The sequence below is a fragment of the Streptomyces sp. AN091965 genome, assembly GCF_022698285.1.
In the GTDB taxonomy this organism is placed as follows: domain Bacteria; phylum Actinomycetota; class Actinomycetes; order Streptomycetales; family Streptomycetaceae; genus Streptomyces.
The window spans coordinates 858,704-913,558 of the sequence record NZ_JALDMY010000001.1 but is presented as its reverse complement, the minus strand read 5'-3'; the positions used below and the strand labels follow the sequence as shown (position 1 = coordinate 913,558).

The window sequence follows — 54,855 nt, the reverse complement described above, 5'->3', positions numbered from 1 at the left end:
GCAGCCGCCCGGGGGAGACGCGTTCTCCGCCCTGGTGGAGGGCGGCGCCCTCGCGGGCGCGATCGGCACCGTCCTCGCCTTCACCCTGATCGCGTCCGCCGAGTCGCTGTTCAGCGCGGCCGCCGTGGACCGCATGCACAACGGCCCGCGCACCGACTACGACAAGGAGCTGATGGCCCAGGGCGCGGGCAACGCCGTGTGCGGGGCGCTCGGCGCCCTGCCGATGACCGCGGTGATCGTGCGCAGCGCCGCCAACGTGCAGGCCGGTGCCAGGACCAAGGCGTCCCGGGTGCTGCACGGAGTGTGGCTGCTCGCCTTCGCCGCGGCGTTCCCGGCGGCCCTCGGCGTCATACCGGTGGCGACGCTCGCCGGAGTCCTGATCCACGCGGGCTGGAAGCTGATCCCCGTCAAGGCGTTCGGGCCGCTGTGGCGCGAGCACCGCGGCGAGGCCCTGGTGCTCGCGGTCACCGCCCTCGCGATCGTGGCGACCAACATGTTCGAGGGCGTCCTCATCGGCCTCGCCCTCGCCATCGTCAAGACGGCCTGGGACACCTCCCACGTACACCTGGAGGTCGACGGGCTGGAGGGCACCGGCACGGTCCGCGTCCGTGTGCTCGGCAACGCCACGTTCCTGCGCCTTCCCAAGATCCTCGACCAGTTGGAGGCGCTGCCGGGCGACCGCAGGACCGAACTGGACCTGTCGGGCCTGCGCCACCTGGACCACGCCTGCTCGACGGCCCTCACCGTCTGGGCCGAACGGCACGGCACGGTGACGGCGTCCGACGGCGACACGCCGCCCGCGGGGAGCGCGTCGGACCGCCAGGAGGACGAGGACTGCGAGGAGCACGAGGAACACAAGGAGACCGCGGGAGCGCGGCGCTGACCGTGTGCCTCCGGCTCCGGCGGAGCGGGTGAGGCCCGGACGTGGATCCTCACGTCCGGGCCGCACCTTCGCATGGCCTCAGAGCTGCCCCACCTGAGTGATCCCGTGGTCGCCGACGCGGTCCTGGACGTCGGCGAGCAGGACGCGGAGCAGCTCCGCGAGCTGGGTCTGCTGCTCCGGCGTGAGCGAGGTGATCAACTCGGCGTCGCGCAGCAGGACTTGGTCCACCGTCGCCTCGACGAGCTCGTGCCCGGCCGGAGTGAGGGCGACCAGGACGGCCCGGGAGCGGTCCGGCGCCGGGGCGCGGGTGACGAGCCCCTCGCGCTCGGCGCGGGCGACGCGCTGGGAGACCGCGCCCGCCGTCACCAGACAGCGGTGGCCGATCTCGCGGGTGGTGAGCGTGTACGGAGGGCCGCTGCGGCGCAACACGCTGAGCAGGTCGAGCGTGGCGGTGTCGACCCCGGCGCGGGCGAGCACGGCCCGCCGGTCGTCGCCGAAGAGCTTGGCCAGCTGCCAGATCGGCGTGACGATCCCGATCGAGTCGACCGGGGTGCCGGGGCGCTCGCGCTGCCAGGCCTCGGCGATGGTCCGGGCCGTGGGGAGAGCGTCGGCCGCCGCCTGCGCGCCGTGTGGATCTCTTGTCACGGGGAGCCCCCTCGTACTACGTTTAGATCTAAATTTAGGCCTATATGAACGTGATCGGAGCTCAGCATATGGCACGCACCATCCTGGTCACCGGCGGCGGCACGGGCATCGGCAGGGCCGTCGCGCGGCACTTCGCCGCCCAGGGCGACAAGGTGTTCGTCACGGGCCGCAGGCCCGGGCCGATCGAGGAGCTGGCCGCCGAGACCGGCGCCAACGCCCTGGTCTGCGACCACACGCACCCCGACGACCTGCTGCGCCTCCTCGACGCCTTGCCCGAGCGCGTCGACGTACTGGTCAACAACGCGGGCGGGAACGTGGTCTTCGACGCCGACGGCAAGGCGGACCTGGCGTCCTACGCCCGGGACTTCCGCGCCAATCTGGAGGCCAACCTCATCAGCGCCGCCCTCACCACCCGCGCGGTGACGGACCGCCTGGCCGAGGGCGGCGCCGTCGTCCACATCGGCTCCATCGCGGCCGACCAGGGAGCGGGGTCCTACGGCGCCGCCAAGGCGGGCCTCGCCACCTGGAACATCAGCCTCGCGGGCGAACTCGGCGCCCGGTCCGTCACCGCGAACGTGGTCGCGCCCGGCTACATCGCCGACACCGAGTTCTTCCGCGACAAGCTCACCGGGGAGCGCCGCGGGCAGCTGGTGGCGGCCACCGCCACGGGCCGCCCGGGCACCCCCGACGACGTCGTGGGCGCGGTGGCGTTCCTCGCCTCACCGGCGGCTCGGCACATCACCGGGCAGGTCCTGCACGTGAACGGCGGCGCGCACACCACCCGCTGACCAGCGGGGACAGAGCGGGGCTCAGGGCGCGATCGGCAGCTGGCGCTTGTGCTCGGTGAGGCGGTAGCGGCGGACGATGGCCTCGAAGGCGGGTCCGTCGACCGGCTTGCCCTCCAGGAGGTCGTCGATGTCGTCGTAGGTGACGCCGAGCGCGTCCTCGTCGGGCTTGCCCGGGCTCAGCGTCTCCAGGTCCGCGGTCGGGGTCTTCCACACCAGGGCGGCGGGCGCGCCCAGGGCCTCGGCAAGGGCGCGGACGCGCCGCTTGGTGAGGCCGGTGAGCGGCACCACGTCGGCCGCGCCGTCGCCGAACTTGGTGAAGAAGCCGGACACCGCCTCCGCGGCGTGGTCGGTGCCCACGACCAGGCCCTCGTGCGCGCCCGCGACCGCGTACTGGGCCATCATGCGCTGGCGGGCCTTGATGTTGCCGTGGACGAAGTCCTGGTGGTGCGCGTCGCGGAAGGCCGTGCCTCCGGCGAGGACCGCTTCGAGGGCCGCGTCGCTCGCGGGCCGCACGTCGACGGTCAGGACCTGGTCGGGCTGGATGAAGTCGAGCGCCAGCTGCGCGTCGTGCTCGTCGGCCTGCGTGCCGTACGGCAGCCGCATCGCGAAGAACGTGGCGTCGTGCCCGGCGGCGCGGACCCGCTCGACGGCCAGCTGGCACAGCCGGCCCGCGGTCGTGGAGTCCACGCCGCCGCTGATGCCGAGGACCAGCGAGCGCAGGCCCGTGGAGGTCAGCTGGTCGGCGAGGAACGCCACCCGGCGCTCGATCTCCTGCTCCGCCTCGAAGGTCGGGCTCACCCGGAGGTCCCGGGCGATCTCCTGCTGGAGGGATATGGGCGCCATGTCGGTCACGGTCGTTCCTCGGTCGGGGTCGGCACGCGCCGTCGGCCGGGGCCGCGCGCGTCCAGGGGACGGAAGAACTCTAGAGGAAGGCCGCGCGGCGCCCGCCGCCAGGCGGCTCAGGCCTTGGTCGGCAGCTCCACGGGGGCCTCGGCCCGGCCGTCGGCCTCCTCGGCGGGGGCGGGGCGCGGTGCACGGGCCTTGAGCACCTCGTTGACGCGCTCCGCGTCGAGGTCGTTCTCCCAGCGGGCGACGACGAGCGTGGCCACGCTGTTGCCCGCGAGGTTGGTCAGGGCACGGCACTCCGACATGAACTTGTCGATGCCGAAGATGAGCATGATGCCCGCCGCGGGGACGGTGCCCACCGTGGACAGCGTCGCGGCCAGCGCGATGAAACCGGCGCCGGTGATCCCGCCGGACCCCTTCGAGGTCAGGATCATGATGGCGAGCAGCCCGAGCTGCTGACCGATGCTCAAGGGCGTGTCGGTCGCCTGGGCGATGTAGACGGCGGCCAGGGACAGATAGAGGGAGCTGCCGTCCAGGTTGAAGGAGTAGCCCGTGGGCACCGTCAGTCCGACGATGTCCCGTCTGACGCCGAGGCCCTCCAGCTTCTGCATCAGGCGCGGCAGGGCGCTCTCGGACGACGACGTGCCCAGGACCAGGACGAACTCCTCGCGCAGATAGCGGAGCAGCCGGAAGATGTTGATCCGGAGCGCGGCGGTGACCGCGCCGAGCACCACGACCACGAAGAACGCGGACGTCCCGTAGAAGAGCCCGATGAGCTGCCCGAGGCTGGTGAGGGTGGAGATGCCGTACGCGCCGATCGTGTAGGCCATCGCACCGAAGGCGCCCACGGGAGCGGCCAGCATCACATAGTGGAGGATCTTGAAGGCGACGGCACTGAGGCGGTGGACGCCTTCGACGATCGGTTCGCCGACGGGACCGACGGCCTTGAGGGCGACGCCGAAGAGCACCGAGAGGAAGATGACCTGGAGGACGTTGCCCTCGGCGAAGGCGCCCACGGCGCTGTGCGGGACGATGTCGGTGAGGAAGTGCCACCAGTCCTGGTCCTGCCCGTCCTTGACGTACTGCCGCGCGTCGCCTTCGAGGCGCAGCTCGCCCGGGTCGGCGTGGACGCCCGCGCCGGGCTGGAAGACGTTGACGGCGACCAGTCCCACGAGCAGGGCGGCGAGCGTCCCGGCCTGGAAGTAGAGCAGGGACTTCAGCCCCACGCGGCCGACGCGGCCGAGGCTGTCGACGCCGCCGATGCCCGCCACGACGGTCAGGAAGACGATCGGGGCGATGAGCATCTTGATGGCGGCGACAAACGTGGTGCCCACCGGCTCCAGGGCGGTGCCGACCGAGGGCCACAGCCAGCCGGTGAGCACCCCGGTGACGATGGCGGTCAGGACCCAGAAGTAGAGCTGCCGGTACCAGGGCCGCTTGGGCGCGGGTGCCGCTGCGGGGGACGCGGGTGCTGCCATGGCGTTTCTCCTCGTCGAGGAACGGGCGCAACCGGCCTTCGGGCTGCTCGCGGCGGCCGCCGGCGGCTCAGGGGGCGGGGGTCAGAGAAGTTCGAGGACCTTGTCGGTGAAGGCGGCGGTCGTGGCGGTGCCGCCGAGGTCGGCGGTGCGCACGTCGGTCTTCGCGAGGACGCCCGCGACGGCGTCGGTGACGTCCTTGGCCGCCGCGGGGTGGCCCAGGTGGTCGAGCATCAGGGCCGCCGACCAGATCGCGCCCAGCGGGTTGGCGACTCCTCGGCCCGCGATGTCGGGCGCCGAACCGTGCACCGGCTCGAACATCGAGGGGAACTCCCGCTCGGGGTTGAGGTTCGCGGCCGGGGCGATCCCGATGGACCCGGCGATCGCGGCCGCGAGATCGCTGAGGATGTCACCGAAGAGGTTGGAGGCGACCACCACGTCGAACCGGCCCGGGGCGAGGACGAACTTCGCCGCGAGGGCGTCGATGTGCTCCTGCTCCCAGGCGACCCGGGGGAAGCGGGGCGCGCGCTCGGCGACGAGTTCGTCCCAGAAGGGCATGGTGTGCACGATGCCGTTCGACTTCGTGGCCGAGGTCAGGCGGCCGCCCCGGCGCGCCGCGAGGTCGAAGGCGTAGTCGAGGACCCGGCTGACACCGGCCCGCGTGAACACGGCCTCCTGCACGGCGAGTTCCTCCGGGAAGCCGCTGTTGAAGCGGCCGCCGACCTGGCTGTACTCGCCCTCCACGTTCTCGCGGACGACCACGAAGTCGACCTCACCGGCGCGCGCGTTCCGCACGGGGCTCTCGATGCCCTCGAAGACGCGGATGGGCCGGAGGTTGACGTACTGGCGAAAGCCCCGCCGGATCGGGATCAGCAGGCCCCACAGCGAGACGTGGTCGGGCACCTCGGGGTGGCCCACCGCGCCCAGCAGGATGGCGTCCTTGTCGCGCAGCTGGTCGAGGCCGTCGTCCGGCATCATCGCGCCCTCGCGCAGATACCGCTCGCAGGACCAGTCGTCGTACGAGGTGTAGGTGAGGCCGAAGCCGTGGCGGCGGCCGAGGACGTCGAGGACCTGCTGCGCGGCGGGCAGCACCTCGGTGCCGATGCCGTCGCCGGGGATCAGGGCGATGCGGTGGTTCGTCATGCCGTCGATTCCAGCAACGGGCCCGGACCGGCGTCCAAGACGCATACCGGATCTGCCTGATAGGCGGGCCTTATCAGGCGGCCCCGTCCGGGGCGCGGGACGCGACGGCGGCCGCGGCGAACGCGGCCGCGGCCGGGGACAGCACGCCGCGCCTGCTGACCAGGGCGATGTCGAGCGTGGTCGCGGGCTCGATGTCCAGGACGCGGGCGCCCGCCCGCCGGGCGAACTCCCGCCAGGAGTCCGTGACGACGGCGAGCCCGACCCCGGCCAGGACCAGCGGCAGCAGGGCCACCCGGTGCTCGGTCTCCGCGGCCACGGTGAAGTCGACGCCCCGCTCGCGCAGCGCGTCGACGTAGGCGCGCATGCCGGTGCCCGGCTGCCCGACGATCAGCCGCTGCCCGGTCAGCTCCGCGCAGTCGAGCGCGTCCCGCCCGGCGAAGGGGCCGCCGGGCGGCACCACGAGCACGAACCGCTGCCGCCCGAGCACGTGCGCGGCGACCTCCTTCTCCGGCACCGCCCCGGCGGTCGCGAGCAGCCCCAGCTCGACCGCGCCCGTCCGCACCATGTCGATGACGTCCCGCGCGGTGAAGGCCGCCTTCACGGCCACCGAGACGCCCGGGTGGTCGTCGCTGAACGCACGGATCAGCGTGGTGAGCGGCTCCACCGCCTGCGACGGCATGGAGGTGATGTCGAGGCGGCCCGCGCGCAGTTCGCGCACGGCGTCGACGCTGGCCCGCGCGGTGTGCAGGCTCCGCACGGCCGCGCGCGCCGGTTCGATGAGGGCCCGGCCCGCCTCGGTGAGGACCGCCCGGCGGCCGATGCGGTGGAAGAGCTCCGTGCCGATGTCACGCTCCAGGGCCCGGACGGCCTGCGAGAGCGAGGGCTGCGACACGTAGAGCGTCGCGGCGGCGCGGTTGAACCCGCCGCGGTCGACGATCGCCAGGAAGTACTCCAGCTGCCGGACATCCATAGGCGCACCCTCTCAGAACCGCTGCCGCGGCCCGCTTCCCAGGGGCCCGGGGTGTATCGCGGGCGTATCGAAAAGCACATACGCCGCCGCAACGGTCCGCCGTCTTGAGTGGGGGCGAGGGCCACCTCCGGCGAAGGCCCTGACCCGGCGCAGCAAGGGTCGGTCGGCCGAACAGAAGCCGACCAGAAGCCAAGGAGACAGGGAACGTGACCATGGACTCGGATTCCGTACGCGGCATCGACCGGCGGCGGCTGCTCGGGTGGAGCGGCCTCGCGGCCGCGGGCGCGGCGGCGTCCGGCGCGCAGCTGGTGACCGCCCGCCCCGGCCACGCGGCCCCCGCCCCGACCGATCCCGACGCGATCCCACCGGACGCCCGGCCCGGCGGAGCCTACGACCGGTACGTGGCGAAGCTGGCCGCGGAGGACAAGTTCTCCGGCGTGATCCTGCTGTCGCACCGGGGCCGGACGGTGCTGTCGCGCAGCTACGGCATGGCCGACAAGGAGAAGGGGGTCCGCAACCACGAGGGCGTCGCCTTCTCCCTCAGCTCGGCGGGCAAGCCGTTCGGCGCGGTGGCCGTCCTGCAGCTGGTGCAGCGGGGCGAGGTGAAGCTGTGGGACACGGTGGGCACCTATCTGACGGGCTTCGCCAAAGAGGTCGCCGAGAAGGTGACCCTCCACCACCTGCTCTCCGGCACCTCCGGGCTGAGCAACCCGGACGTCGACGTGCGGCGCGTCTTCCAGAGCCGGGAGGAGGTGCGCGAGTACAACGAGCGGTGGGCCCGGCAGGCCGAGCTGGTGGCCGCCCCCGGCACCCCCACCGACCACGTCGGCGCCGAGGTCGCCATCCCCGCGCAGATCGTGGAGGCCGTGACCGGCACGACGTACTGGGACTACGTCGAGGAACACGTCTTCCGGCGCTGCGGAATGACCGGCTCGGCGTTCTGCACCAGACCGCGGTGGCTCACCGACAAGCGCGTCGCGCACCCGTACATGGAGCTGGCCGACGGCAGCCGTGTCGACGCCCTCCGCAACCTGGACAAGGGCAGCCCGAGCCCGCACCAGCCGGGCAAGAACCCGGGCCGCAACTTCATCGACGCCCCCGGGGACGGCGGCTTCGCCACCGCGCCCGACCTGGTCCGGTTCGCGCACGCCCTGGCCGACGGCACGGTCCTCGACCGGCCCTACGCCGAGGTGCTGACCGCGGCCAAGTTGCCCCTTCCTCCTCAGCAGGGCGGCCTGCGGAACGGCCGGTCGCCGTCCGCCGACGCGGGGTTCGCGGCCTACTCGATGCCGGTCCACATCACCAACGGCCAGTGGTTGTGGGGGCGTGCCGGCGGCGACCCCGGTGTCGGCGCCAGCTGGAACATCTACCCGGACACCGGCTGGGTCGGCGTCATCCTCAGCAACTGCGACGGCGTGCCGCTGTGGGAGATCATCGACCAGGAGATCAAGGCCATCACCGGCAGCCGCTGACCGTACGCTCGACACCGCGGAACCCTCCCGCACAACCGGTGAGTTGTGCCGGAGGGTGCTGAACGCTGAGCGCGGTTCACTCGGGCAGAGGGGGGACTTCCCTTCCTAGCCGATGCGCTTCGTGGGGGAGTAGTACAACTTGGACCCGGCTCCCGGAGTCCAGACCGCGCCGAAGCCCTGTACATATGACCCCGGGGTCGCTCTCTGGGTCGCGCTGAGGCACAGAAGGGTCTTGTTCTCCTGGAGCCCCTCGTAGCAATTCTGGCCCCCGCGCGCGTCGCGGTTCTCGATCACGTAGGTCGCCGCCGTAGGGCTCTCCGGGGCGTTGACTGTCACGATGGTCGCGCCTTGGAACGCCGTGCCGTTGATGATGACGCACTGCTGGATGTAGGCACGGTCTTGTTTCACGGTGTCGGAGCAGTGCCAGTTGTCCTTGATTCCCGTGAACGTGAACCAGGGAGTGTCGGCGGCGCTGGCGTTCGAGCTGAATCCGATGACGGCCGCCGCGGTGGCGCCGAGCACGGCGATGGACTTCTTGAAGGTACGCACAGTGATCCCCTCGTGGGCAGGACAGGCTTGAGGTTCCGGGTGGACGTGCACGGTCGGTGGCGGCGCCTACTTGATGGGCACCGTGGGTGACATGTGCCAGGTGGGGCCCGTCGCCCCGACGATGACTTCCGCTGCCCCTTGTACGTAGGAACCGCGGGCGGCCCGGAGCGTTTCGCTGAGGCACAGGACTGTCGTGTCGGAGATCGGGCCGGCGCAGGAGACGCGGCCGTCCGATGTGCGGTTCTTGATCGCGGAGGTGTAGGACTGCGCGGTCACCGAGGAGTTGGTGGTGATGATGGTGGCGCCTTGATAGGCGATCCCATTGACTATCACGCACTGCTGGACGTAGGCACTTCCCTGTTTCTCCGTCGGGGAGCAGGTCCAGTTGCTCTTTATCCCGTCGAAGGGGTACCAGGGGTAATCCGCCGCCCCGGCACTGGGGGCGGATCCGATGACGGCTGCCGCGGTCACACTCAGCGCGGCAACGTACCTCTTGAGCTTTCGCATGGCGCCCTTTGCTCGAACGAAAGACTTACGGAACTGAGATTTTCGGAACGACCAGTGCCGTATACTGGCACAGTGGAGAAAGCAGCGCAACCAACTGGACGCCCCCGTGAGAGCCGCGTGGATCACGCAGTCGCCGCCGCCGCCCGCGAGTTGCTGGCCGAGGTGGGCTACGGGCGAGTGACGGTGGACGCGGTGGCCGCCCGCGCCGGGGTCGGCAAAGCCGCGATCTACCGGCGGTACGCGACCAAGCAGGAGATGCTCTTCGCGGCAGTCGTGCACGACGCCCCCGTGGCGGCCCCGCCCGACACCGGTTCCCTGCGCGGCGATCTGACCGCCCTGGCTCACGTCATCGTCGGCCAGCTCGCGGACCCGGCGGGATCCAGCGTCGTGCTCAACCTGATGGCTGAGGCGTCCAGCAACCCCGGCCTCGTGGAGCGGTTCTCCCCCGCCTTCATCGACTCGCAGCGCACCGTGATCACCCTGCTCGTCGAACGCGCCGTACACCGCGGCGAACTGGCGGAGCTGCCCGACCTCGACCTGCTCCACGCACTGCTCGGCGGCACGGCCCTGTCCTGGCTGCACATCCTGCGCCACGACCCGCACGACCTGCCGGACAAGCTCGCCGGTCTGGCGTGCGCGGCACTGGGGCACGCCTGACCTGATGACCCGAAGGTGTGCCTCGCCGTGCGCGAAGGGCGGTTCAGTGTGCACGCACACCAAGTGCCCCACGCGGCCCGCGCGCGGCGTGCGCGTCCCTCGCCGACTGACCGTGGGATGGGGGCGGTCGACGTCCTTCGCCGAGCTGTCCGAGACGGGCTACGCCGTGGTCCGCGTGGACCGCGATCAGCCGGAGGGCGGCACGGGGACCGTGAACGCGTCAGGCTTCGCCGACGAGGACTGCGACGGGACGTCGTGCTCCTACCTCGTGCAGAGCCCCGAGTTCACCCTGACGGCAGTCGGCAGCGGGATGCGGTTCGTGGAGTGGCAGGACGCGTGTGAGGGCAGTGACACACAGTGCACGCCACCGCTCACCGGCGACCAGCGGGTCGTCGCGGTCTTCGAGTCACCCACCACGTCATCCGCGCCGCCACCGGACGGCACCAGGTCGACGACGTCCGCTCCTCCCGAGCCGGGGCAGGAGCGCACCCGGCGTCCACAGCCCCGGGCCGGGCGGTTACCCGAGCCACACCCCTGCCCGCATGAGCACCCGCCCGGAGAGTTCGCCCTCGCCGCGCCAGGCCAGCACGGTGTCCGGGGTCACCCGCAGATAGGCGTACGGCCCCTCGGCCGTTCGCGGGTCCCAGCCGAACTTCGCCGCGAATCCGGCCGCGCCCTCCTCCGGCACCTCCGGTGCGGGGAAGCAGTCCGCCGTCCCGCGCAGCTGCACCACGTCGAAGGTATCCGGCAGGGCCAGGCGTACGCGGGGGTCTGTGCGGAGGTTGCGCGCGGTCGCGGTGGTCTCGCCGGTGCACAGCCACAGCGCGCGCCCGTCCCACCAGAACCACAGGGGCACTTGGTGCGGGCCCCGCTCCGGGTGGGCGGTGGACACCCAGACGTCCCGTTCGCGGCCCAGGCGTGCCAGTGTGTCGCGGGTGCGTTCCCGCACGTCGCGGCGGGTGTTGTCGGTGCTCTGCATGAGGAGCGACCGTAGCCGGTGGTGCGGGGAGCGCGCATGGGGCACCGGACCTACGTCCGAGGTCCGAGACCGCCCGGAGGGTCAGGGGCGCACGTACGCGTTGAGCGGTGACACCCCGTCCATGTCGACCTGGAGCCCGCGCAGCGCCTCGGAGTGCAGGAACGTGCGCGTCGGCACGTACAGCGGCACGGCCGCCGCCTCCTCCATCACGCGACGGTCGACCCGCGACCACAGCTCGCCCGCCGCGGTCACGGAGCCCGCGTCGTCGGCCGCCTCGATCGCGTCGTCGACTTCGGAGTTCTTGAGGCGGGAGTAGTTCGACGAGGCGGGGGCCGCGGTCTCGCTGTCGAAGTAGTCCGGCAGGAACGAGGAGGCGACGGGAAGGCCACCGCCGACGGCCATGCGGAACAGGTCGTACTTGCCGTCGCCCGCGTTCTTGAAGTAGTCGGCCGTCTTGTCCTGCTTGAGCTCGACCCGGAAACCCGCCTGCTTCAGTGCCGCCTCGATCGCCTCGGCGCGCTTGGCGTCCGCCTCCGTCCCGTAGCCGAGGGTGATCCGGTAGCCGCTCTTGCCCGCGTCCTTGAGGAGCGCACGCGCCTTGGCGGGGGACCCGCGCTCCCCGGCGTCGTACAGGTCGAAGGGGCGGGCCCCGCGCACGCCCGGGGGCAGCAGGTTGTGCTGGACCGTCCCGTTCTCGCCGCTCGCCGCGAGGACGTCGGCCGCGGGCAGCGCGGTGGCGACGGCCTTGCGGACCGCGCGGTTCTTCACCCGCTGCGTGTTGATCATGTATGTCTGCACGTACGGGGAGGGCGCCGTCAGACGGCCCGCGCCGGAGGCCTCGTCGAGGTCGCCCTTGGCGAGGGTGCCGGTGAACGACATGACCGCCTCGCCCGGCCGCGCCGCCAGCGTGCGGGACTTGATCCGGTCGACGGTGACGCCGCCCTCCATCCGGTACGTGTCCGGATAGGCGGTGCGCAACGGGTCGGTGGCCGCCCGCCAGGCGGGGTTGCGCGTGAGGACGAGGTCCTTGCCGCCCTGGTAGGCGTTGATCTGGTAAGGGCCGGTGGACGGCAGCGTCCCGGAGTTCACCGGGGTGTCCTTGACCTTGTCGGGCAGGGGGGCGCCGGTGGGGCCCGCGAGCGCGACGTTGAAGTCCGGGCGGGCGGCTTCGAGATGGAAGACGATCGTCCGGTCGTTGGGCGTCTCGATGGCGCCCGGCGGCAGCGAGCGGGTGCTGGTCCCCGTGGTGGCGTCCTTGCCGAGGAGCCAGCTGCGTACGGTCTTGTCGCCGATGGAGAACTGCGGGCCGAGGGTGCGCTCGACGGCGTGGGCGAAGTCCTTGGCGCGCACGGGAAGTCCGTCGTTGTACGTCAGCCCCTCCTTGAGGGTGAACGTCCAGGTCCGGCCGCCCGCCGTGGGCCGCCCGGCGTCGGTGGCCAGATCGCCGACGAGCTTGACCGAGCCGTCGGGCAGCGTCTTGAGGCCCGTCAGGCTGCGGTAGACGAGGCGCGAGATGAGGCGGTCGCTGCCCGACCACATCGTGCCCGGGTCGATGGTGGTGGGCTCGTAGGGGTCGAGGACCGTGACGGAGCCGCCCCTGCGGGCGCCGCCGACGGCGGGCGAGGGGCCCTTGGAGTCCGCGGCCGTGCCGATGGTCAGCGTCTCGGTCCTGGCCTGCTCGGCCACCGCGGGGCCCTTGGCGCCGGTCCGGCCGTCCTTCCCGCCGCCGGTCCCGCGGCCGTCCGAACTGCCTGAGCCGCCGTCCTTCGCCGTCTTGTCGGTGTCGCCTGCGCCGTCCTTGTCGAAGGGGTTGACGACGGCGAGCACGGCGACGAGCGCCGCGACGGCGACGGCCGCCCCGGCCGGAAGCCACCATCTGCGCCACCACGGACGGGGCCCGCTCCCGGCCGCGACCAGCGGCTGCGGCACGGGCCACGGCGTCGGCGGGCCCTGGGGCATGGGCGGGGCGAGCGGGTACTCGGCCGCTCCCACGGGCTCCAGGGGCGCGGCCTGGGGCGTGGGCACGGGCTCGGGTGCGGGCGGGGGCACCGGCACGGGCCGGAGCCCCGCCGTGCGCGCGAGGGCCTCAAGGGCCTGACGGGCCTCGTCGGCGCTGGGCCTGCCGGTCGGGTCCTTCGTCAGCGTCCGGCCGACGAAGGCGTCCCACTCCGGGGTGAGTTCCGGCCGCCGTGCGGAGGGCGGGTCCGGGGCCTCGTACACATGACAGTGCATCAGGGCGGCCTCGGACGGCGCGTCGAAGGGCGGCGATCCGGTGAGCATCTCGTGGACCATGCAGCCCAGCGAGTACACGTCGGTGCGTCCGTCGGCGGGCCCGCGCGTGAACCGCTCGGGGGCCATGTAGTGCAGCGTGCCGATGGGGGAGTCGGAGGTGCGGGTGAGGTAGCCGCCGGTCGCCCCGGTCGCGTCGAGGAACTTGGCGATGCCGAAGTCGAGGACCTTCACCGTGCCCTCGTCGGTGACGATCACGTTGGCCGGTTTGATGTCCCGGTGCACGATGCCCGCCCGGTGGGCCACGGCGAGGGCCCGGCACACCTGCCCCGCGATGTCCGCCACCCGCTCCGGCGCGAGGCCGTCGCCCTCGGTGAGCAGCGCGTTCACCGTACGGCCCGTGAGCAGCGGCATCACGAGGTACGGGACGTCGCCGTCCGCGCCGTGGTCGAAGACCGGCACGATGTACGAGCTGTCGAGCGCCGCCGCGGCCCGCGCCTCGCGGACGAAGAGCGCCAGCATCCGCTCCCGCTCGGGTCCCGACGTGTGCCGGGGCAGTCCGAGCAGCTTGACGGCCACGTCCCGGTCGAGGCGCGCGTCGCGGGCCCGCCAGACGGCGCCCATGCCTCCCGCGCCTATCCGCTCCGTGAGCGTGTACCGCCCGTCCAGGACCGTGCCGCGCATTTCCTACCCCAACCCCCGAAAGGCACGCCCGCCGTGGGCGGCAAGGTCAATTTACCCGTGCCGTGGCGGAGTTGGAGAGGTTTGGTGACGCGGACGCGGACGACTGCGTCTCATCGGCGTTTCGCCGAGGCCTGACCGGCGCCTTCCCGGCGTCTCGACGGCGTCTTCCCGGCGTCTCGTCGGCCGCAACGGCCCCGGGCCCGGCGGCTCTTCAGGCGAGCTGGAGGCGGTCGTCGAGCCCGGCGGCCTTGAAGGCGGCCACGACGTCGTTGCGGCCCTCGGTGAAGTGGGCCCAGCTGTCGCAGTGCACGGGCACGACCCTGCGCGCCCCGAGGATCGCGGCGGCCTCGGCGGCCTGGGCGCTGTCGAGGACCAGCAGGGCGCCGTCGAAGACAGGGACGCGCGGCGCCCCGGCGAAGAGGATCGCGGTGTCCACGGGGCCGAAGCGCGCGGCGATCTCGCGGACCAGGCCGAGCGAGGCGTTGTCCCCGCTCACGTACACCGTGGGCAGATCGGCCGAGGTCAGGACGAAGCCGACGACCTCGCCGACGGTGGCCTCGACCTCCTCGGCGCCGAGCTCCTCCGGGCCGTGCAGCGCGGGCACGCCCGTCACGGTCACCGTCCTGCCGTCGGGCCGGTCGAGGTCGACCGACGCCCACGGGGCCAGGCCCTGCGCGGCGCCGCCGAGGCGACGGGCGCCGCTGGGGGTGGTGAGGGTGAGGGGTGTCTCCGCGAGGAGGGCCCGGCCGGACTCGTCGAGATTGTCGGGGTGTTCGTCGTGCGAGAGCAGGACGACGTCGATGCGGCCGAGCTCGGCGGGCGTGGCCGCGGCGGGCGCGGTCTTGACCAGCTCGCCGCCCGGTACCGGGTAGCTGCGGGGTGCGTCGAAGGTGGGGTCGGTGAGGAACGTCAGACCGCCGTACTCGAAGAGTGCGGTGGGGCCGCCGAAGACGCGTACGGGAATCCGCTCGCCGCGCGTTCCGGCAGCGGCCGTGGGCGAGTTGGGGGGCGTCGTCGACGGGGCGGAAGCAGCTGAGGGAGAGCCGGAAGCGGCCGAGGAGGGGCCGGAAGAAGCCGAGGAGGAGTCGGAAGAAGCCATGGGAGAGCACACCTCACGGATGAGTAGTGGTGTATCCGTGAGGTGAAGCTAGTTGTTTCTCATGGATGAGCGCAAGCCATAACATGAGAGTCATGAAGGACAGCGTGACCGCCGAGCCGGATCTGCCGCCTGCGCCGGGCGCCGAGCAGTACCCGGCCCTCGACTTCGCCGACAGCGCGATCGCGCTGCCCGGCGGCCAGTTCCTCGATCTGCTCGGCAGCCCCGCCGCGGCGAACCGATGGCTCGTCGAGCACGGCCTCGCGCCCGACGACGCCGGACTCCAGGAGATGTGCGCCGCGCAGCTGCGGACGCTGCGCGAACAGATCCGGTCCCTGCTCGCCTCCCGCGTCGACGGCCACCCCGCGCCCGCGAGCGCGCTCGCGGCGGTCAACGAGGCCCTGACCCGGGCGCCCGCGGCCTCCCTGCTGCACTGGGACCCCACCCGCGGCCTGTACCGGGCCGCCTCGCACCCCACGGCTCAGATCGTCGAGCACGCCCTGGCCGCCCTGGCCGCCGACGCCGCCGACCTTCTGACCGGGCCCGACGCCGACCGCCTCACGGCCTGCGGCTCCACCCCCTGCAACCGTTACCTGCTGCGCCACGGCCGCCGCCACTGGTGCTCCACCCGCTGCGGCGACCGCGCCCGGGCGGCCCGTGCCTACGCGCGGCGCACCCGGGCCGAGGTGTGCTGAGGCCGGGCCCCGACCCCGTCAGCGGCCCGTGGAACCATCGATCTGCTCGCGGAGGATGTCGGCGTGGCCCGCGTGCCGGCCGGTCTCCTCGATCATGTGCGCCAGGACCCAGCGCATCGAGGGCCCCGGCCCCCGGCGCGGCGGCCGTGGGGCGGGCAGCGTCAGGTCGGGGCAGGCGTCGACGACTTGGTTCGCCCGCTCGACGGTCCTTCGGTAGTCGGCCAGCACGCTCTCGACGGTGTCCTCGGCGGACGGCCGCATGGTCGTGTGCCACGGGCCGACCTCCTCGCCGAGGAAGTAGAACCGCTCGACGATCGCCAGATGTCTGACCAGGCCGAGGAGGTTGGTGCCCGACGGCACCCCGCCCGTGCGGACCTGCGGTTCCGGCACGCCCGTGACCTTGGCGGCGACCGCGTCGCGCAGCTGGTCGAGGCAGCCGAGGAGGACGGCCTTCTCGTCGGGGGCGGTCGACGGCGGACGGGTGTCCTCGGCGCTCATGCGGCGGCCCGCCGGACGAGCAGGACGTTGTCGACGACGGTGGCGGTCTCGCCGGCGGGTCCGACGGCCCGGCGGCGCGGCATGTCGGCGCGCACGACGGACCACCGCGCCGGGTCGAGAGCGAGCGCGGCGGCCGTCTCGTCGGGCGTGGGGTAGTGCACGTCGGGGTCCTGGTTCCACGACCAGGGTGCGGTGGAGCCGTGGTCGACGACCAGCAGGAGGCCGCCGGGCCGCAGCGTCCGCGCGGCGGTACGCAGGATGCGATCGCGCGGCAGCTCGAACGGGGTCTGGAAGTACTGGGCGGAGACGAGGTCGAACCGGCCGACGGGAAAGCTGTCGGCCAGGTCGTGCCGTTCGGCGGTGACCAGCTCGCCGACACCGAGTTCGCGGGCACCGGCCTGTACCTGTTCGACGGCGGTGGCGGAGATGTCCACGGCGGTCACGTGCCACCCCTGCTCAGCCAGCCAGAGGGTGTCGCCGCCGGGGCCGCAGGCCAGGTCCAGGGCGGCGCCGGGGCGCAGCGGCGCGGCGACCTCGGCGAGCAGCGGGTTGACGCGCGTGGCCCAGCCGCTCCGGGCGCGGTGGGTCCGCTCCCAGAACCGGGCGGCGTCCTCTTCCGCCGCGCTGTCGGCGGGCCGCGGGTGGTGGGTGGAGTCCATCAGGGGTGTCCCTTCGTCTGAGCCGTCTGAGCCGCCCGGGGCGTCGAGCCTTCCGAGTCGCCCGAGTCGCCCGAGTCGCCCGAGTCGCCCGAGCCTTCCGAGCCGCCCGGGCTGGGCTGCCGGAGTCACCCGAGCCGTCTGGACGGCCGGAGCCGTCCGAGTCGTCCGCCGCGTCGGCGAGCCGGGTGCCGTCGGCGCCGTCGGTTCCGGCGATGTGCCGCCAGCATCGCCAGGCCCTTTCCGCCCTTGCAAGGAAAGTTGCGGATCCGCATCATCGGGCAGCATGGACACCCCTACGGAAGACGTGCTGGCCGGAGTCGGACCGCGGCTGCGCGCCCTGCGTCAGGCGCGCAACACCACGCTCGCGGCACTGGCGAACGAGACCGGTCTGACGGCGAGCACCCTGTCCCGCCTGGAGAACGGCAAGCTCCGCCCCACGCTGGAACAGCTCCTGCCCCTGGCCCGGGCGCACGGCGTCCCGCTCGACGACCTCGTCGCCGCGCCGCCCACCGGCGACCCGCGCGTCCACCTGCGGCCGGTACGGCGGTCCGGGCTCGTCCTTGTGCCCCTGACCAGACGCGCGGGCGGTATCCAGGCCTACAAGGTGATCTATCCGCCGGCGGCCCGCGCACCGGCCGTGACGTTGCAGTCCCACGAGGGGTACGAGTGGTTCTACGTCCTCAACGGGCACGTCAGGTTCGTGCTCGGCGACCACGAGCACCGCTTCGGCCCCGGCGAGGCCGCCGAGTTCGACACCCGCGTGCCGCACTGGATCGGCAGTGCCGACGGCAGCCCCGCCGAACTGCTCGCCCTGTTCGGCCCGCAGGGGGAGCGGGCGCATGTGACCCCGGCCGGGCACTGACCGCGCGAACGGCCCGGCCCCCTGCGCAGGTGCGGGTCTACGCCCCGATGTCCTCCTGCCACAGCTCCGGGTGGGTCTCCGTGAAGGCGGCCATCAGGGCGGCGCACTCGGGGTCGTCCAGGATCACGACCTCCACGCCGTGCTCGGCCAGCCAGTCGTGCCCGCCGTGGAACGTCCGCGCCTCGCCGACGACGACCCGCGAGATCCCGAACTGCCGGACCAGGCCGCTGCAGTACCAGCAGGGCGAGAGCGTCGTCGCCATCGTCGTACCGCGATACGTCCGCTGCCGCCCGGCCGCCCGGAAGGCGGCGGTCTCCGCGTGCGTCGAGGGATCGCCGTCCTGCACGCGGCGGTTGTGACCGCGGCCCAGCAGGGTGGACCCGTCCGGCGCGTACAGGGCCGCGCCGATCGGGATCCCGCCCTCGGCGAGGCCCGAGCGAGCCTCCTCCAGCGCGGTACGCAGCATGCGCCGGTCCGATTCCCTCACCATGGTCCTGTCCTCCTGAGCTGCGGGCGATGGGGTTCGCCCAGCGTGGCACGTCCCGGTCGCCGACGGCTCGCACGCGGGTCCGGGGGAGCGGCGGCCGCCGCGACGCGGTGCCCGGAGCGCGAGCAGCGGCTGAACCGCGCACGCACTCGACGTGATTCGGCCTGGACCGGGCGACGGCATGCGCGGAGGATCGATCGTCTCGAACGGTGGTGTACGGGGGCGGGGGAGCCGTGGTCTACCGCATTCACTTCACGGTCGACGATCTGGCGCGGACCCGGGTGTCGCCGTGTTCGCTGCCGCTGATGGAACTGGCCGCGGCCGTCCGCACCCTGCAACAGCGCGGCCAAGCGGTGCGCTTCGGGGCTTGGCGGCGGCGCGCCCTGACCGACCTGCGCCCCGAGGCGCGGATGGTCCTCGAACTGGTCCGGGCCCGCCGCTGGGCACCCGACTTCCTCACCCGCGCCGAGTCGGGCTCCCCGGAGGACGTGCTGGAGCGGGTGCGCGCCACGCCGCGCTCCCGGATCCGCAGCGACCTGGCGCACGTGGCGGCGGACTGGCCCCTCCCGCCCTGGGCCCGTCACCTGGCCGACGACCGCGACCTGTTCCGACGGTTGTGCGACAGCCTGGACCACGTGTACGACGTGCTCCTGTCTCCCCACTGGCAGCAGATCGCCAGCAGTGCCACGACCGAAGGGGGAACGAAGACGCGGCAGGCGCTGACCGGTGGCATGGAACACCTCCTCAGCTCCGCGAACCCCCACTGCGTCCGCTGGAACGCCCCCGTACTGGAAGTCACGATGGCTTCGGGCCTCGACGGCGACCTCCTCCTGGAGGGCCGCGGACTGCTGCTCGTGCCGTCCTACTTCGGACCGCGGTGGTCCGCTGTCTGCACTGCCTCTCAACCACAGCCCGTACTGACGTATCCCGCCCACAGTCCGTGGGACGTCGGCTCCCTCATCGCACGGTTCCCGCACGCGGAGCACCACAGCACGCCGCCGTCGGCCCTGGCGGCGCTGTTGGGCCCGACCCGCGCCGCCGTGCTGAACGCCGTCGCGGAACACCCGGGCTGCTCCACCAACGAGCTGGCCGTGCTGACCGGCGTCGCGCCGTCCAACGCCAGCAGGCACGCCACCACCCTGCGCCGCGCAGGCCTCGTGCACACGGTCAGATACCGCAACACGGCTCTGCACACGGTCACCGGCCTCGGCACCACCCTCCTCGACTCCCCGTGCGCCCTCCCGGACCTCCACGAGGGCTGACCCGTGAGGGTGCGTCAGTGCGTCCGCCGTCACCCCCAGCTTCAGGAGGCCGTCGGGCGTGAAGGTCCGCCCCCCGGAAGCGCAAGCAGTGGAGGCCCGGGCTCCGCAGGCGTACCGACGCTGCGGAGCCCGGGCCGGCCAGGCGGGAGGCGGCGTGGAGCAGGCCCGCCTGACCGTCGAGGAGGCCGGGGGAGAGGAGGAGTTCCGTCCCCAGGCCGGCCCGCACGCGCTCGCGCAGGCGCGCGTGGTGCGGGTCGTGGTGGTGCGTGAGGCACGCGTCGAGAGGGATTTCGGACATCCGAGTCACCTCCCCTCGTGGGCTCGTGGGGGCGACGACCGCGGGTCGAGGTACGGCAGGACGGGCCCGCCACCCCCGAACGCGGAGTCCAGGGCGAGCAGGACGCCCGCGGCACCGGTGGCCAGGTCGGCGGAGAGCCGCAGCATCCGGAAGCCCGGGAACGCGAGGTGGCCGCGGTAGGAGTGCGCGTACCAGGCCATGCGGCGCACCTGGGTGTGCAGGGCCTCGCGGTCCCCGGGGCCGTCGAGGGCGGCGAGCACCGCGATCGCGCCCGCCCGGCCGCGCAGCAGCCCGGCGTCGCGCACGTACAGCGCGTCGCAGGTGTGCCGGACGGCGGCGAGCAGTGCGGCTCCGCCCTCGTCGGGCCGGTGCCGGAGCAACGCCCGCAGGGGGAAGGCGAGTCCACAGCTGCCGCCGTGCAGGTAGGGCAGGTGGTGGGTGCCGTCGAAGAGCGTGAGGGAGCCGTCCGCGGCGGTGCCGCACCGGGCGGTGTCGAAGCCGAGCGCGCGCTCGGCCAGCCCCAGATAGCGGCTGACACCGGTCTCCTCGTACAGGTGCAGGAAGAGCAGGGCGATCCCGGCGTCGCCGTGCAGCAGGCCGTACGGCGGGGGAGTGCCGGGCCGGGGCGCAGGCGGCCCCTCCGTGACGAGTCCGGCGAGGTCGACGGCGGTGCGCAGGGCCGCGTCGTGCAGGGCGGTGTCCCCGGTGACGCAGGCGAACCGCAGCTGGTTCAGGGCGATTCCGGCGCTGCCGCCCGCCAGGTCGGGGCGCAGCACGCGGGCCTCCAGCGGCCGGGCGCGGTCGAGGACGGCGAGGGCGCGTTCGCGGTGGCCGAGCAGGTCGAGGGTGAGGGCCACCCCGTGCAGCCCGTCGTACAGGCCGGGACGCGGGTCGGGGTCGCGCTCGGCGGTGTCCGCCAGCCAGGTGACGTACTCGGCGGGGACGGCCGCGCCCACCCGGTGCAGGGCGTACAGGACCCCGGCGGCCCCGTGCCCGAACGACGGTCCGCCGAGGGCCGCGGGCCCGAAGGGGGTGCCGGGGAAGAGGCGGTCCGTGCGCTCGGGCGTGGCCATCGCGTGCAGGCCCGCCACCAGGGAGTCGCGCAGGGCGGGCCAGTCGGGGCGGTCCGCGGCGAGCCGCCCGGCGTGGTCGTCGGCCTGGGGGTCCGCCATCCTGGACAGGCGGGACAGGAGGGTGGCGCCGAAGCCCGGCGGGACGGGGTAGTGTTGGTCGACGGCCCGGGTGAGGACGCGCAGGGTCGCCAGGTCGCGGTGCGGCACCGGAAGCAGCAGCCACAGCCGCAGCACGTCGAGCAGATGGGTGGTGGCGGCCCGGCCGCGCAGCCCCTCCGGTGCGGTGAAGCCCTCCTCGCCGGTGGCCGGGGGCCGGTCGTCCGTGAGGTCCGTCGCCGTGTCCAGACGGCTGAGCACGAGCCGGTCGTCCGGGCACAGGAGCAGGTGTTCCGGGTTGAGTTCGCCCAGGCGGAACCCGCGGTGCCGCAGCGCGTCCAGGGCGGCGGCGACCCGCCCGACGACACCGAGGGCCCACTCCGCGTAGCCCGCGGCCTCCTTCTCCGCGCGGTCCCCGGTGGTGAGCGGGAAGGCGGCGGCCGCCGCTTCGGCCAGGCTCTGCCCCTCGGGCAGCTCGACCGCCAGGAAGTGGTGGCCCGCCTGGACGTGGTGGCGTACGACACGGGGCACGCAGTCGAGGCCCGCGAGCCGCTCCAGGACGGCCCGTTCGTGCGTCAGGCGGGCGACGGCGTCGGTGCCGTACGCGTCGAACCCGGTGTGGGGCCGTGCCTCGTGCAGCAGGACGGCCCTGCCGGTGGCGGTGTCGGTGGCCCGATAGGTGCCGCCGCCGGTGGTCAGGCGCAGGGCCCGCACTCCGCGGAAGGGGAAGGGGGCGTCCGGCGGGGTGTGCAGGGCCCTGAGGTCGGCGCGCAGGACCTCGGGCAGCGCGACCCAGTGAGGGCAGCGGAAGACCGGTCGGCGGTCCTCGGGCACGAGGGTGCCGTCGGGCCGTCGCAGGGCGGGCACCATGGGGTGCTCGTCGCCCGGGGCGGCCAGGTGCCCGGTGGCGGGGCACCGCTGGTCCTGCGCGGCGCCGTAGCGCACGTACAGCGGACCCGAGCGGTGGCGCAGACAGCCCGGCACGTACGGTCCCGGAAGCGGTGCGAGCAGCGCGGTGAGGTCGGCGAGCGCGGTGCCGAGCGCGGTCTCGTCCGCCGGGTGGAGGACCATCAGGTCGGCGCTGGTGAGGCGGTCGGCGCGGAGGTCGCCGAGCGCGCGGGCGGCGGCCGTCCCGCGGACGAGGTCCAGGGCGATGTCCTGCCGCACGCAGTACTCCACGACGGTATCCGCCGTGCGCTCCAGATGCGGCAGCGTCACGGAGACGTGGATCCGCCAGCCCTGGTCCGGCCGTCGCGCGGCCGGCGGGCGCAGCCGCGTCCACCATCCGGAATCGGCGCGCTCCCAGTCCCGGGGCAGGGGTCGCAGGGCCGCCGTGAGCCTTTCCTGAGTGTCGGCAAGACGCTCCGGAAATTCGAACAAGACCGGGTCCGCGCGGTAGAAGCGGTCGTAGTCCTGGAGTTTCATCACGGGGCGGCCTCTCCGGTCAGGACCGGGCAGAAGGGGATTGCGGGGAATCAGCGGGAGTCGCGGAGGAAAAGCGTCCGGGATTCGAACAAATGCCCCTTCGGTGGAAGTCGGCACGACGGGAAGGGCGTCGGAGGAACGGTGGACAGAAAGCGGGCGGGCGTCGACGGAGAGAAGGTCTTCGGAATGCGGCGCCGCGGAATGGCCGAGGAGCGAGCCGCTGCGGTGCGCGGCGCCCGGTGCCGTCAGGCGGAGTGGTGGAACTCGGGAAACTCGGGAAACTCCGGCCGCGCGACCGTCACCGCGACGAACTGCGGAGGGCGCGTCCGCACCGAGCACCGGTCGCTGCGCGCCATGTCGTCGGAGGAACCGAAGTGGCGGTCCGTCCGCCGGACGGCCTTCGCCCACGTCCCCGTCGACTCCACCGTGGACAGCGTCTCCACGACGAAGGGTCCCGCAGCCGGGCCAGGGCGCGCTCCCACAACACCGCCGCGGGCTCCTCGGGAGACTGCCGACCGTCCTCTCGTACACGGGGATCCCCCGCACCGGATCGCCCGGCTCCCCTTGCCTGACCTTGGTGTCGACGCCCTCGGCGGCCCGCTCCGGCTTCATCGCCGGATCGAGTGGCTGGCGAGGCCTTCCGGCACGTCGGTGTTGAACCCCAGTGTGGTCAGGCGCGGAAAGCGGTGGGTGATGTCGCCCACGATGTCCTCCAGCTGGCCGAAGTCGCTGCGGATCACCACACCGTCGACGCCGAAGCACGGCCGCCCCCGGTCGGCCGTGCTCCGCTCGGCCGCCACCTCGTCGAGCAGGGTGAGTGCCGCGAGCACCCGCTCGAAGGAGCCCTCGCGCCCCCGGATGCGGTCGTGCACCTCGGACGTCGCTCCGTCCAGGCTCACGATCGCCTCGTCGAAGTGGTCGGCGAGCCGCTCGGCGAGGGCCCGGTTCATCACCCGTCCACTGGTGTTGACCGGCAGCTTCACCCCGGCGGCGCGCAGCCGCTGCGCGTTCACCTCGGCGGCGCGCAGCCGCTGCGCGACCTCGAACACGCCCCGGGCGACGAGCGGTTCGCCTCCGGTCAGGGCCACGACCCGGGGGCCGAGCGACGTCGGCGCGTCGCCGCCCGCAGCATGACCTCCGGGCCGAGCTGCCGCGAAGGCCGTCTCCCCGACTCCGCATGGCCGTGCGAGCAACGCAAGGGGCAGGCGTACGTGGTGTCCCGGACGACGGCTTCCGGACCGGAACAACGACTCATGACGGCCACCCGTTCTCTCGTCCTTGCGTGACGGCCTTGCGTGACGGCCTTGCGTGACGGCCTTGCGTGACGCCCTTGCCCGGTGTCCACGCGGTGTCCTTGCGCAGTGCCCTCGCGGGGGCGGGCCCTCTGAATCCACCTTCGCGACCCTCTGAATCCGCCCCCGTGATTCCCTTCGAGTGTTCTCACGCAAGCCATTGCCGGACACCCGGGAACCCCCCAAAATCCTTGGAGGTTTTCCGCCAGGCGCGGTCGGTGGATTACTTCTCTGGACGCCCGTCGTGACAGGCCCCGATAATGTCGCCCGTGGCAGGCAGAAGCGGGGGGATGCACCTCGTCGCCGCGTGCGGCGGAGCGTGCTTGCTCTGGGCAACGCTTATCGGGACAACGCAGTTGCAGAACCGCTATGTTCTGCCCTGGATCCTCGGCTCCGTACTTCCGTGCTACGTCGCCGGACTCTTCACCTGGTGGCACGCCCCGTCGAGTCCCGTCGCCCGCCGACTGCTGCTGCTCGGCTCCTGGCTGTGCGTCTCCGTCGCCGTCCGCCACACCACCACCCTGGTGAGCCGCGAACTCGGCTGGTACCTGCGCCCCGAGGCCGTCGGCGCGCTGCGGCCGCTCGAGCTCGTCCTGCAGGCCGCCAGCCAGCTGTGCCACCTGGTGGTGAGCATCCTCGTCGTGCGCCTGCTGGCCCTGCTGCCCGACGGAGACCACCGCTTCCGCTACGAACGCCGCGGCCTCGCCGCCCTGTGGGGTCTGCTCGCGCTGCCGGTCCTGCTGCCCTTCACCGGCCTGTCGGACCACGCCGTCTACTACATCGTCTTCTACCACCCCGAGGCCTTCCTGCCCGGCATCGGTGCCCTCCTGCTCGTGCTGCGCTGTCTGCGCGCGCGGGCCGCGGGCCTGCGCGACGTGGCCGCGCTGCTGCCCTTCGCCGCCGTGGCCGCCGTCGTCTTCCTGGGCCGCGGCTCCGCCCGGCTCTTCCGTGCCTGGCAGGGCGAACAGGGCGTCCTCTACCTCGTCGGCTCGATCCTCGGCGCCCTGCCCTACGTGTCGATCTCCGTGACCCTCCTCTACGCCGCGTTCCGCCACCGGCTGTTCGGAGTCGACATCGCGCTGCGCCGCTCCGCCGTCTACGGCTCCCTGTGGCTCATCATCAACAGCTGGTACGTCGGCATGGCCCTGACCCTCGGGCTCACCGCGGGCCTGGTCTTCCCGCTCGGCCTGTCCCTGCTGGTCGCCGTCGTCGTCACCGCCCTCTTCCAGCCGCTGCGCGCCCAGCTCAACGCCCTGCTGGAGCGCCGCGTCTTCGGCAAGCGCCTCAGCAGGTTCGAGCTCCTCGTCCAGTTCGGCACCACCCTGGAGCACGCCTACGACCTCGACCGGCTCGCCCCGCGGCTCGCCACCGGGCTGCGCGAAGGCCTCGGCCTGCGCTGGGTCCGGGTCCGGCTCGGCGGGCCCGGACCGCCCCTGTCCACCGCCGAAGCGGGCGAACCGCCGCCCGGCGAGCGGCCCCTCGTCAGCTTCCCGCTCCTGTACGGGGACGACGTCCTCGGCGCCATCGAGTACGGCCCCAAGGCCGAGGGCCACTGCGCACCCGAGGACCACGACATCGGCCAGACCCTCGCCCGGTCCGCCGCCCTCGCCGTGCACAACGTCCGCCTGGCCGCCGAGCTCTCCGCGCACGCCCGGGAGACCCAGCGCCAGGCCACCGAACTCGCCGCGTCCCGCGCCCGCATCGTGCACGCCCAGGACACCGAGCGCCGCCGCATCGAGCGCCGCCTGCACGACGGCATCCAGCAGGAACTCGTCGTGCTCGTCGCCAAACTCGCCCTCGCCCGCAACCGCCTGCGCCGGGGCGGCGACATCGACGCCGCCCTCACCGAGATGCAGGACGACGCCTACCGCGTGATCGACGACCTGCGGGAGCTCGCCCACGGCATCCACCCGCCCGTCCTCACCGACCAGGGCCTGGTCGCCGCCGTGACCTCCTGCGCCCGCCGCATGCCCATCCCCGTCACCGTCCACAGCGAGGAGCCGCTGACCGGCGTGCGCTTCGCCCTCGACATCGAGGAGTCCGCCTTCTACCTCGTATCCGAAGCACTGACCAACGTCCTCAAGCACGCGGGCGCCGGACACGTGACCGTCCGCCTCGCCCGCGCCGACGGCCGCCTCCAGGTCGAGGTCGCCGACGACGGCACCGGGTTCCCCACCGCCACCACCCGCGGCTCCGGCCTCACCGGCATGCGCGACCGCACGGAGGCCGTGGGCGGCGAGCTCACCGTCACCAGCCGCGTCGGCACCGGCACCGTCATCCGCGCCCGCCTGCCCGAACGCGAACGGGAGGAGGCCCGTGCCTGAGCCCTCGGGCACCGCCCCGCTGCGCGTCGTCATCGCCGAGGACCACTACCTGGTGCGCGAGGGCACCCGGCGGCTCCTGGAGGACACCGGCGAGGTCGACGTCCTCGCCGCCGTCGGCACCGCCACCGAGCTCCTCGACGCGGTCGCGCGACTGCTGCCGGACGTCGTCATCGCCGACATCCGCATGCCGCCCGGCCACCACACCGAGGGCATCACCGCCGCCCACGCCATCCGCGCCGCCCACCCCGGCATCGGCGTCGTCGTCCTGTCCCAGCACGCCAACGAGAACTACGCCTTCGACCTCTTCCGGCGCGGCACCGACGGCCTCGCCTACCTCCTCAAGGAACGCATCGGCGAGGTCGACGAGCTCCTGCGCGCCCTGCGGGAGGTGACCGCCGGGCGCTCCGTCGTCGACCCCCGCATCGTGGAGGTCCTCATAGGGAGTCACGCACGGGCCGCCGACGCCCCCCTGTCGCACCTCACCCGCAGGGAGCTCGACGTCCTCAGACAGATGGCGGAGGGCAAGACCAACCGGGCGATCGCCGACTCCCTGACGCTCTCCGAGTCGACCATCGAGAAGCACGTGAACTCCACCTTCGCCAAGCTCGGCCTCGCCGAAATACCCCAGCTGCACCGCCGGGTCAGCGCCGTCCTCGCCTATCTGCGCCACACCCCGGCGGGCCCCGGCTGACCGGCCCGGCACGCCCGCGTTGCGCCCGGACGGGCGACGCGGGAAGGTCGAAGGAGGCGGACGAGGAGGCCATGACATGCCCATCGCAACGGTCAACCCGGCGACCGGCTGGACCGAGCTGACCTTCGAGCCACTGAGCGCCGAGGAGATCGAGGCGCGGCTGAGCCGTGCCGCCGCGGCCTTCGAGCGCTACCGCACCACCGGCTTCGCCGACCGCGCCGACCTGCTCCACCGCGCCGCCGACCTGCTCGACGAGGACACCCCCGACATCGCGCTCACCATCACCTCCGAGATGGGCAAGCCCGTGCGGGCGGCCCGCGCGGAGGCCGCCAAATGCGCCAGGACCATGCGCTGGTACGCCGACCGCGCTGAGGCCCTGCTCGCCGACGAGCGGCCCGACGACGGTGACGTACGCGACTCCGGCGCGTCCCGGGCCTTCGTCCGCTACCGCCCCCTGGGCGTGGTCCTCGCCGTGATGCCGTGGAACTTCCCGCTGTGGCAGGTGGTGCGGTTCGCCGCGCCCGCCCTCATGGCGGGCAACGTGGGGCTGCTCAAACACGCGTCGAACGTGCCGCAGACCGCCCTGTACCTGGAGGACCTCTTCCTCCGCGCGGGCTTCGACACGGGCTGCTTCCAGACGCTGCTCGTCGGCTCCGACGCCATCGAGCCCATCCTGCGCGACACGCGGGTGGCCGCCGCCACCCTCACCGGCAGCGAGGGCGCGGGCCGCTCCGTGGCCGCGATCGCCGGTGACGAGATCAAGAAGACGGTCCTCGAACTGGGCGGCAGCGACCCCTACGTCGTCCTGCCGTCGGCCGACGTCGACGCGGCCGCCACCACCGCCGTCACCGCGCGCACGCAGAACGCGGGCCAGTCCTGCATCGCCGCCAAACGGTTCATCGTGCACACGGACGTGTACGACGCCTTCCTGGAGCGCTTCACCGCGGGCATGCGGGAGCTGACCGTCGGCGACCCGACGGACGAGAGCACCGACGTGGGCCCCCTCGCCAGCGCGCAGGGCCGCGACGACCTGGAGGAGCTCGTCGACGACGCCGTGCGCCGCGGCGCCACCGCCGTCTGCGGCGGCGGGCGGCCCAAGGGCCTCGACCGGGGCTTCTACTACGAGCCGACCGTCCTGGTCGGCATCACCACCGAGATGCGCGTCCACCGCGAGGAGACCTTCGGCCCGGTGGCCACGGTCTACCGCGTGGCGGACCTGGAGGAGGCCGTCGCCGTGGCCAACGACACCTCGTTCGGCCTGAGCTCCAACGCCTGGACCACCGACCCGGCCGAACAGGAGCGCCTCGTACGCGATCTGCGGGCGGGCGGGGTCTACTTCAACGGCATGACCGTCTCGCACCCGGCCTTCCCCTTCGGCGGAGTCAAGCGCTCCGGATACGGCCGTGAGCTGTCGGGCCACGGCATCAAGGAGTTCTGCAACGCCACCACCGTGTGGCACGGGGCCTGAGCGCCCGGGAGACCGGCAGGTGGCAGCCATGGAGCCCGTCGAGGCACTGAACCGCATCGCCTTCCTGCTCGAACGCGTCCACGCGCCCACCTACCGGGTACGCGCCTTCCGCACCGCAGCGGCCGCCGTCGCCGCCCTGACGCCTCAGGAGCTCGCCGAGCGGGTCCGTACGCACACCCTGGAAGCCCTCAAGGGCATCGGGCCCAAGACGGGCGCGGTGGTGCGCGAGGCGCTCGACGGTCAGGTGCCCGGCTACCTCGCCCGCCTGGAGGAGGAGGCCGAGCAGCCCCTGGTGACCGGCGGCGCCGAGCTGCGGGCCCTGCTGCGCGGCGACTGCCATCTGCACTCCGACTGGTCCGACGGCGGCAGCCCCATCGAGGAGATGGGCCGGGCCGCCGCCGCGCTCGGCCACGAGTGGGCCGTCCTCACCGACCACTCGCCCCGGCTGACCATCGCCCGCGGCCTCTCGCCCGACCGGCTGCGCGAGCAGCTGAAGGTGGTGGCCGCGCTCAACGAGACGTGGGCCCCGTTCCGCCTGCTCACCGGCATCGAGTGCGACATCCTGGAGGACGGTTGCCTCGACCAGGAGCCCGAGCTCCTCGCCCGGCTGGACGTCGTGGTCGTCTCCGTCCACTCCAAGCTGCGCATGGACGCGGAGGCCATGACCCGCCGCATGGTCAAGGCCGTGCGCGATCCGCACGCGGACGTCCTCGGCCACTGCACCGGCCGCCTCGTCACCGGCCGCGGCCGCCCCGAGTCCGCCTTCGACGCCGACGCGGTCTTCGCCGCCTGCGCCGAGTCCGGCACGGCCGTGGAGATCAACAGCAGGCCCGAGCGCAAGGACCCGCCCCGGCGGCTGCTGCGCCGGGCGGTCGACGCCGGGGTCCTGTTCGCCATCGACACCGACGCGCACGCGCCCGGCCAGCTCGACTGGCAGATCATCGGCTGCGCCCGCGCCGAGGAGTGCGGGGTACCGGCCGAGCGCACCGTCACCACCTGGAACGCCGAGGACCTGCTCGCGTGGACGAGCAGGTCCGGGCAGGGTCCGGCCTGAGCCGGTGTCTTCCGAGGCGCGGCGCGGTCAGTTCGTGAGGGTCACACAGGGCAGACCGACGCTCGCGCCGCCGCGGAAGCCCTCCGCGCACAGCCGCGTGCCCGCGGGGAAGTGCCGCTGGGGGTAGGCCTGGTCCCGGTAGGTGCGGAACGCGGCGACGTCCTCCACCTTCGTGCGGGCGCTCCAGCCGTTGGTGGTCCACACCCGCGCGCTGATGCGGTGCGGCTGGTTGGTGTTGGTGACCGACACCTCGACGCGGCCCAGATAGGTCCCGGTGTCGTACGTCTCGATGCAGACCGAGTGGTTGCACCACTTGCCGTCGGCGACCGCCGAGGGGCCGGTGGCGACGACGCAGCCGAGGGCGGCGGCCAGCGCCCCGATCCCCGCGGCGATCTTCCTGGTGATGTCCGGCATGGTGAGCCACCCTCATGTGTGTCGCGATGCCCGTGACCAGCTCACGGACTCCCGGCCGGACCAACGCGGCGCAAGATCATTGGTTACGGGACCCGGGGCGGCCGGACCCGGGAGCCGACTGTGACCAGGGCCCTAGGCCGGCGCGCGGGCGTCTGCGACCATGCGCCGATGACCGAGGAAGGCGAACACGCACGGCTCTGGGCCGCGCCCGGCAGCGCGCAGGTCGAGCTGCTGTCCGCGCGGTTCGAGCGCTTCGCCTTTGACCGGCACAGCCACGAGGAGCTGTCCGTCGGCGTCATCGAGGAGGGCGCGGAGGGGCTGCACCTGGCCGGGGGCAAGGTCGTGGTCCCCGCGGGGCAGCTGGTGATCCTCAACCCCGGGCAGGTGCACACCGGTTTCGCCGCCGAGGAGTCCGGCTGGCGCTACCGCATGTTCTACTTCGACACCGCCATGGTCGACGAACTGGCCGAGGAACACCTGGGCGTTCGGGACGTCTGGTTCGGACAGACGGCCGTGCCCGACCCCGAGCTGTTCGCGGGCCTGCGCCGCGTGCACCGCGAACAGGAGCACGCCCACGACCCCCTCACCGCCGAGTCACTGCTGCTCGGCGCGCTGACCACGGTGCTGCGCCGGCACGCGAGCACCGGCCGGGCGGCCGCCGCCGGGCCCCGGCGGGACCCGCGCCGGGGCCCGGACCTGGCGCGGCAGCTGCTCCACGACCGCTGGGCCGAGCCCGTCACGGTCGCGGAGCTGAGCGCCGCCGCGGACATGCCGCGCGCCTCCCTCATCGCCGCCTTCCGGCGGGCCTACGGGCTGCCCCCGCACGCCTACCTGCTGCGCCTGCGCGCCAACCGCGCCCGCCGACTCCTCCTGACCGGACAGCGCCCCGCCGAGGTGGCCGCCGCCACCGGCTTCGCCGACCAGGCCCATCTGACCCGCGTCTGCAAGCGCTACTTCGGCGTGACGCCGGGGGCGATCCGGCCCTGACCGAGGCCCCGTCCGAAGGCGCCGCCCGCCCGCTCCAGAGGCCCAGTTTCCTCAGGGTCGACAGCACCAGCACGACGGCCGCGCAGATCGCCGCGTACGTCCAGTACCCGGTCGCCGCGAACGTGATGGCGAGGCTGGACGCCGCGTGGGTGACCGCGCATCCGCAGCTCTGCACGGCGCCGGGTTCCCGCGGGGGACGACACGGCCGCTGATGTCGTTGGTGATGTCGCTTCGCTCTGGATCCTCGCCGGGCGCCCCCACATTTCCAGTGAACCGGCTGGGCCTGATCCTGCATGAGGGCGACGTGAGACTTTCGTTCAAGACCGCCCCGCCCCGCCGCGCCAGGCTGACCCCGTCGGACAAGGAGAGACGGAAGGCGGCTGAACAGACATGGTGTGGGCGATGGCGGTGTCCCCGCTGGTCGTGGTCCTGGGGATGATCACGGGGCTGCGCCGGGCGGCGCACTGGGCGGCGGTCGTGGGGGCGGTCCTCGCGGCCCTGCTGATCTGGTGGCTGCCGGACTTCGCGCTGGCGGGCGACGCGGCGGCCGGGACGGCGGGCGGGGCCGGGCTGCTGGTGCTCAACGCCGCGGCGGTGATGCTCCCGGGCGTCTATCTGAGCCAGGTGCTCACGCGCCGCGCGGTGCACGAGGCGTTGCAGGAGTGGGTGCGCGGGCTCCCGCTGCCGGTGCCCGCGACGATCGCCCTCGTGGTGGCGGGCATCGCCCCCACGGTGGAGGCCCTCACCGGCTTCGGCGTCTCGCTCCTGGTCACCGTGCCCGTGCTGCTCGCCCTCGCGCCGCCCGCGACCGCGCTACGGCAGGCCATGCTCGGCATGAACATCATGCCGTGGGGCACCCTCGGCCTCGCCACCGTCATCGGCGCCGCCCTCACCGGCGCCGGCACGGCCGAACTGGGCACCGCCACAGCCGTCACGAGCGCCCTGGTCTTCCCCCTGGTGACGGCGTGGGCCGCGCTGCTCGCCCGGCCGCGGCGACGGTTCCGTACCGCCGTGGTGGCCGCCGGCGCCGGCGGGGTGCTCGCGCTCGGGCTGCTCGCCCTGAACCGCCTCGGCGCGGTCCAGCCCGCGGGCGTCCTGGCCGGGCTCGTGACCACCGGTGCCGGGCTCGCGCTGTGCGCCGCCCGCCGAGGGCGGACCGGCTCCGGCGCCGCCGGTCGGCTGCTGCCGCCGCGCGCGGTCCTGTCCGCGTACGGCCTCGTCCTGGGCGGCATCGCCCTGACGCGCGTCGCCAAGGCCGTGGGCGTGCCTCCCCTCGCCCTGCACGCGGGCGACGTGAGCTTCGCGCTGCTGAGTTCACCGGGCCTGCCGCTGCTCGCCGCGGCCCTGATCTTGGACCGGGGCCGCCCGCACGGCCGGGACGCGCGCACCGCGCTGACCCGCGTCGGCAGGCCGCTGCTCGCCCTGACCGGGTTCGTCGCCCTGGGGCGGCTGATGGCGGACAGCGGCATGATCGGGGAGCTCGGCTCCGCCGTCGCCGGGGCACCGCCGCTGGTCATCGCCCTGGCCGCACCCGCGCTCGGCATGCTCAGCGGCTTCCTCACCGGCTCGAACGTCGGCGGCAACGCGCTGATGATGCCCCTCCAGGAACGCCTCGCCCCGGACGGCGCGGGCCTCGACACCTGGTTCGCCGCCCTGCAGAACAGCGCGGCGGGCCACACCGTCTTCACCTCGCTGCCCATGATCATGCTGATCCTGGCGGTGGCCGGTGACCGGGCCAAGTCGGCGGGCGTCACCGAACGCGGTCTGCTGCGCTTCGGCCTGCGGGTGGCCGCCGCGGTGTACGCCGCCCTGGCCGTGACGGCGGTCGCCGTGGTGGTCGTCGGCGGAGCCGCCTGACCCGTCGGGGGCCGCCGAGCCGGGGGCAGCCGCGTGCGGGCGCGCCTCGCCCCGGCTCAGGACGTCACCCGACGAAGTGCCCCCCGAGGCGCTCCACCAGGAGGAACCCGCCGATGCCGATCATCATCGCGCCGCTGACCCGGGTGACCACCCGGGCCGCCGCGGGCCGGGCCTTGAGCACGGCGCCCGCGAGGACGCCGACGCCGAGGTAGACCACGGCGCAACTGGCCATGTGCAGCGTGCCGAGCAGGCCGCTCTGGACCGCGACGGGCCAGCCCGTGCCCGGGTGGATGAACTGCGGGAACAGTGAGAAGTACAGCAGCAGCGCCTTGGGGTTGAGGCCGCTCGTGCCGACCCCCTTCCACGCGATCTGCCAGCGGGAGTCCGCCAGGGCCTCGGTGGCCGCCTGCGGACTCGCCGGGCGGGCCAGGACGCCCCAGCCGAGCCAGATCAGATACACGGAGCCGAGCACGGTGAGGGCCGTGAGCACCGCTCCGGAGCTCGCGACGATCACGACGAGGCCCGCCACCGCGAGCAGTGTGTATCCGGCGTACCCCGCGACCAGACCGGCCACCGCCGGGACCACCGACCGCTCCCGCAGCCCCGCCGATATCGCGTACGCCCAGTCCGCGCCGGGCGTGCAGACCAGCAACAGGTCAACCGCCAGGAAGGCCGCCACCGTGCCCGTGTCCATGCTGAATCGTTTCCTCTCCCCTGTGCCGTTCGAAAGGGAAGGCTAGGAGCTTTTCGGCCAAAGGTGTTTCCGTAATTACTCCGGGACCCGGCATGGCGGGGGATAATCTTCCGCATGGACGCCCTTGACCGGAAGATTCTTACCGAGCTGCAGCAGGACGGCAGGCTGACGGTGACGGAGCTGGCCGCTCGCGTGAAGCTGAGCGTCTCGCCCTGTCACCGGCGCGTGCGTGACCTGGAGAAGTCCGGGGCGATCCGCGGCTATCGCGCCATGGTCGACCCGCCCGCGCTCGGCCTGAACTTCGAGGCGCTCGTGTTCGTCACCCTGCGCTGGGAGGACAGCGACACGGTCACCGCGTTCGAGGAGGGCGTGGCCGACGTCCCCCATGTGATCCAGGCCCAGCGCCTGTTCGGCGAGCCCGACTACCTGCTGCGCGTCGCCACCGCCGACCTGGCCGCCTACCAGCAGCTGTACGACCAGCGGCTCGCCACCCTTCCGGGCGTCCAGCGCCTGACCTCCACCCTCGTCATGAAGCACGTGGTGGACGACCGTCCCCTGCCCCAGTAGGGCCGCCGGGGGGGCCTTGCCCCCGGCCGACCGGGGGAGCAGGATGGCGGCAGAGGGGCTTTCCCTGAGGTCTGGAGCGTGGACCGGCCCGATGCAGGGGCCGGTCAGGGGAATGTGTAAGGGCTATCCCGGCCATGCCATGTGCCGCCCGTCAGCGGACGGCAGCCCTTACGCAGTCAAGGTGGCCCGTTCATGGGTACAGCTCGCGAGGAGCGGTTGGCCGCAGCGTTCATCGACCTGGCCGACATCCTCTCCGACGACTTCGACATCATGGAGTTCCTGCACCGGCTCGCCGACCACGCCGTCGCCCTGCTCGACCTCGCGGACTGCGGCGCCATGCTGCTGAGCGCGCAGGGCCAGGTCGTGGACGCCACCGCGACCAGCGAAGCCGCCAGGCGGCTCGAACTCGCCCAGATCGAAATGGAACAGGGGCCCTGCTGGGACTGCGTCCAGACCGGTGTCCGCACCGTCGACACCGTCCTCGACAGCGCCACGGCCCGGCAGAAATGGCCGCGGTTCGCGCCGCTCGCGCTCGCGCGGGGCTTCGCCGAGATCGTCGCCCTGCCGATGAGGCTGCGCGGCCAGACGGTCGGCGCGCTCAATTTCTCCCACACCCACGCGAGGCTGCTGTCCGCCGCCGACCTGCGCCTCGGCCAGGCCCTCGCGGACGCGGCGGCCATAGCCATCCTCACCCAGCGCAGCCTGCTCGACCAGCGGCTGCTCGCCGAACAGCTCCAGACCGCGCTGGACAGCCGCGTCGTCATCGAACAGGCCAAGGGCGTGCTCGCCACCCGCGCCGGGATCAGCCTCGACGCGGCCTTCGACCGGATGCGCCGGCACGCCCGGCACCGCCGGCAGCGCCTGACCGAACTGGCCCTCCATGTGATCGAGGATCCCGCCGAACACCTCACCGGCCCTCTGTCATAACCCCACCCTTCCCAGGCGGCCGGGACGTCCTGGCCGCCGACAGGCGGTGACTGGCATGACCGGCTACCCCCCGCCCACCACGTCCCTGACCCGAGCCCTGCACAACGCGCCGCCCGAAGCCGGGCTGCCCGGCCTCTCCGCAGCCGACTGCGCGACGGCCCTCGGCCTCGACGGCCTGACCGTCGCCCTGATCTCCCCGGCAGGCCCCACCGAACTCGTCTGGCACGACCCCGCCGACCCCGTCGGCCCGGCTTTGGACGACCTGCAGTTCACCCTCGGCGAGGGGCCCACGGCCGACGTGGCCCGCACCGGCCTCGCCGCCCTCCAGGACGACCTGAACGACACGTCCGCCGCACGGTGGCCCATGTTCACCCCCGCTGCCCTCGACCTCGGCGCCCGCACCCTCATCGCCCTGCCGTTGGCGCTCGGCGCCATCCGCCTGGGCGTCCTCACCGGCCACCGCACCGTCCCCGGAGCCCTGACGACCACCCAGCGCGGCGACGTCGTCGCCCTCACCAACGCGATCTCCTTCCTCGCCCTCACCGCGCCCGAAGCCACCGTCGGCCTGCACGGCTCCCACACCGACCACAGCACCCTGCACCGCGCCGAGGTCCACCAGGCCACCGGCGTCATCGCCACCCGACAGTCCCTGCCCCTGCAGACCGCGCTGCTCCGGCTGCGTGCCTACGCCTACAGCCACGACCGCGATCTGCTCGCCGTCGCCCGCGCCGTACTCGACGGCACCCTCCGCCACCTCAACAACGGGAGTTCCGCGCACGAGTGACACCGGGGCCGGGCGGCACCACCTCAGGCGAGCAGCGCCGCGGCCGCCGCCAGGAGGTCCTGGTTGTGCCCGGTGACGTCGCGCTCGGTCAGCCGGTGCAGCTCGTCCGCCTCGACGCCGAGGTCCTCCAGCGGTACGTCGACGTTGCCCCGGGCCCGCGTGGCGCGCCGCAGCGCGACGCGGAACCCGGCGCCGCGCGGCAGCTCGCCGAGGAGCTCGGGCAGCCACACGCGCAGCAGCTCGTGCGTCCACACGTTGGCACCGCCCGCGCCGGTGCGGTGCGCGGTACCGAGGACGGGCCCGAGCCCGTTGTCCTGGAACCCGGCCGCGAAGATGTCGGCGGCCGAGTACGACAGCGCGTCGGTGATGAGGACCTTGGGGCCGGAGTGGCGCGGCAGCCCCGCGGTGACCGCCTCCGGGTCGGTGAGCGGAAAGGCCTGCGAGTACACCTCGCCGGTCTCCACGGCGGCGCGGATCGAGGGGGTCCAGACACGGAAACCCGGGTTGGACCGGGCGAGGGCGAGCGCGGCGCGCGTGGTGGACAGCGAGAAGCTCACCGGCGCCACGGGATGCGGGCTCAGTACCTGCAAGGCAGACTCCGCGGCCGGGACGTGGCCTCCCGGGTTGCCGCGGATGTCCACGATCAGGCCGCTCTCCGGTGCGCGGGCCGCGATCCGCGCCACCTCCTCGGCGAACGGCCGCGCCCCCGCGACGTTGAACGAGTAGACGCGTACGTACCCGTAGGAGCGGCCACGGACGCGCACCGTCCGGTGGCGGACGACGCTGCGCAGGGCCCGCGCGGCCGAGCGCCGCGCCTGCGGCGGCGCGAACAGCGCGCGCTTGACCTGCCGCACGGCCTCGCTCCCCACGTCGATGCCGAGGGCGGTGGCCAGCGTCGGCACGGGATCCTGGGCGCGCCCGGCGTGCTGCTCGACGGCCCGCACCCGCCACGGGACGCGCGTCTCGCGGCGACGGCCCCCGACCGTGCGGTACGTCAGGAGCACGCGGTGCTCGTCCGGCGGGGGACCGGTCCGCAGTGGGCGCAGCGTCAGGGACTCCAGGCCGCGCGCCAGGCGCGCGTCGAGGTTGGAACCCGCCTGCGCGGCCGCGTTGCGCTCGACGGCGCGCTCGATCGGCACCCCGTTCCAGGCCTCCAGCTCGGTGCCGACGTCGAAGCCTGCGTGCACGAGGGCCGGATCGATCTTGGAGACGATGTGGTGGGGCGCGCCGTCCGGGTCGGCGTAGCGCTCGACGAGGAAGCCGAGCGTGGCCACGTGGCCCCGGTAGGGGTCCGGCAGTTGGTAGACGGTGTGCAGATCGCGCAGCCCCCGGAAGACGTCCGTGAGTTCGGCGTGGAACTGCAGCTCGCTGAGCGGCGCGAGGCGGCGCTCCAGGAGGCGGAGCCGCTGCACGGGGTCGGTGGCGTGCATCGCCCGCTTCAGCGGAAGGTGCACGTACAGCTCCTCAAGGAGCACGCGCGCGGCGGCCACGAGGCGGTAGCGGTCCGCGAGGGGCAGCGGGTCGGCCTCGACCCGCCGCATGAACTCCTCAAGGCCGACCGAGTCCGGCAGGGCCTCGTCCGGTTCGGCGAGCGTCCGCCTCATGGGTAGTAGTCCGCGAGGTGCTGGAGCTCGGGCACGCCGGCGCGCGCCACGGCGGCGAAGTAGGCGGCGTCGTGGGCCAGCGGGTCGAGGCGCGGGACGACCAGGTCCAGCGGGACCTCGCCCGCGGCGGCGAAGGCGCCCGTGTCGCCCTCCGGCATGTCCCCGAACAGGGCGAGCGGCGCGTCGGGGTCGTCGAGCGGGCCGCCCCAGTCCGCGAGGGCGTCCTGCGCGGCGCGCCAGGCGGCCACCGGGTCCTCGCGGACCTTCTCCAGAGCCCGCTTGACCCCCGGCCAGTCGAGCGTGGCGTCGGCCCGGTGCGGATCCCGCACCGCCACCCGCCGGGAGAGCCCGGCCACCGTGAGCGCGCTGGTGTCCGTCGCCCCCGCGGCGGCCATCAGCGCCCGCGTGCCGTAGAAGGGACGGCCGCGCACAAGCACCAGGCGCACGTGCCGCTCGGTGGCGTCGATCAGATTGCGGTACGGGTCCGTGGCCGGGTCGTGGCGTTCGAGGACGAGCAGGTCCGCGGCGCTGCCGCGCTCCAGGCGGCCCACCTGCGGCCCCCAGGCGGTCGCGAGGGCGTCGCCGGGGTTCGCGGTCACCATGTCGCACAGCTCGCGGTCGGTGAACCGGCCGCCGAGCTCGCGGCGGTTGACGGAGTCGGCGACCTTGAGCTCGCCGAGGACGTTCTTGGTGCCCGAGGGCGACCAGTCGGAGCCGAGTGCGATGCGCAGCCCCTTCTTGTCGGCCTCCACCACGTCCGTCGTGGTGTGGTAGAGCCAGTAGTTGGAGAACGGCGACCATACGACGGTGGCCTTCTCCGCGGCGTTGAGCGCGGTCACCGCGCTCTGCCACTTCTTGAAGTCGGCCGCCGTCAGGGCAGTGCCGTGCACCCCGATCAGACCCGGCTTCAGACACGGTTCGAGGTCGTCGAACTCGCGGTGCACGATCGTGCCGGGCTTCCCCTCGGCGACGTGGTAGATCAGCAGCCGCGTGCCGTCGAGCCGCGGCGCCCGCTCCTCGCGCAGCTCGTCGGCGTCGAGCTGGAGCGCGGCGGTCATCACCATGTCGGCGCCCGCGGGCAGCTTCTCGTTGTCGATGGTCCGCAGCAGCCAGCCGTCGACGGGGCGCGTCGACAGCGGGGCGCCCTGGATGGCTGTGACCCCGCCGACCAGGGCCTTCACCTCGACGTACTTGATCAGTGCCTCGGGCGCCGCCTGGCCGAGCACCTTGGCGGGCCAGGTCACCGACGTCGCGTAGTCGGGCGGGTGCTTCTCGCCGACCCAGCGGTCGTGGTGCAGATAGGGCACGCCGACCGCCTCCCACAGCGGGAGCGTGTTGTAGAGGAGGTGGTTGTGCAGGTCGATCAGGCCCGGCAGGATCAGCGCGCCCGTGTCGAGGACCGGTGCGGAGGAGAAGCCCGCGGGCGGCGCCTGCCCGGCCTCCCGCACCGCGGCCAGACGGCCGTCGTCGCCGACGTACACGGCGCCCGGGTCGAGGATCCGGTGGTCGCTGTCGCAGGTGACCACCGTGCCGCGCAGGACGAGGGCCATCAGCCCGGCGCCTTCCAGAGCAGCGTGTGCTTGTCGTCGGGCGAGGGGCGGCTGACGGAGTTTGCGCCGCCCTGGGCGCGCACCCAGGCGTCGTCGCCGAGGAAGTCCGGGGCGCCGAAGGGCAGGTCACGGCGGGGGATCGCGCCGTAGTCGGACTCCAGGAACTCGGTGCCGTAGTTCGGCCCGGTGTTGTCACCGTCAGGGTCGGGCGTCACCACCGACCGCAGCTGCGTGATGGCGGCGCGCCAGCCGTCGAGCAGGGCCGCCGGGTCGTGGCTGGAGGGGTGGGGCACCTCGACGAGCGGCACCGGCGGCCGCGTCGGCCACAGCCGCACCGCCTCCTGGGCCATGAAGCCCATGGCGACGACGGCCTCCAGGGTCGGGTCCGTCGCCCGGTCGAAGACGGCGTTGCGCCACTGCGTCTGCGGCGGGTCGGCGAGCCGCTCCTTCATCGCGAAGGCGCGGCTCGGCTGGACCGCGTACGCCCACGCGTTGAGGCAGACGTAGGAGCGGGTCAGACCGAGCTTCGTGAGGAACCCCTGGACGCGCTGGCCGGCGTTGCCGATGAGGCTGCGCCCGGCGATCCGCTCGGTGGGGCCGGGGTCCGAGGCCACGATCAGGACGCGCGCGGAGCCGTCGAGCCGCCCGCGGTAGAAGATCGGCCCCCAGTCGAACCAGAACGCGTCCTTCACGGGCGGCTCGGGCACCTGGGCCAGCAACTCGGCGAACTGGGCCGTGGGCCCGCGGTCGAACTCCGCCATGGGGCAACGCCTCCTCACCGGCCGGATGGTGCGCGCCCGTGAGCACACGGGCCCCTCGGCGGCGGGCCGGGGGCCCGGCGGCCGAAACCGGTGTCGGAACTAGTGGATCACCCCACCCCGAATGGCGCAAATGGTGGTATATCGACCAGGCGAGCCTCGCTAAGTCGAGGAATCGATGTCTCGACATAACGAGCACTGGGGGCGGCTGCCCGCGGCGGCGCGGCAGCCGCCCGACTCACCGGGAGCCGGCGGCGGCGCCGCGCTCGTCGAGGTCGCGGATCTCCCGCATCTCCTCCATGAGGTCGAGGAGCTCCGGCGTGAGGAACTCGTTGACCCGGCAGGCGCCGGAGAGCGCCGAGAAGTAGCGGTCGGACAGCTCGCTGCTCGTGGCGGCCGCGCGCAGCAGGTCCAGGTGGTGGCCGGGCGGGTTCAGCTCGGCCGTCTTCAGCGTGCTCTTGTAGTCCGGGATGAGGGTCTCGGTCCGCTGGGCGGCGAACTCGTCGAGCGACTTCCGCAGCCGGTCCGGGTCCTGGAGGGTGTCACCGATCCGGTCGACCAGGAGCTGGGCCTGGATGAAGGCGTCGGTGATGCCGCGTGCCGTGATGGAGTCCTTGTGGTGGCTCGCGTCGCCGACCAGGGCCCAGCCGGGACCGGCCGCCCTGCGGAAGAAGTTGAGCTGGTTGCCGGTGCCGAAGAGGCGCTCCACCTGGGTTCCCGCGTCCATCTCCGCGCGCACCTCGGGCGCGGTGTGCCGCACGGTGTCGAGCAGGGCGGCGAGGCCGTCGCCCTTGACCTCGGCGAAGCGCGCCTGCGGGAAGTACGCCGCGACCAGCGTCGCGCCGTCGTTGGTGGGCACCGTGCCCACCCAGCTGCCGCGGGACTGATAGAGCCGGAAGCGCGTGGGCAGGCCCTCCCAGTAGCTGTAGTAGCAGCAGGTGAGCGTCGGGTCCTCGATCTCGTACGGCGCCTTGACCTTCGCCGCGACCGTGGAGCGCATGCCGTCGGCGCCGACGACCAGACGGGCGCGCTCGACCACCTCGCTCCCGTCGCTCGGCTTGAGCCGGACGCCCACGACCCGGTCGTCCTCGAGGACGACGTCGGTGACCGAGCAGTTGTCGCGGAATTCCACGCCCGCGTCGACCGCGGCCTTCGTGAGGATCGTGTCGAGCAGGAAGCGGCGCGGCGCGTACGACGCCTGCTGGCCTTCGACCGGCCAGGAGGAACCCTCGATGCGGACGCCCCCGTACGTGTAGGCGGCCCGGTCCAGTGGCGGACAGCCGGTGGCCACCACGTCCGGCAGCACGCCCCACTTGCTGAGGAGCGCGATGCCCGGCTGGTGGATGTAGAGGGTCGACAGCGTCTCCTTGGGAAAGGCGCTGCGCTCGACCATGAGCACCCGGTACCCGGCGCGGGCGAGCAGCATCGCTGTCGGAGAGCCGGCGACCCGCGCCCCGACCACGATCACGTCGTACACGAAATACCTCCTCGTCGGGCACCGACTCGTCCGGGCCGGGCTGTCCTGCGGAATGGCACAAGGGCGGAATGGTGAAAAGGCGGTGCGGTGGCACGCGTCCGGCTTCCCGCGGAGATCCGCGTACGGCTCCCGGCGGAGATCTCGGCGGAAGTCGCGGGGAGGGCCGAAACGGAATGAGATGGTCACCGAAAGCGCCGCGTACGGAAAGGAATGATGGCCAACCATAGCCCCGCCTTCACCCGTTCTTCGTCCAGCGCCGCCTTTTCGACTCCGCGATCGACTTGCCGTTGTCCTGGCGACGAGACGACCGTCCGGGCGCATCGCCGTACTGGCTGCGGGACCGCCTCACCATGAGGGCAACTGCCACAGACCCACCAGGAGTTGGGGTGCCGTGCGGCCCGGGCCGGAAGTGGACTCCCGCGCCTTGGGGTTGATCAGGTGTCGTACCCCGATTCGGAATCCCGACGGCGCGCCCGGCGGCCATCCGGAAAGCGGCGCGCCCGACCGGCCGTCCGGAAATCGGGCGCACCCCTTGCGGCCGGAGGAATCAACGGCTCAGCGGCACCGTGAACTGCTTCAGCCAGGTGCGGCGGGCGAAGTCGCGGGCCTTGATGACGACGGAGTTGCGGTGCACCTCGACCTGGAGGCCCTGGTTGAAGGAGCCCTCGACGGCGACCTCGCCGCCCTTCCCGTCGTCGCGGTAACCGGTCTGGATGGCCCCGGTGTTGACCACCGTGAACCCGTGGAGGTTGGCGGTTCCCGGCACGACCCGGCGCACCACCCAGTCGGACAGGTCGAGGTCCCAGTGGGTGTGCCCGGAGAAGAGGAACACGTCGGGGTGGCGGCCGAGCAGGTTCAGGAGCCGGTCGGCCTGGAGGTAGTCGCTCGCGTAGAGCTTGTTGCGGGTGCCGGAGACCGTGTTGGGCAGCGGGTGGTGGGTGATGACCATGACCGGCTTGCGGCGGCGCGACCAGTGCCAGAGCCGGTCCTCCAGCCAGGCGAACTGCGCGTCGCTGAGCCACACCTCGTCCCAGAGCTTGGGGTCGTGGAAGTGCGCGTACCGCTCGGTGCCGAGGGCGAGCACCGGGATGCCGCCGAAGGAGGTCTCCGCGTGCACCGAACCGCGCCCGGCGAACCGGTAGAAGCTGCGGAAGAGCGAGTCCTCGGTGGTGCCGTTGGGCCAGGTGTCCTGGGCGAGGGTGTCGGGGTTGCGCCACTTCGGCATGTAGAACTCGTGGTTGCCGATCGCCCAGGACATGCTGCGCGGGTGGGAGTGCCGCCGGAGTTCGGCGGTGACCTGCGCGTACTCGAAGTCGTAGCCGCGCGGCGTGATGTCACCCGCGACGGCGAGGCCCGCGCTGCGCGGATTGACGGCCGCCATGTCGTCCAGGGCGCGGCCGAAGTCGCCCAGGTCGCCCTGGATGTCGCTGATGACGTTGAACCGTACGGGGTCCCGGCCGAACCACCGCTCGGTGTGCGCGGCGGGGGCGGCGTAGGCCTGCGGGGCGAAGGCGCTGGTCGCCAGGGCGCCGCCGCTCGCGGTGAGAAGGGTTCTGCGGTCCATGCGTGGCTCCGTAGGGGTGTGGTGGACGGCGAGGGGAGTGACGTACGGGGTGCGTCGTCGGTGAACATCACGGGGGCCGATGCCGTCCCTGCCACGCGCGGTGGGCATGTATGTGTATCGAGCATGAACATCTGACGGGCCGCCGGGCGCGGACCCGGCCCGGAAGTATCGGTCGAGCGTCGGCTTGCGGCCGTCCCCGGGCCCGGGCGATGCCGACTTTGGTTACGGCGGGCAGGACCGAAGCCCGATGAGCGGCACGCCGCCGACGGCCGAAGCTGGGGGCGATCCGACCGGGCAACGGTCCGACCGCGACGAAGGGGAGCACGTGAAGCGGAACGAGGGCATGACCAGAGGAGGGTTCCTCATCGGCGCGGCAGCGGCGGCGGGCGCCGCCGCGCTCGCGGGCCCGGCCCTGGCGGCGGCACCGGCCGCGGCCGCGCCCCGCCCCGGCACCGAGCCGACGGCCACCGCCCGGCGCGGACTGACGTACCGGGGTGTCATGTACGAGTGCGGCGACGGCGATTCGCCCCACACCGGCTGGAACGCCCGGCGGATGCGCGCCGACCTGCGGAGCATCAGGCGCGCGCTGCACGCGAACTCGGTCGTGGTCTACGGCACCGGCGTGGAGCGCATGGCCGCCACGGCCGCGGAGGCGGCCGAGCAGGGACTGCACGTATGGCTCCAGCCGCGCCTGGGCGACGTGCCCGAACGCCAGATCCTCGACCACCTCGCCGAGACCGGCAGGCAGGCCGAACGGCTGCGCCGCCAGGGCGCCCGCGTGTACCTCAGCGTGGGCTGCGAGTTCGTCCTGTTCGTCCCCGGCATCGTGCCCGGGGACGACGCCCTGGAGCGGGTCGAGAACATGCTCAAGGGCAACTGGGACCCGGAGAAGGCACAGCGCAAGCTGGACCGGCTGATCCCGCTGGCCGCGCGCACCGGGCGGCGCGTCTTCCACGGCCCGGTGACGTACGGAGGCGCGCACGAAGACGTCGTCGACTGGCGCCTGTTCGACATCGTCAGCGTCAACTACTACTCCTACTTCGCCGACCCGCGCGGCTACTACAAGGAGCTCGACCCCTACCGGAAGTGGGGCAAGCCCGTGGCCATCACCGAGTTCGGCACCTGCACGTTCCGGGGCGCCCCCGAGGCGGGCGGCATGGGCTGGAACAGCATCGACTACAGCAAGCCCAAGCCGGAGGTGCGCCCGGGACTGCGGCGCAGCGAACGCGTCCAGGCACGGTATCTGACCCAGGTCCTCGACGTGTTCGAGCGGATGAACCTGCACGCGGCGATGGCGTACGAGTTCGTCTCACCGGAGATGCCGCACCGCCGAGAGCGGCGCTACGACCTGGACATGGCCAGCTACAGCCTCACCAAGCCCATCTGGAGGACCGAGGACGACCCGACGGCGCGCTGGCACTGGGAGCCCAAGGAGTCCTTCCACGCGGTGGCCGAGCACTACGCCCGGGCGGGCCGCGGCGCCTGAGACCCCGCGGGGGCGGGCGCAGGAACCGGCGCCGGGCGGCATACGTTGTCGTTCACGAGCAAGGCGGGCCGGGCTCGCCCGCCGACGAGGGAGATGACGCGATGAGTGAGAAGGCCCGGAAGCTGTTCGAGGCGTTGGACCTCGACCACAACGGGACCCTGACCCGCGAGGAGGTGATCATCGCCCTGCGGACCAAGGGCCCGTCCCTGGCCGCGTCCGGGGACCTGCCGTTCTGGGGGCTCGGGGACGCCGAGGACTCCTCGGCACTGTTCGACGCCGCCGATCAGAACGGGGACGCGGTGCTGACGTTGGAGGAGTTCTCGGCGGAGGTCGACCGCCGCTTCGGCTGGCGCTGAGCGCGGGCCCCGGGCGGGTGCCGAGCAGCACGGCCCGGGCCCCGAGCGCCCGGGCCGCGTCCTCGGCGGCCGCGAGGACGAGCGGGCCGCCGCCGGTGCCGCGGGCCTCCTTGCGCACGAAGAGCCACTTGGGCCCGGCCGCCGGACCCTGCGCGGCGTCGCCACCGGCGAAGCGCTGAGCCGTCCGAGCGAAGTCGAGCAACCCCTGCCCACCGCGCTAGTTACCCATAGTGCTCCTGGACAGGGGCTGAGCCACGGCTTATGAGAAGGGAAACCCTTGTGCTGAAGAAGGTTATGGCGGCGACCGCGGTCACGGCTTCCGCGGTGGGCATGGTCGGCGCGGTGGCGCCCGCCGCGAGCGCCATCGGCGACGACCACGGCACCACGTCGAAGAGCGGCAACGGCGCGTCGCAGGCGTTCGGCAACTCCGCCACGCACGGCGACATGAGCCTGCAGGGTTCGATCGTCCAGGGCTCGCTCAACAAGCCCTGCCTCGGCGTGCCCGTCAAGGTGAACGCCGGATCGATCGTGGGCCTCCTGGTCCCGGTGGCGGTCCAGGACATCCCGATCCTGTCGGCGCCGCAGAACCAGCAGTGCGCCGAGAACTCGACCCAGGCCAAGGGCGACGAGCCGCTCTCGCACCTCGCGGACGACATCTCGGCCCTGTCCGGCAACGGCGCGGGCAACGGCTGACCCTCACCCGCCCCTCCTGCCCCAGCGGGCCGCCGAAGCTCCTCCCGGCGGCCCGCTGTGCTGCCCGGACCCGGTGCCGCACGAGCCCGTCGGCGTGGGCTCGCTCCGGCAGGGCCGGGGAACGGCGGCGGCTCAGCCGAACCGCTGGATGCGAGGGGCGAAGGTGCTCTCGGGGCCGCCGGCGCGGCCGACCGACCACACCGTCGTCGTGCCGGGCACCGCCGCCAGGCGCAGCACCGCGGAGTCGCTCTCTCCGGCCACCGCCGGTTCGTCGTACTCGGTGAACGACTGGCCGTTCCAGGCGAGGAAGTCGGGCCCCGGGACGAACGGTGGATTGCTGCCCGGCGGTGCCCACTTCAGCGAGCGGACCACCGCCACCCAGCCCAGCTCGCCGGACGCGGTGGGCGCCAGCGAGTTCACCGCGCCGAAGGTGGTGGGCAGGGCGACCCGGTTCCACTTCTCCCCGTCGAAGCGGACGAGCAGCGGCGGGATCGGCTTGCCCGGCGGGCCGCCGATGAACCCGGCCGTGCCGCCCGCCCACACCTCCGTGGGCGAGACGGCCAGCACACTGCCCACGGCCGACCGCGGGAAGCCGTCCACGATCGTCTGCTGCCACTCCTTGCCGTTCCAGTGCGACACGGCCGCGGCGGAGTCGTTCGAGCCCGCTGCCCAGACGTCGTCGGCCGCCTTGATGTGCAGGCCGTACACGGATCCCGGCGGCACCGGCAGGTCCTGCCAGCCGCGCCCGTCGTGGCGCAGCAGGGCCTGCGCGCCGTCGCGCGTACCGATGAGCCAGGTCTCACCGGCTCCGGTGACGACTTCGGTCAGGACGACACCGCGGGGCGGCCGGCTCTCGGACCAGGCGGTGCCGTTGAAGCGGAGCAGACGGGCGGCGCCCGCCGTGTCGCGGCCGACCGCCCAGACGGAGGTCGGCGCGGTCGCGGCGACGGACAGCAGCTCTCCCTGCCAGCGCGTTCCGGGCAGGCCCTGGCGCTTCCAGGCGGTCCCGTCCCAGCGCAGCAGCAGCGGGAAGCCCGGCGCCGAGCGGCCCACGGCGTCGGCGCCCACCGCCCACGCCCGGTCAGGACCCAGCGCCACGGCCTCGTTCAGCGCGGCCTGCGGGCGCACCTGCGCCGGGACCGGGACGTGCTGCCAGGACGCGGTGTCCGCCGCGGCCGGGCTCAGGGCGGTGAGGAGGGTGAGGGCGGCCGCGAGGGCCGCGACGAGCAGTCTGCGTGTCATGGTCAGCCTCCCCGGCGCTCGCTCATCAGATTCGGTTTCGAGCCGTAGATCTCGACGGTCCCGAGGGACAGCAGCGAGGTCCCGGCCTTCACCAGGGCCCGCGGATTGACGTCGATCGCGTTGGTGCGTCGGGGACCGTAGGAGAAGGTGGTGCGGGAGCCGCCCACCCGCGCGTACTTCGACTGGAACGCGCGGTCGCTGCGCACCGGAATCCACAGCGCGCCGCCCGGGCCGCGCACCATGCCCTCGGTGTAGGTGTCGCCCAGCGGCGGGTAGGTGGTGCGCCAGGCGTGTCCGTCGAAGGTCATCAGGTAGGTGCGGCCCACGCCGTCGGTGTACTGGCTGCCGCCGATCGTGGCCCGGCCGGAGGGTTCGAGCAGCATCGTGTGCACGTTGCCGTTCGTCGGCAGGGGCACCTTCGCGTCCCGCCACGCCGTGCCGTCCCAGCGCAGGACGGCCATCCCGCCGGTCCGCCTGTCCGCCCAGGCCCAGACGTCGTCGGCCGCACGGGCGGTGATTCCCATCAGGAACAGCACGTCGTCCGGGGTGGACTCCACGGTCCAGCCGGAGCCGTCGTAGTGCAGGACCTTCAGTCCGGTGGAGTCCTCACCGACCACCCACGCGCCGCCCGGTACCGCGGCGAAGTCCTGATAGGTCCACAGGGTCTGCGGCAGCGGCACGGCGCTCCAGGCTCCCGTCGCCGACCTGCGCAGGATCTCCCCCGCGCCCGCGCGATTGTGGAAGATCCACACCTCGTCGCCGACGAACTGGACCTTGCCGAGCCAGCCCTGCTCGCCCGCGCCGGGGAAGGTGGTGTCGCGGCTCCACGCCGTGCCGTCCCACCGGTACAGCAACGGCCGCAGCCCGTCGGCGGTGTGTTCGTAGGCCGTCGCCCAGACGTCGCGCGGTCCGCGGGCGGCGAGGTCCTTCACGGTCACCGGCGGGGCCGCCGCCGGCACCGGCAGCGCCGACCAGCCGGATGCGACCGTCGTGTCCGGCGCCGCGGTGGCGATCGGCGACACCACCGCGGCACACGCGAGCACCAGGCAGACAACGACCGCACGGAGACCGTTCACCAGACCCCCCGAGAGACCCCCCGAAAACACGAAGGTCGCACACGGTATTGGCATGTACCCGCCCGTGAACAGATGACATCCGGCCGATCACGGCCCCGATCGGGAGCCTGCCGTGTCGGGGGAGCCGCCCGGCGCTACTCGAAGCGCGCGGTGTCGCCCGCCCCCCGGCGCACGATCGTGGCCTCGCCGTCGGAGAAGTCGATGACGGTCGTCGGCTCCGTACCGCAGTCGCCCGAGTCGACGACCACGTCCACCTGGTGGTCGAGGCGCTCCTTGATCTCCCAGCCCTGGGTCAGCGGCTCCTCCTCGTCGGGAAGGAGCAGGGTGCTGGAGAGCAGCGGCTCGCCCAGCTCGGCGAGGAGGGCCTGGGTGACGGAGTGGTCGGGGATCCGGACCCCGACGGTCTTCTTCTTGGGGTGCAGCAGCTGGCGCGGCACCTCCTTGGTGGCGGGCAGGATGAAGGTGTAGCTGCCCGGAGTGGCCGCCTTGATGGCGCGGAACACGTCGTTGTCGAGCCGTACGAACTGCCCCAGCTGGGCGAAGCTCTCGCAGACGAGGGTGAAGTGGTGCCGGTCGTCGAGGTTGCGGATCGTCCGGATCCGCGCGATGCCGTCGCGGCTTCCCAGCTGACAGCCGAGGGCGTAGCAGGAGTCCGTCGGGTACGCGATGAGCGCACCGGAGCGGACACCGTCCACCACGCTCGTGATGCTGCGCCGCTGGGGATTGTCCGGATGCACGTCGAAGTACCTGGCCATGGGCGCCGAGTCTAGGCGATCAGGGCGTGGGCGGGGCGGCGAGACCCGACTCGACCGCGAGCACGGCGAGCTGGCTGCCTGGGCGCTGCGTGGAGGACGATAGCCTTCGGCCCCCTCCACGTCGACGGCCTGGGGCGCATGGCCGAACCCGAGGAGATCGCCCGCGCCGTGCTCGCCCCGGCCCCGGACGACTTCCCGTACAGGACCGGCGCCTCCGTGGCCGTGGACGGCGGGAGCGCGGCCGGGCGGAAGGTGGTGCGGCCCGCGGGGGCGTGACGCCGACCCGGCGGACAGGCCCTAGTCGTGGTAGTCGTGGATGCGCCAGCCGACGCCCGGGAGTTCCTCGAAGAGCTTGGCCGCGACGAGCTCCTCGGCCTGCCGGCGCGGCGCCCGGGTGTCGACCACCTGTCTCAGCTCGCCCGGGGTGATGACGCCGTCGGCGAGGTTCTCCGCCGACCAGCAGACCGCGGAGACGTACAGACGGAAGGCCCCGTCGGACAGGAACCGCACCCTCCAGTTCCATGGGAACCGCGCATCGAATTGAGCCCACGGCATCGGCACTTCTTTCGTCGGCGTTGACTGCCCCTCGGATGTGCTCTTCTCGTATACAGGATGTCTACACAGGCACACAGTGCTTTCCGGAATCGCCCCCTGGCGCGGGGGTGGCGTTTGCGCGTCTCACGGCATAGGCATGGGCAGGCCGACGAGCAGGCAGGATGAGCCTCATGGGCGAGCAGGAACGGATGGACTTCAACGACCTGGTGCGCGAGCGCCGGGCCGAGCTGGGCATCAGCCTCCGGGAGCTGGAGGCCCGGGCCGTGGATCCGGAGGCCGGTGAGCGGGCCCGGTTCGGATGGATCTCCAAGGTCGAGAAGGGGCGGCCGATCGACGCCCCGCCCCCGGCTCTGCTCCGCGCCCTGGCGGTGGGTCTCGCGCTGCCGCTGCGCGTGCTCCAGGAGGCCGCGGCGGCGCAGTTCCTCGGCATGACCTCGTACGTGTGGAGCGAGGACCGTACGACACGGGTACTGGCTGCGCACATCGAGGAGATGACGGACGCCGAGCGCAGGCAACTGGCCGACATCGCCGAGACGTTCGCCCGCAGGCGTGCGCGGAGCGAGGGCGCGCCGGGGTAGTGCGGGGCGCTCGTACGCGGCGATTCGCTCTGGCCTGCCCCAGGCCCGGTGTGGCACAGTCGGTGATCCGCCACCTGGGGGGCGCAGTCGGATACCAACCGCTCGCGGCTGCGGCCGCGCGGCGGTGACGAGTGTGGCCGTGAGGGGCTGGAATGGCAGACGAGCAGGTGCAGCTGGCCGGTGAACCGGGCGAGTCGGGTGAGCCGTTGGCGGAGTTCGACATGGAGTTCGTGGACCAGCTGCCGGGCGGCAGGGTCGTGATCCCGGTGGAGAGCCGGGGCCGGTTCACCTGGCTGGTCGCGCGCGGACACGTGTCGGAGCAGGCGCGCCGGGAGTTCGTGCAGGAGATCCAGCACATCGTGGGCCGCGGGCTCTGGCGGCAGAACTGGCCGGCCGAGACGGACTGAGCCCTTGCCCCCGCCCGGGGCTCGCATGCTGCCGCGCCGCAGGCCATGCGGTGCGACCCGGCGCGTCGCGCGGCAGTGCCCGTGCCTCACAGTGCCCGTGCCTCACAGCGCCTGTGCCTTACAACGCCCGTGCCTCACAACGCCCGTGCGACACGGCGCCCGTGTTACACGGTGCGCCCGTGCGGCACAACGCCCGTACGATGCCGACGCGTTGTTACGTCCTCATCATGAGGGCATAGACGCCCCATCATGCGCGCCCGCCACAGTGACGCGCATGAACACCCACTCGCCCGCGAGACGGCGCGGCCTCACCGCGCTGCTTGCCCTGAGCGCCACCGCCACCGTGGTCGCCACCACCTCCCTGACCGCACCCGGCGCCGCCGTCGCACGGGAGGTGCCGGGCGCCACACCCCCCGCCTCTTCGATCAGTTGGGGTCCCTGCCCCCAGGAAAGCGACCCGCCCGGTCGTCCGCCGAGCCCCCAGGCCCGGTGCGCGACCGTCAAGGTGCCGCTGGACTGGTCGAAGCCGAAGGGGAAGAAGATCGGGCTCTTCGTCGCGCGCTACCCGGCCTCGAACCCCGCGCAGCGGATCGGCGTCCTGATGTCGAACCCGGGCGGCCCCGGCGCGCCCGGCGCCGACGACGCGCTCTACGCGGACGAGCCGTACGACGGCTACGACCCCGCCATCCGCGAACGCTTCGACATGGTCGGCTTCGACCCGCGCGGCATCGGCCGCAGCGAGGGCGCCCGCTGCGACGAGTCGATCCTCGACAAGATCCCGGCCCGCCCCCGCGGCGCGGCCGAGTTCGAGCGCCTTCGCACCCTCAACGGCCGCCTGGCGCAGAGCTGTCTGCGGCGCACGGGACCGCTCGTCGCCCACATGGACGGGGAGAGCGTGGCCCGCGACATGGACGCGATCCGCGCCGCCCTCGGCGAACGCCGGATCAGCTTCATCGGCCACTCGTACGGCACGTTCCTGGGTGAGCGCTACGCCCGGCTCTTCCCCGAGCGGCTGCGCGCCCTGGCCCTCGACAGCGCGATGGACCCGGACCGGCCCGGCGCCGAGCGCACCCTCATGGACGGCAGCGTCTCCCTGAACAACACCCTTGAGCGGCTCGCGGCCTGGTGCGTGAAGAACACGTCCTGTGCCCTCAAGGGCAAGGACCTCGCGGCCGTGACCGACAAGCTCTTCGCCCGAGCCGACGCGGGCACCCTCCGCGACCCGGGCAGAACGGGACCGACGCGCAAGAAGGTCAGTGCCGACCAGCTGTCCGAATTCCTCAGCTCGGCACTCGGCGGCTGGACCCCGGAGGAGACCGCACGCCAACTCGTCGCGCTGCACACCGGAAAGGGCGAGGTCACCTGGACCGACAGCGCGGCTGACCCCGTCGCCCGGCTCGTCCTGTGCCGGGACGAGGACTACCGGATCCGGGACTACGCCCACTACCGGGCCATCCGCGACCGCGTGGCGAAGGCCGCCCCGCACGTCCGCTACAACGCCCAGGCCCTGGACTTCGTGCTCGCCTGCCAGGGCTGGACCCTCCCGCCCAAGCCCCGGCCGGCCCGGGTCAAGGGCGACCTGCCGCCGGTCCTGGTCGTCAACGCCACGGACGACATGGCGACACCGCTGGCCGGGGCGCGCCGCATGGCACGGTCCTTCCCCCGCGCGTCGCTGTACACGGTGGACACCGTGGGCCACTGGCTCTACACCCTCCCTGAGCCCCGGCGCAGGATCGACGCCTACCTGCTCGGCCGCACGGACTGACGGACCCTCACCTCCGCGTCGGCGGTAGCGGGGTGCGCGTGCTCCCTCGGCCATCCTGGCCGGGGGAGCGGGCGCCCCGCTTTCCGGGCGGCATAGCCTGGCGGTTCGCGCCTCGTTTCCGCCGCTGAAGGAGACCGGTATGACCGCCCAGCCGATCGTGCTCGACCCGACCGGAAACCAGCGCCACGCCGAGGACCGGCGCCTGCGCGCGCACGGGCCAGCGGTCCGCGTGGACGTCCTCGGCGTGACGGCCTGGGCCGTCACCGACCCCGACCTGCTCAAGACGCTGCTCACCAGCCCCGACGTGTCCAAGAACGCCCGCGCGCACTGGCCCGCGTACGAGAGGACGGTGGCGACCTGGCCGCTGGCGCTGTGGATCGCGGTGGAGAACATGTTCACCGCCTACGGAGCCGATCACCGGCGGCTGCGGCGGATGATCGCCCCGGCCTTCGGCGCCCGCCGCGTCGCCGCGCTCGCTCCGGCCGTCGAGGACGTCGTCACCCGCCTCGTCGACGACCTGGCCGCCCGGGCCAAGGCACCCGGCGGCGAGGTCGTCGACCTGCGCGAACACCTCGCCTATCCGCTGCCGATCAGTGTCATCGGCCATCTGATGGGTGTCCCCGAAGCACGGCGCCCCGCCTTCCGGGCTCTGGTCGACGGCGTCTTCGACACCACCCTCACCACGCAGGAGGCCACCGCCAACACCGCCCGCCTGTACGAGACCGTGGACGAACTGATCGCCGCGAAGCGGGCCGCTCCCGGCGACGACATGACCTCGCTGCTCATCGACGTGCGCGACGACGAGGGCGACGGCAGCCGCCTGTCCGACAACGAACTGCGCGACACCCTGACGCTGATGATCAGCGCCGGGTACGAGACCACCGTCAACGTCATCGACCAGGCCGTCACCGCGCTCCTGACCCGCCCCGGGCAGCTCGACCACGTCCGCGCGGGCCGCGCCGGGTGGAACGACGTCGTCGAGGAGACGCTGCGGCACGAACCGGCGGTCGCCCACCTGCCCCTGCGCTACGCCCTGACCGACATCGCCCTGCCCGGCGGCGGCACCATCGCGGCGGGCGAGGCGATCCTCGCCTCCTACGCGGCGGCCAACCGCCACCCCGCCTGGCACGGCCCGAGCGCCGACGCCTTCGACGTCACCCGAATCCTGAAGGACCACCTGGCCTTCGGGCACGGCGCGCACTTCTGCCTGGGTGCCCCGCTCGCACGCCTGGAGGTCACCACGGCCCTGCGCGCGCTCTTCGACCGCTTCCCCGCCATCGAACTCGCCGTCCCCGCCGAGGAGCTGCGGCCCCTGGACTCCTTCATCTCCAACGGCCACAAGGAGCTCCCCGTACGGCTGCGCGCCTGAGCCGCAACGGCTCACAGGTGCTGCGCGACCGCCGGGAGCAGGTCCTGGAAGGTGCGCCCCGACGCGGGCTCGCCGATGGCCTTCAGCTGCCAGCCGGAGGGGGTGCGGTGGACCTTCGCCATGATCTGGGCGGTGTGGCTGCCGCCGCCGGTGAGGGTGTAGCGGGCCAGCTCACGGCTGGTCGACTCGTCGATCAGACGGCAGAAGGCGTTCGCCACCTCGGCGAACGTCTGCCCGGTGAAGGAGTTGACGGTGAACACGATCTGGTCGACGTGGGCGGGGACGCGGGCGAGGTCGACCAGGATCGCCTCGTCGTCACCGCCCTGCCCCGCGCCGCCGACCAGGTTGTCGCCGGTGTGGCGGACGGAGCCGTCGTCACTCACGAGGTGCTGGAAGAAGACCACGTCGACCGGCTGCCCCGCTGCGCTGAACAGCACCGCGGAGGCGTCGAGGTCGATCTCGCGGCTGCCGGTGAGCTTCGCCAGGAAGCCCTTGCGGGGCGCGGCCTGCCAGCCGAGCCCCATGCGTACGGCCGTGAGCGCGCCCCCGTCGGCCTTGTTCAGGCTGATCTGCTGGCCCTTGGTGAGATTCACGGGAGTGGACATGGAAAGTGCCGCCTTTCGTCGATGCGGTGAGGGGGTACGGGGTCAGTCCGCGGGAGGCGGGCCGACGGTGAGCTGTCCGCGCAGGTAGGGGAGCAGACCACGGTCCAGGAGCGCTTGGTGCCAGGCGGCACGGGCCTGTTCCGCCGCCGGGTTGCGCACGGGCAGGGGGTGGGCGGACGGCGGCCGCGTGCGGTCGCGCACCGCCGTGACCAGCAGGGCGCAGAGCCCGACGCCGGTGCTGACCGCCGCCACGAGAGCGCACACCCAGCCCGCGGTCACGAGTGTCGTCGCCGCCTGGCTCCGGGGCGTGGCGAGGCGGAGCCCGTACCCGGAGAGCAGGAACACCGCGGCCGCGACCGCCGAGATCAGCGGGGTGAGCACACCGAGGGCGGGAAGGAGGGCCCCGGTGCCCTGCCCGGTCGGTGACGTCCCGGCGGGCGGGGTGACGGGCGGGGGCGGCGGCATCACGGCCGCACGTGCGCGTAGATATGTCCGGTACTCGTCGTCGGCCGCGGCCGCGATCCCGTCCGCCTCGGCCAGCGCCCCGGCCCGGAGCCGGGCCGTGTCGGGCGCGACCGGGTACCGGGCGAGGGCGGTGCGGATGTCCGTGACGTCCAGGGCGAGGGCGAGCACCCACGCGAAGTCGGCCCGGTCCTCCGGGCGCAGACGAAGGGTCACACCGGTCTCCGGCGGACCTGGCGGCAACGGCGCTCCCGGCGCGTCTCGTCGTGAGGCATCGCTGTCAGCCACAGGCCCCGAAGAGGGGCGCGCAACCGCCTCCACACAGCGAAACTCCCATGCTCAACTCCCCAGTTGAATGGCCCGAGGACCGATGGGCCGGCCCCGGGAACAAGAATCTACAGCAATGTAGAAGTGCGGGCCGCTGCGGCATGCGTCCCCCCACGGCGGAATCCGGCCGGGACGGCCCGTTCGTTCCCCGGTCGATCAGTACGATGTGCGCGCGCCTCGGGAAGCGACGGGTACGGGTACGCATACGGGGCCCGGGGCCGAAGGGAGCTCAGCATGGCGGACGGCGGACGCGGTCGACCCGCGGCGCGACACCGGCGGCGCGGGCAGGGCGAGCTGGAACTGCTCGTCCTGACCTCGCTGCGCGAGGCCGGGGAGGCGGTCAGCGCGGCCTGGGTCAAGGACCGCCTCGGCGGCGACCTCGCGTACACCACCGTGATCACGATCCTCACCCGGCTGCTCGCCAAGGGGGCGGTGGCCAGGGAGCGCGTGGGCCGGTCGTTCGTGTGGACCCCGGCGTCGGACGAGGCCGGGCTCGCCGCGCACAAGATGCGCAAGGTGCTCGACGGGGAGGAGGACCGCGAAGCGGTCCTCGCCAGCTTCGTCACGACCCTGTCGGCCGAGGACGAACGGGTGTTGCGGGACCTGCTGCGCGACGCCGAGACGGGGCGGGAAGACTGACGCCTGATGGGGGTCTTCATTTTTCTGCCGCTGGTGCTGCCGCTGACGGCCTGGCCGGTGGCGCGCCTCGCCGAGCAGCGGCTGCACCCGCGTCTCGCCACGCGGCTGCTCACCGGCGTGGCCGTGGTGATGGCGACCTGCAGCACGGTCAGCCTGGGCCTGCTGATGGTGGTCGGCACGGCGCAACTGCCCGGCAACCCGCTGCCCGACGGCTGGTCGGATCCCGAGGTGCGCGAGGCCGTCCCGGGGG

At 73.1% G+C, this 54,855-nt stretch carries 55 protein-coding genes (2 of these 55 only partly in view); 26 read left to right on the top strand and 29 right to left on the bottom strand.

Going from position 1 to position 54,855, the window contains the following annotated elements; translation table 11 throughout:
- Positions 1-883, top strand: partial view of a SulP family inorganic anion transporter gene (locus MQV74_RS03580; RefSeq protein ID WP_242714543.1) — the 3' portion only. It extends 680 nt beyond the left edge of the window; only the last 883 of its 1,563 coding nucleotides appear in the window; the start codon falls outside the window, past its left edge; it ends in the stop codon at positions 881-883.
- Between the two features lie 78 nt (positions 884-961).
- Here the strand turns inward: MQV74_RS03580 and MQV74_RS03575 are convergent, their stop codons facing one another.
- Positions 962-1,528 (bottom strand): MarR family winged helix-turn-helix transcriptional regulator, encoded by a 567-nt coding sequence (locus MQV74_RS03575; RefSeq protein ID WP_242714542.1) that lies wholly within the window; start codon positions 1,526-1,528, stop codon positions 962-964.
- A 68-nt stretch (positions 1,529-1,596) separates the two neighbouring features.
- Between MQV74_RS03575 and MQV74_RS03570 the strand changes: the two genes are divergently transcribed.
- Complete coding sequence (locus tag MQV74_RS03570; RefSeq protein ID WP_242714541.1) at positions 1,597-2,316, top strand: SDR family NAD(P)-dependent oxidoreductase; 720 nt, start codon at positions 1,597-1,599, stop codon at positions 2,314-2,316.
- Between the two features lie 21 nt (positions 2,317-2,337).
- Here MQV74_RS03570 and nadE read toward each other — a convergent pair whose 3' ends face one another.
- The 4 genes from nadE to MQV74_RS03550 form a co-directional block, all read right to left on the bottom strand.
- On the bottom strand, positions 2,338-3,159 hold the full coding sequence (gene nadE / locus MQV74_RS03565) for an ammonia-dependent NAD(+) synthetase (RefSeq protein WP_278194076.1): 822 nt from the start codon (positions 3,157-3,159) through the stop codon (positions 2,338-2,340).
- Positions 3,160-3,275: 116 nt separating this feature from the next.
- Entirely contained in the window at positions 3,276-4,640 is a 1,365-nt protein-coding gene (gene dctA, locus MQV74_RS03560) for a C4-dicarboxylate transporter DctA (RefSeq protein ID WP_242714540.1), read from the bottom strand.
- 81 nt (positions 4,641-4,721) lie between these two features.
- Positions 4,722-5,780: a tartrate dehydrogenase gene (locus tag MQV74_RS03555; RefSeq protein WP_242714539.1), complete on the bottom strand. Its 1,059-nt coding sequence runs from the start codon at positions 5,778-5,780 to the stop codon at positions 4,722-4,724.
- 73 nt (positions 5,781-5,853) lie between these two features.
- Positions 5,854-6,750: a LysR family transcriptional regulator gene (locus MQV74_RS03550; protein ID WP_242714538.1), complete on the bottom strand. Its 897-nt coding sequence runs from the start codon at positions 6,748-6,750 to the stop codon at positions 5,854-5,856.
- Between the two features lie 212 nt (positions 6,751-6,962).
- Between MQV74_RS03550 and MQV74_RS03545 the strand changes: the two genes are divergently transcribed.
- Positions 6,963-8,222, top strand: coding sequence for a serine hydrolase domain-containing protein (locus MQV74_RS03545; RefSeq protein WP_242728494.1), 1,260 nt, complete (start codon positions 6,963-6,965; stop codon positions 8,220-8,222).
- Between the two features lie 105 nt (positions 8,223-8,327).
- Here the strand turns inward: MQV74_RS03545 and MQV74_RS03540 are convergent, their stop codons facing one another.
- Both MQV74_RS03540 and MQV74_RS03535 read right to left on the bottom strand, forming a co-directional pair.
- Positions 8,328-8,771 carry a hypothetical protein gene (locus MQV74_RS03540; protein WP_242714537.1) on the bottom strand — a complete coding sequence of 148 codons (444 nt, stop codon included), beginning with the start codon at positions 8,769-8,771 and terminating at the stop codon, positions 8,328-8,330.
- Positions 8,772-8,837: 66 nt separating this feature from the next.
- A complete protein-coding gene (locus tag MQV74_RS03535; protein ID WP_242714536.1) occupies positions 8,838-9,278 on the bottom strand; it encodes a hypothetical protein in 441 nt (146 codons plus the stop codon).
- Positions 9,279-9,395: 117 nt separating this feature from the next.
- On the opposite strand from MQV74_RS03535, the gene MQV74_RS03530 reads away from it, so the two are divergent.
- Positions 9,396-9,935 carry a TetR/AcrR family transcriptional regulator gene (locus MQV74_RS03530; RefSeq protein WP_242714535.1) on the top strand — a complete coding sequence of 180 codons (540 nt, stop codon included), beginning with the start codon at positions 9,396-9,398 and terminating at the stop codon, positions 9,933-9,935.
- Between the two features lie 517 nt (positions 9,936-10,452).
- Here the strand turns inward: MQV74_RS03530 and MQV74_RS03525 are convergent.
- From MQV74_RS03525 to MQV74_RS03515, 3 genes are all read right to left on the bottom strand, one after another.
- Complete coding sequence (locus MQV74_RS03525; protein ID WP_242714534.1) at positions 10,453-10,914, bottom strand: pyridoxamine 5'-phosphate oxidase family protein; 462 nt, start codon at positions 10,912-10,914, stop codon at positions 10,453-10,455.
- Positions 10,915-10,995: 81 nt separating this feature from the next.
- Positions 10,996-13,827, bottom strand: coding sequence for an ABC transporter substrate-binding protein (locus MQV74_RS03520; RefSeq protein ID WP_242714533.1), 2,832 nt, complete (start codon positions 13,825-13,827; stop codon positions 10,996-10,998).
- A 211-nt stretch (positions 13,828-14,038) separates the two neighbouring features.
- Positions 14,039-14,926, bottom strand: coding sequence for an MBL fold metallo-hydrolase (locus MQV74_RS03515; RefSeq protein WP_242714532.1), 888 nt, complete (start codon positions 14,924-14,926; stop codon positions 14,039-14,041).
- Between the two features lie 92 nt (positions 14,927-15,018).
- Here MQV74_RS03515 and MQV74_RS03510 point away from each other — a divergent pair, with 92 nt between their 5' ends.
- Positions 15,019-15,618: a CGNR zinc finger domain-containing protein gene (locus MQV74_RS03510; RefSeq protein WP_374120580.1), complete on the top strand. Its 600-nt coding sequence runs from the start codon at positions 15,019-15,021 to the stop codon at positions 15,616-15,618.
- Positions 15,619-15,636: 18 nt separating this feature from the next.
- Here the strand turns inward: MQV74_RS03510 and MQV74_RS03505 are convergent, their stop codons facing one another.
- Both MQV74_RS03505 and MQV74_RS03500 read right to left on the bottom strand, forming a co-directional pair.
- On the bottom strand, positions 15,637-16,116 hold the full coding sequence (locus MQV74_RS03505; protein WP_242714531.1) for a DinB family protein: 480 nt from the start codon (positions 16,114-16,116) through the stop codon (positions 15,637-15,639).
- A complete protein-coding gene (locus tag MQV74_RS03500) occupies positions 16,113-16,775 on the bottom strand; it encodes a class I SAM-dependent methyltransferase (RefSeq protein ID WP_242714530.1) in 663 nt (220 codons plus the stop codon). The genes MQV74_RS03505 and MQV74_RS03500 overlap by 4 nt, the downstream gene beginning before the upstream one ends.
- A gap of 283 nt (positions 16,776-17,058) precedes the next feature.
- On the opposite strand from MQV74_RS03500, the gene MQV74_RS03495 reads away from it, so the two are divergent.
- Positions 17,059-17,637 carry a helix-turn-helix domain-containing protein gene (locus MQV74_RS03495; RefSeq protein WP_242714529.1) on the top strand — a complete coding sequence of 193 codons (579 nt, stop codon included), beginning with the start codon at positions 17,059-17,061 and terminating at the stop codon, positions 17,635-17,637.
- A gap of 37 nt (positions 17,638-17,674) precedes the next feature.
- On the opposite strand, the gene MQV74_RS03490 is transcribed toward MQV74_RS03495, so the two are convergent.
- Positions 17,675-18,127 (bottom strand): nucleoside deaminase, encoded by a 453-nt coding sequence (locus tag MQV74_RS03490; protein WP_242714528.1) that lies wholly within the window; start codon positions 18,125-18,127, stop codon positions 17,675-17,677.
- A gap of 230 nt (positions 18,128-18,357) precedes the next feature.
- On the opposite strand from MQV74_RS03490, the gene MQV74_RS03485 reads away from it, so the two are divergent.
- The gene (locus tag MQV74_RS03485) at positions 18,358-19,386 is read left to right on the top strand and encodes an ArsR/SmtB family transcription factor (protein WP_242714527.1); all 1,029 of its coding nucleotides are present in this window, start codon (positions 18,358-18,360) and stop codon (positions 19,384-19,386) included.
- Between the two features lie 303 nt (positions 19,387-19,689).
- Here the strand turns inward: MQV74_RS03485 and lanKC are convergent, their stop codons facing one another.
- The 3 genes from lanKC to MQV74_RS41345 all read right to left on the bottom strand — a co-directional run bounded on the left by lanKC (position 19,690) and on the right by MQV74_RS41345 (position 23,672).
- A complete protein-coding gene (gene lanKC / locus MQV74_RS03480) occupies positions 19,690-22,278 on the bottom strand; it encodes a class III lanthionine synthetase LanKC (RefSeq protein ID WP_242728493.1) in 2,589 nt (862 codons plus the stop codon).
- 245 nt (positions 22,279-22,523) lie between these two features.
- The gene (locus MQV74_RS03475; RefSeq protein WP_242714526.1) at positions 22,524-22,721 is read right to left on the bottom strand and encodes a hypothetical protein; all 198 of its coding nucleotides are present in this window, start codon (positions 22,719-22,721) and stop codon (positions 22,524-22,526) included.
- A gap of 165 nt (positions 22,722-22,886) precedes the next feature.
- The gene (locus MQV74_RS41345; protein WP_374120579.1) at positions 22,887-23,672 is read right to left on the bottom strand and encodes a radical SAM protein; all 786 of its coding nucleotides are present in this window, start codon (positions 23,670-23,672) and stop codon (positions 22,887-22,889) included.
- Between the two features lie 254 nt (positions 23,673-23,926).
- On the opposite strand from MQV74_RS41345, the gene MQV74_RS03465 reads away from it, so the two are divergent.
- The 4 genes from MQV74_RS03465 to MQV74_RS03450 all read left to right on the top strand — a co-directional run bounded on the left by MQV74_RS03465 (position 23,927) and on the right by MQV74_RS03450 (position 29,107).
- Positions 23,927-25,894, top strand: a complete 1,968-nt coding sequence (locus tag MQV74_RS03465; protein WP_242714524.1) for a sensor histidine kinase — start codon at positions 23,927-23,929, stop codon at positions 25,892-25,894.
- Positions 25,887-26,585 carry a LuxR C-terminal-related transcriptional regulator gene (locus MQV74_RS03460; RefSeq protein WP_242714523.1) on the top strand — a complete coding sequence of 233 codons (699 nt, stop codon included), beginning with the start codon at positions 25,887-25,889 and terminating at the stop codon, positions 26,583-26,585. Before MQV74_RS03465 ends, MQV74_RS03460 begins: the two co-directional genes overlap by 8 nt.
- Before the next feature lie 76 nt (positions 26,586-26,661).
- Positions 26,662-28,053 carry an NADP-dependent succinic semialdehyde dehydrogenase gene (locus MQV74_RS03455; protein ID WP_242714522.1) on the top strand — a complete coding sequence of 464 codons (1,392 nt, stop codon included), beginning with the start codon at positions 26,662-26,664 and terminating at the stop codon, positions 28,051-28,053.
- A 28-nt stretch (positions 28,054-28,081) separates the two neighbouring features.
- Positions 28,082-29,107, top strand: a complete 1,026-nt coding sequence (locus MQV74_RS03450; protein WP_242714521.1) for a PHP domain-containing protein — start codon at positions 28,082-28,084, stop codon at positions 29,105-29,107.
- A 27-nt stretch (positions 29,108-29,134) separates the two neighbouring features.
- Here the strand turns inward: MQV74_RS03450 and MQV74_RS03445 are convergent, their stop codons facing one another.
- A complete protein-coding gene (locus MQV74_RS03445; RefSeq protein WP_242714520.1) occupies positions 29,135-29,521 on the bottom strand; it encodes a hypothetical protein in 387 nt (128 codons plus the stop codon).
- Positions 29,522-29,689: 168 nt separating this feature from the next.
- Here MQV74_RS03445 and MQV74_RS03440 point away from each other — a divergent pair, with 168 nt between their 5' ends.
- Positions 29,690-30,508, top strand: coding sequence for an AraC family transcriptional regulator (locus MQV74_RS03440; RefSeq protein WP_242714519.1), 819 nt, complete (start codon positions 29,690-29,692; stop codon positions 30,506-30,508).
- 402 nt (positions 30,509-30,910) lie between these two features.
- Entirely contained in the window at positions 30,911-32,365 is a 1,455-nt protein-coding gene (locus tag MQV74_RS03435) for an L-lactate permease (RefSeq protein WP_242714518.1), read from the top strand.
- 64 nt (positions 32,366-32,429) lie between these two features.
- Here MQV74_RS03435 and MQV74_RS03430 read toward each other — a convergent pair whose 3' ends face one another.
- Positions 32,430-33,059 (bottom strand): LysE family translocator, encoded by a 630-nt coding sequence (locus MQV74_RS03430; protein WP_242714517.1) that lies wholly within the window; start codon positions 33,057-33,059, stop codon positions 32,430-32,432.
- 114 nt (positions 33,060-33,173) lie between these two features.
- Here MQV74_RS03430 and MQV74_RS03425 point away from each other — a divergent pair, with 114 nt between their 5' ends.
- From MQV74_RS03425 to MQV74_RS03415, 3 genes are all read left to right on the top strand, one after another.
- On the top strand, positions 33,174-33,626 hold the full coding sequence (locus tag MQV74_RS03425; RefSeq protein WP_242714516.1) for an Lrp/AsnC family transcriptional regulator: 453 nt from the start codon (positions 33,174-33,176) through the stop codon (positions 33,624-33,626).
- Between the two features lie 192 nt (positions 33,627-33,818).
- Entirely contained in the window at positions 33,819-34,553 is a 735-nt protein-coding gene (locus MQV74_RS03420) for a GAF and ANTAR domain-containing protein (protein WP_242714515.1), read from the top strand.
- A gap of 55 nt (positions 34,554-34,608) precedes the next feature.
- Complete coding sequence (locus MQV74_RS03415; RefSeq protein ID WP_242714514.1) at positions 34,609-35,337, top strand: ANTAR domain-containing protein; 729 nt, start codon at positions 34,609-34,611, stop codon at positions 35,335-35,337.
- Between the two features lie 23 nt (positions 35,338-35,360).
- Here MQV74_RS03415 and MQV74_RS03410 read toward each other — a convergent pair whose 3' ends face one another.
- From MQV74_RS03410 to MQV74_RS03390, 5 genes are all read right to left on the bottom strand, one after another.
- A complete protein-coding gene (locus MQV74_RS03410) occupies positions 35,361-36,941 on the bottom strand; it encodes a S41 family peptidase (RefSeq protein WP_242714513.1) in 1,581 nt (526 codons plus the stop codon).
- Positions 36,938-38,491: an amidohydrolase family protein gene (locus MQV74_RS03405; RefSeq protein ID WP_242714512.1), complete on the bottom strand. Its 1,554-nt coding sequence runs from the start codon at positions 38,489-38,491 to the stop codon at positions 36,938-36,940. Before MQV74_RS03405 ends, MQV74_RS03410 begins: the two co-directional genes overlap by 4 nt.
- Entirely contained in the window at positions 38,491-39,252 is a 762-nt protein-coding gene (locus MQV74_RS03400; RefSeq protein WP_242714511.1) for a hypothetical protein, read from the bottom strand. The genes MQV74_RS03405 and MQV74_RS03400 overlap by 1 nt, the downstream gene beginning before the upstream one ends.
- A gap of 235 nt (positions 39,253-39,487) precedes the next feature.
- The gene (locus tag MQV74_RS03395; RefSeq protein ID WP_242714510.1) at positions 39,488-40,726 is read right to left on the bottom strand and encodes an NAD(P)/FAD-dependent oxidoreductase; all 1,239 of its coding nucleotides are present in this window, start codon (positions 40,724-40,726) and stop codon (positions 39,488-39,490) included.
- A gap of 547 nt (positions 40,727-41,273) precedes the next feature.
- Positions 41,274-42,290, bottom strand: a complete 1,017-nt coding sequence (locus tag MQV74_RS03390; RefSeq protein ID WP_242714509.1) for a metallophosphoesterase family protein — start codon at positions 42,288-42,290, stop codon at positions 41,274-41,276.
- Between the two features lie 325 nt (positions 42,291-42,615).
- Between MQV74_RS03390 and MQV74_RS03385 the strand changes: the two genes are divergently transcribed.
- The 3 genes from MQV74_RS03385 to MQV74_RS03375 all read left to right on the top strand — a co-directional run bounded on the left by MQV74_RS03385 (position 42,616) and on the right by MQV74_RS03375 (position 44,825).
- Positions 42,616-43,776 (top strand): abortive phage infection protein, encoded by a 1,161-nt coding sequence (locus MQV74_RS03385; RefSeq protein WP_242714508.1) that lies wholly within the window; start codon positions 42,616-42,618, stop codon positions 43,774-43,776.
- A gap of 101 nt (positions 43,777-43,877) precedes the next feature.
- The gene (locus MQV74_RS03380; protein WP_138957719.1) at positions 43,878-44,132 is read left to right on the top strand and encodes an EF-hand domain-containing protein; all 255 of its coding nucleotides are present in this window, start codon (positions 43,878-43,880) and stop codon (positions 44,130-44,132) included.
- Positions 44,133-44,411: 279 nt separating this feature from the next.
- Positions 44,412-44,825 carry a rodlin gene (locus tag MQV74_RS03375; RefSeq protein ID WP_242714507.1) on the top strand — a complete coding sequence of 138 codons (414 nt, stop codon included), beginning with the start codon at positions 44,412-44,414 and terminating at the stop codon, positions 44,823-44,825.
- Between the two features lie 132 nt (positions 44,826-44,957).
- On the opposite strand, the gene MQV74_RS03370 is transcribed toward MQV74_RS03375, so the two are convergent.
- The 3 genes from MQV74_RS03370 to MQV74_RS03360 all read right to left on the bottom strand — a co-directional run bounded on the left by MQV74_RS03370 (position 44,958) and on the right by MQV74_RS03360 (position 47,898).
- Positions 44,958-46,067, bottom strand: coding sequence for a hypothetical protein (locus MQV74_RS03370; protein WP_242714506.1), 1,110 nt, complete (start codon positions 46,065-46,067; stop codon positions 44,958-44,960).
- Positions 46,068-46,069: 2 nt separating this feature from the next.
- Complete coding sequence (locus tag MQV74_RS03365) at positions 46,070-47,143, bottom strand: hypothetical protein (protein ID WP_242714505.1); 1,074 nt, start codon at positions 47,141-47,143, stop codon at positions 46,070-46,072.
- A 134-nt stretch (positions 47,144-47,277) separates the two neighbouring features.
- Positions 47,278-47,898: an L-threonylcarbamoyladenylate synthase gene (locus tag MQV74_RS03360; RefSeq protein ID WP_242714504.1), complete on the bottom strand. Its 621-nt coding sequence runs from the start codon at positions 47,896-47,898 to the stop codon at positions 47,278-47,280.
- A gap of 138 nt (positions 47,899-48,036) precedes the next feature.
- On the opposite strand from MQV74_RS03360, the gene MQV74_RS03355 reads away from it, so the two are divergent.
- The gene (locus MQV74_RS03355) at positions 48,037-48,174 is read left to right on the top strand and encodes a hypothetical protein (protein WP_374120578.1); all 138 of its coding nucleotides are present in this window, start codon (positions 48,037-48,039) and stop codon (positions 48,172-48,174) included.
- Between the two features lie 21 nt (positions 48,175-48,195).
- Here the strand turns inward: MQV74_RS03355 and MQV74_RS03350 are convergent, their stop codons facing one another.
- The gene (locus MQV74_RS03350; protein ID WP_242714503.1) at positions 48,196-48,408 is read right to left on the bottom strand and encodes a hypothetical protein; all 213 of its coding nucleotides are present in this window, start codon (positions 48,406-48,408) and stop codon (positions 48,196-48,198) included.
- Positions 48,409-48,623: 215 nt separating this feature from the next.
- Between MQV74_RS03350 and MQV74_RS03345 the strand changes: the two genes are divergently transcribed.
- From MQV74_RS03345 to MQV74_RS03330, 4 genes are all read left to right on the top strand, one after another.
- Positions 48,624-49,031 (top strand): XRE family transcriptional regulator, encoded by a 408-nt coding sequence (locus MQV74_RS03345; protein ID WP_242714502.1) that lies wholly within the window; start codon positions 48,624-48,626, stop codon positions 49,029-49,031.
- A gap of 152 nt (positions 49,032-49,183) precedes the next feature.
- Complete coding sequence (locus tag MQV74_RS03340) at positions 49,184-49,438, top strand: hypothetical protein (protein ID WP_242714501.1); 255 nt, start codon at positions 49,184-49,186, stop codon at positions 49,436-49,438.
- Positions 49,439-49,712: 274 nt separating this feature from the next.
- The gene (locus tag MQV74_RS03335) at positions 49,713-51,203 is read left to right on the top strand and encodes an alpha/beta fold hydrolase (RefSeq protein WP_242714500.1); all 1,491 of its coding nucleotides are present in this window, start codon (positions 49,713-49,715) and stop codon (positions 51,201-51,203) included.
- 139 nt (positions 51,204-51,342) lie between these two features.
- The gene (locus MQV74_RS03330) at positions 51,343-52,572 is read left to right on the top strand and encodes a cytochrome P450 family protein (protein ID WP_242714499.1); all 1,230 of its coding nucleotides are present in this window, start codon (positions 51,343-51,345) and stop codon (positions 52,570-52,572) included.
- A gap of 11 nt (positions 52,573-52,583) precedes the next feature.
- Here the strand turns inward: MQV74_RS03330 and MQV74_RS03325 are convergent, their stop codons facing one another.
- Together MQV74_RS03325 and MQV74_RS03320 are read right to left on the bottom strand one after the other, a co-directional pair.
- Entirely contained in the window at positions 52,584-53,177 is a 594-nt protein-coding gene (locus MQV74_RS03325) for a TerD family protein (RefSeq protein ID WP_242714498.1), read from the bottom strand.
- Positions 53,178-53,219: 42 nt separating this feature from the next.
- Positions 53,220-53,855, bottom strand: coding sequence for a hypothetical protein (locus MQV74_RS03320; protein WP_242714497.1), 636 nt, complete (start codon positions 53,853-53,855; stop codon positions 53,220-53,222).
- A gap of 345 nt (positions 53,856-54,200) precedes the next feature.
- On the opposite strand from MQV74_RS03320, the gene MQV74_RS03315 reads away from it, so the two are divergent.
- Positions 54,201-54,605 carry a BlaI/MecI/CopY family transcriptional regulator gene (locus MQV74_RS03315; protein ID WP_242714496.1) on the top strand — a complete coding sequence of 135 codons (405 nt, stop codon included), beginning with the start codon at positions 54,201-54,203 and terminating at the stop codon, positions 54,603-54,605.
- A gap of 6 nt (positions 54,606-54,611) precedes the next feature.
- Positions 54,612-54,855 carry the beginning of a M56 family metallopeptidase gene (locus tag MQV74_RS03310; RefSeq protein ID WP_242714495.1) on the top strand. The gene runs 692 nt beyond the window's last position, so the window shows 244 of its 936 coding nt (coding positions 1-244); its start codon is at positions 54,612-54,614; the stop codon falls past the right edge of the window.

Excerpts from the sequence above, each read along its gene's own strand:
- MQV74_RS03570 (WP_242714541.1), top strand. The coding sequence starts at position 1,597 with ATGGCACGCACCATCCTGGTCACCGGCGGCGGCACGGGCATCGGCAGG.
- nadE (WP_278194076.1), bottom strand. The coding sequence starts at position 3,159 with ATGGCGCCCATATCCCTCCAGCAGGAGATCGCCCGGGACCTCCGGGTG.
- dctA (WP_242714540.1), bottom strand. The coding sequence starts at position 4,640 with ATGGCAGCACCCGCGTCCCCCGCAGCGGCACCCGCGCCCAAGCGGCCC.
- MQV74_RS03555 (WP_242714539.1), bottom strand. The coding sequence starts at position 5,780 with ATGACGAACCACCGCATCGCCCTGATCCCCGGCGACGGCATCGGCACC.
- MQV74_RS03550 (WP_242714538.1), bottom strand. The coding sequence starts at position 6,750 with ATGGATGTCCGGCAGCTGGAGTACTTCCTGGCGATCGTCGACCGCGGC.
- MQV74_RS03545 (WP_242728494.1), top strand. The coding sequence starts at position 6,963 with ATGGACTCGGATTCCGTACGCGGCATCGACCGGCGGCGGCTGCTCGGG.
- MQV74_RS03535 (WP_242714536.1), bottom strand. The coding sequence starts at position 9,278 with ATGCGAAAGCTCAAGAGGTACGTTGCCGCGCTGAGTGTGACCGCGGCA.
- MQV74_RS03525 (WP_242714534.1), bottom strand. The coding sequence starts at position 10,914 with ATGCAGAGCACCGACAACACCCGCCGCGACGTGCGGGAACGCACCCGC.
- MQV74_RS03520 (WP_242714533.1), bottom strand. The coding sequence starts at position 13,827 with ATGCGCGGCACGGTCCTGGACGGGCGGTACACGCTCACGGAGCGGATA.
- MQV74_RS03515 (WP_242714532.1), bottom strand. The coding sequence starts at position 14,926 with ATGGCTTCTTCCGACTCCTCCTCGGCTTCTTCCGGCCCCTCCTCGGCC.
- MQV74_RS03510 (WP_374120580.1), top strand. The coding sequence starts at position 15,019 with ATGAAGGACAGCGTGACCGCCGAGCCGGATCTGCCGCCTGCGCCGGGC.
- MQV74_RS03505 (WP_242714531.1), bottom strand. The coding sequence starts at position 16,116 with ATGAGCGCCGAGGACACCCGTCCGCCGTCGACCGCCCCCGACGAGAAG.
- MQV74_RS03500 (WP_242714530.1), bottom strand. The coding sequence starts at position 16,775 with ATGGACTCCACCCACCACCCGCGGCCCGCCGACAGCGCGGCGGAAGAG.
- MQV74_RS03495 (WP_242714529.1), top strand. The coding sequence starts at position 17,059 with ATGGACACCCCTACGGAAGACGTGCTGGCCGGAGTCGGACCGCGGCTG.
- MQV74_RS03490 (WP_242714528.1), bottom strand. The coding sequence starts at position 18,127 with ATGGTGAGGGAATCGGACCGGCGCATGCTGCGTACCGCGCTGGAGGAG.
- lanKC (WP_242728493.1), bottom strand. The coding sequence starts at position 22,278 with ATGAAACTCCAGGACTACGACCGCTTCTACCGCGCGGACCCGGTCTTG.
- MQV74_RS03455 (WP_242714522.1), top strand. The coding sequence starts at position 26,662 with ATGCCCATCGCAACGGTCAACCCGGCGACCGGCTGGACCGAGCTGACC.
- MQV74_RS03450 (WP_242714521.1), top strand. The coding sequence starts at position 28,082 with ATGGAGCCCGTCGAGGCACTGAACCGCATCGCCTTCCTGCTCGAACGC.
- MQV74_RS03445 (WP_242714520.1), bottom strand. The coding sequence starts at position 29,521 with ATGCCGGACATCACCAGGAAGATCGCCGCGGGGATCGGGGCGCTGGCC.
- MQV74_RS03440 (WP_242714519.1), top strand. The coding sequence starts at position 29,690 with ATGACCGAGGAAGGCGAACACGCACGGCTCTGGGCCGCGCCCGGCAGC.
- MQV74_RS03435 (WP_242714518.1), top strand. The coding sequence starts at position 30,911 with ATGGCGGTGTCCCCGCTGGTCGTGGTCCTGGGGATGATCACGGGGCTG.
- MQV74_RS03430 (WP_242714517.1), bottom strand. The coding sequence starts at position 33,059 with ATGGACACGGGCACGGTGGCGGCCTTCCTGGCGGTTGACCTGTTGCTG.
- MQV74_RS03425 (WP_242714516.1), top strand. The coding sequence starts at position 33,174 with ATGGACGCCCTTGACCGGAAGATTCTTACCGAGCTGCAGCAGGACGGC.
- MQV74_RS03420 (WP_242714515.1), top strand. The coding sequence starts at position 33,819 with ATGGGTACAGCTCGCGAGGAGCGGTTGGCCGCAGCGTTCATCGACCTG.
- MQV74_RS03415 (WP_242714514.1), top strand. The coding sequence starts at position 34,609 with ATGACCGGCTACCCCCCGCCCACCACGTCCCTGACCCGAGCCCTGCAC.
- MQV74_RS03410 (WP_242714513.1), bottom strand. The coding sequence starts at position 36,941 with ATGAGGCGGACGCTCGCCGAACCGGACGAGGCCCTGCCGGACTCGGTC.
- MQV74_RS03405 (WP_242714512.1), bottom strand. The coding sequence starts at position 38,491 with ATGGCCCTCGTCCTGCGCGGCACGGTGGTCACCTGCGACAGCGACCAC.
- MQV74_RS03400 (WP_242714511.1), bottom strand. The coding sequence starts at position 39,252 with ATGGCGGAGTTCGACCGCGGGCCCACGGCCCAGTTCGCCGAGTTGCTG.
- MQV74_RS03390 (WP_242714509.1), bottom strand. The coding sequence starts at position 42,290 with ATGGACCGCAGAACCCTTCTCACCGCGAGCGGCGGCGCCCTGGCGACC.
- MQV74_RS03380 (WP_138957719.1), top strand. The coding sequence starts at position 43,878 with ATGAGTGAGAAGGCCCGGAAGCTGTTCGAGGCGTTGGACCTCGACCAC.
- MQV74_RS03370 (WP_242714506.1), bottom strand. The coding sequence starts at position 46,067 with ATGACACGCAGACTGCTCGTCGCGGCCCTCGCGGCCGCCCTCACCCTC.
- MQV74_RS03360 (WP_242714504.1), bottom strand. The coding sequence starts at position 47,898 with ATGGCCAGGTACTTCGACGTGCATCCGGACAATCCCCAGCGGCGCAGC.
- MQV74_RS03355 (WP_374120578.1), top strand. The coding sequence starts at position 48,037 with ATGGCCGAACCCGAGGAGATCGCCCGCGCCGTGCTCGCCCCGGCCCCG.
- MQV74_RS03345 (WP_242714502.1), top strand. The coding sequence starts at position 48,624 with ATGGGCGAGCAGGAACGGATGGACTTCAACGACCTGGTGCGCGAGCGC.
- MQV74_RS03340 (WP_242714501.1), top strand. The coding sequence starts at position 49,184 with ATGGCAGACGAGCAGGTGCAGCTGGCCGGTGAACCGGGCGAGTCGGGT.
- MQV74_RS03335 (WP_242714500.1), top strand. The coding sequence starts at position 49,713 with ATGAACACCCACTCGCCCGCGAGACGGCGCGGCCTCACCGCGCTGCTT.
- MQV74_RS03330 (WP_242714499.1), top strand. The coding sequence starts at position 51,343 with ATGACCGCCCAGCCGATCGTGCTCGACCCGACCGGAAACCAGCGCCAC.
- MQV74_RS03325 (WP_242714498.1), bottom strand. The coding sequence starts at position 53,177 with ATGTCCACTCCCGTGAATCTCACCAAGGGCCAGCAGATCAGCCTGAAC.
- MQV74_RS03315 (WP_242714496.1), top strand. The coding sequence starts at position 54,201 with ATGGCGGACGGCGGACGCGGTCGACCCGCGGCGCGACACCGGCGGCGC.